Consider the following 57,671-nt stretch of genomic DNA (forward strand, 5'->3'; position numbering starts at 1 on the left):
AACCGAACCAGCGCCCCAGGCGACAGCAGCGCCGGCGGGTCGCGGTCGATGTCCCACATCACGGCATCCGTGCGCCCGATCAGCTGCCAGCCACCGGGGCTCTCTCGCGGGTAGACGCCGGTGAACGCTCCGGCGAGCGCGACCGACCCCGCCGGCACCCTGGTGCGCGGCGACGAACGACGAGGCACGTCGAACAGCGGATCACCGCTCACGACGTAGCCGAACCCGGGCGCGAAGCCCGAGAACGCGACCTGCCAGTCGGCCGCGAGGTGCCGGTTCACGAGCTCCTCGGCGGACACCCCCAGCAGCGACGCGGCTTCCGCGAGATCCTCGCCGTCGTAGTGCACCGGCACGGTGACCTCGCGGGTGTGCGGCACGTGCTCTGCGTCCACCTGCGTCGCCGAGAGCACCTCGGCGAGCGCGGCGGCCGACGTGCGCAGCGGATCGAACCGCACGAGCACCGTGCGGGCGCCGGGGATGCGCTCGACGATGCCGGGCACGCCGTCCCAGGCAAGGTTCAGCCGCATGGCTTCGTCGAGGCCCTTCGCCTCGACGAGCAGAGTGCGGTCGGATGCTGTGAGGATGCGCATCAGACGATGTACTCCGCATCCGGCACGTCGGTGATGAACATGTAGCCGGGGGCATGCGTGACCGCGAACGGCGGCTTGGACGCCATGATCGCCGCCTGCGGGGTGACACCGCAGGCCCAGAACACCGGGATCTCCCCCTCACGCACCTCCGGTGCGTCACCGAAGTCAGGACGCGAGAGGTCGGCGATGCCGACGAGATCCGGATGCTCGTCCCACGCCTCGGTCGCATCGCTCACCTCGGAAGTCAGTTCGTCGTCGCGCCAGATCCGGTAACGGCCGACGTCGGTGCGGATGTCGCTGCCGGGTGCCAGCACCGACTCCACCTGTCCCTGCTCGATGACCTCGAGCGCCGGGCACGGCTTCGGATTTCGCTGGGCGTAGAGCAGCGTCTCGAACGCCCAGTCCGCCGGCACGGCGATGAGGTTCGCCTGCGTGAGACCGGCCGCGACACCGCTGGTCGGCACCGCACGTCCCGCACGGTAGTCGCCACGCGCCGCCCGCGCGGTCGCGAGCTGATCGGAAGAAGCAAGCACGCCCATCTCAGACTCCGGCGAACGGTGCGATCGTGATGCCTGCTGCCTGCAGCATCCGCTTCGTCTCCGCCGCCATCTCGATCGAGCCGGGGCTGTCGCCGTGCACGCAGATCGATTGCGCGTCGACACGCACGTCCGAACCGTCGATCGCGCGGATCACACCGTCGGACGCGAGTCGCACCATGCGCTCGGCGACCGCGGCGGGGTCGTGCAGCACGGCGCCGTCCTGGGTGCGCGAGACGAGCTGCCCGTCCGGCATGTACGCGCGATCGGCGAAGGCCTCGGAGGCGACGGCGAGTCCGGCCTTCGCTGCCACTTCGAGCACGACGCCGCCCGCGAGGCCGAGCAGCACGAGGCTCGGATCGATCGCCTTGATCGCCGCGACCACGTCGGCGGACTGCCGCTCGTCTCGGGCGATCGTGTTGTACAGCGCACCGTGCGGCTTGACGTATGAGACCTTGCCGCCGACCGAAGAGGCCAGGCCGATGAGCGCGCCGAGCTGGTACTCGACGTGCGCCTGCAGCGTCGGGGAGTCGATCTCGACGTTCGTGCGGCCGAAGTTCTCGTAATCGCGGTAACCGGGGTGGGCGCCGATCACGACGCTGCTTCGCACCGCAGCATCCAGAGTCTCGCGGATGCCCTCCGGGCTGCCCGCGTGGAACCCGCACGACACGTTCGCGCTCGTGACGATCTCGAGCATCGCGACGTCGTCGCTGACTATGCGGTCGGGGACGTTCTCGCCGAGGTCGGAGTTCAGGTCGATGGTGGGCATGGTCACGCTCCGGTTCCGAGGAAGGCGAAGATGGGGCCGACCGAGACGATGCCCATGTACCAGGTGAGCAGCGTCACCAGTGTGCCAGCGATCAGCAGCACCAGCGGGTACTTCTTCGTGCCGAGCAGGTCGCGGCGGAACCATCCGATGTACATGAATACCGTAAGGCCGATCGGGAGGATGAGTCCGTTGAAGCCGCCGACGAAGACCAGGATCGCCGCGGGTGCGGTGCCGATCGACAGGTACACGATCAGAGAGACGACGATGAACGCCACCGTGGCGATCTGCAGCGACCAGCCGCCGAGGAAGCGCTTGTGGAACGACGACAGGAATGTCGCCGACGTGTACGCGGCGCCGATGACCGAACTGAGGGCGGCCGCCCAGAAGATCGCACCGAAGATGCGCAGACCCGCGTCACCCAGCACAGACCCGAAGGCCTGACCCGCGGGGTTGGCGGCCTGGCTGGACAGGTCGAGGGCGACACCGGATGCGACGACGCCGAGGATCGCGAGGAACAGCACGTAGCGCATGATGCCGGTGATCAGGATGCCGTTGGCCGCTGCCCGCATGACCGGGCCCGCGTACTCGGGACCGGTGTGGCCGGAGTCGAGGTAGCGGTGCGCGCCGGAATAGGTGATGTAGCCGCCGACGGTGCCGCCGACGATCGTGGTGATGGTGGCGAAGTTCAGCTCGTCCGGAACGAACGTCTGACGCAGCGCGTCGCCGATCGGCGGCTGGGCGATGATCGCGACGACGACCGTCATGACGATCATGCCGATGCCGAGGATCACCAGCACGATGTCCATCACCTTGCCGGCCTTCTTGATCAGGAAGATCACGATCGCCAGGGCCCCGGTGAGCAGGCCGCCGATCTTGGGGTCGATGCCCAGCAGCGCGTTCAGCCCCAGGCCGCCACCGGCGATGTTGCCGATGTTGAACGCGAGACCGCCGATCACGACGAGGACCGCGATCACGTGTCCGGAGAACGGGATGGCCGAGTTCGCGAGCTCGCCCGCGCGCTTGCCGGACGAGGTGATCATGCGCCAGACGTTGAGCTGAACGGCGATGTCGATGAGCACCGAGACGAGGATGGCGAAGGCGAACGCCGCTCCCATCGATGCGGTGAAGGTGGCGGTCTGTGTGATGAATCCGGGACCGATGGCGCTGGTGGCCATCAGGAAGATCGCGCCGATGACGGCGCTGCGGCCGACGCGCTTCTTCACCGCGGCGAGCTTGGCGGCGGTTTCGGGATCGGTCTGGGCGTCAGTCGGGGACTGCTCGGACATGAAGGGGGTTCCCATCGTCTTCGGCGGGTGTCGGGTGACACCGAGTGTAGAACGGATTGGGACTGATTGTTCAACAATTTTGTTTCCGGGATGCTACGCGCAGGGTCCCACCCGCTTAGCATGAAGGCGTGAACCATCAGGGAGCGCTGGCGGATGTGCTGCGTCAGAGCATCATCAACGGCGATTTCGCGCCGGGGGCCCGCCTCTCAGAGGCGGCGCTGGCCGAGCGGTTCGAGGTCTCGCGCAACACGTTGCGGGAGGCGTTCCGCGTGCTGGCGGAACAGGGGCTCATCGAGCACATCCCGCACCGTGGCGTCTCGGTGGCTGCGCCGTCGATCGCCGATGTCGTCGACATCTACCGCGCCCGCCGCGTGATCGAGTGCTCGGCGCTCCGGCAGTCGGAGCCCGAGCATCCCGCCGTGCAGTTGATGCGCGCTGCTCTCGCCGAGGCCGAGAAGCATCTCCTCACGGAGGAGTGGCACCGCGTGGGCAGCGCGAACATGGCCTTCCACGACGCGATCGTCGCGCTCGCGGACAGTCCGCGACTCGCCCGCACATATCGTGACGTCGCGGCGGAGCTTCGACTCGTGTTCCTCGAGATCGACGACCCCCGCGCACTGCACGAGCCGTTCGTGCGCAAGAATCGCGTCGTGCTCAAGACGCTTCTCGAAGAGGGTCCGCGTGTGGCGGCCGACGCGCTTGAGAGCTACCTCATCTCGTCGGAACGCACCGTTCTCGGAGCGTTCGCGCGCATGGGCCGCGGCTAGCGCGGGATACTTTCCGATCGGCGTTGGTTTCCACGGACATGAATGAAAAACTTGCCGCGGCAACTTCGATGGGGCCGTCTCCCTGCTGGTCGCCGACCTCGACGCCATGACCGCGTTCTATCGCGACGTCGTCACGCTCCAGGTGCAGGATGCTGCGGGTGACGCGGTGACGCTCGGGCGGGCCGGAACACCGCTGGTGATCCTCCGCCACGCGCCGACGCTGCGGCATGCAAGTCCGGGCTCGGCAGGACTGTTCCACACGGCGATCGTGTTCGAGTCGCAGGCAGCACTCGCCGGAGCCCTGGGCAACGGCATCGAACTGTACTGGGACCGCGACTGATACAGCGGTCGCCACCCGTGTGCCGCGGCGGTTGCCATAATCGCATCCACAGCGCGGGGGGTCTCCGCCTTAAATGCGAGATGATTCATACCCGGAGCCCTGCGGTCGTGTGGCAACCTGCTCACGTTCGGTGACGTCGTCAACGTTACATAGGCGCCGCCTGCTGCCCCCGACTCTCCCTCAGCCCACTTGCCCTCGCGCACAAAGTCCAATTCGCGGAGCAACCAACCCCATTCGGCGAGGGACCCCGCATCTGCGATCCAGATCTCCACATGATGAATTCCCGCCACGCTTCAAGTCTCCCAGTTTGGGCTGGCGACATCGGACACGCCGGCACTCAGACCTGTCAGAGAACGAGGCGTCGATACTCAGCTCGGGCCTTAATCGCGTGGATGATCTCAACCTCTCCGTCATCCCAGAGCAGCACGACGATCTCGAGCAATCGCCCTGAGGCATCCAACCCGAAGCGCAATTCGCGCTGCGGGTTCTCGTCGTCCAAAGCGCCACCCGCGAGTACCGATCGCGCGGCCGCCTTCGCGTCCTCGTCGCTGATTCCGTGCTTGCGTGCAGATGGGAGGCGATCACACGTGCGCCCACGCTCGCACAGCAGCCCGTATTGCCGCCGAGCGATCCAGGCCCTCGCGATCGGCGCGCGCCATAAGCTCAGTCAGTTCCGCGTCAGAGAACCGCGTCGGCACCACCTGCGACGCGCGCTCGGCCCGCGGTGGACGCCCCCACCGCTTCTGCAGTTCGTCGACGTCATAACCGGCCTCGGCTTCGTCAGCCCACGCCTGTACCTGTTCGTCGGAGACTTCGCGCCCCTGGATCATCCGCTTTCCCATGGACTCAGCGCTCAAGGCTCGCACACGTCTGCCGAAAACGATCGTTTACGGCGCGATCCCGACATCGGGCTCGGAACGGTTGCCGCAAACGCTCGTCATAGCCACCAAACGGCAAGGGTTTCCGGCTGATCGTGTGAAGACGCGCTGAGCACCTTACGCACGTGGCAAGGCGACGGCAGTTGTCTCGTAACCCATGGGATTCGAGACAGTTGCCCGCCTCGTGGGATCGGCTGATGCACACGAGTGTTGAGGACCTGCTGCGCGGGGCGTTCTCAGGAGGTGAGCAACGCGAGCGGGACAACCGCCACGCCATCCTGTCGACGATAGGCGTGGGCGCCCGTGTTGATGACGACGAGGTCGACGATCTGGTCGGGGAGCGACTCCTTCAGCCAGAGCAAGTGGCGAACGTCGTGGTCGGTGATCGCGGATTTTAGCTTCACCTCAACACCGACAGCTTCTGCGTGTCCTCGGTGGATGATGAAGTCAATCTCGTGCCGCCCATCATGGTCACGGAAGTGAGACACCTGCGCGTCGTTCGCTGCCGCATAGGTCTGGAGGCTGAGGGCGACGAGTGCTTCGAAGAAATCGCCGAGGCGAGTTCGATCCCGGTTGTTGGTCACCGGTTGGGCGGCCGACAACAGTTTGACCTCATTGAGATTGAGTAGGCGCGCGGAGAGTGCCGGATCTGCGAGAAAGTGCTTCGGCGCGAGGGCAGTTCGTGACAGGAGCTTTTGGCTGGGTGACCAGGCGTCGACTTGGTCGAGCAGATAGAGGCTGCTGAGGACGTCGCGGTAGGCGATCGACGTCTTCTTCGTCGGTCCAGTTGGTACACCTGGGTCGAGACTGGCACCGATCTTCGCGAACGTGGTTGCGGAGGCCGTGGCCGCGGCGTAACCCCGCAACCAGCCGCGCAGCAGTTCAGGCCGACGGATGCGGTGCCCCTGTTCCGTGAAGTCATGAGTGATGACTCGCTCGATGTAGTCATCCAGCCAAACTCCGCGGGCACGATCACTCATTTGCCGGGGTTGCGGGAATCCTGAGGTGACGATTTCGCGGACGTAGTCGCGCAGTTCGACGTCACTGGACCCGTGGATGTCCGGGACGTCTGCGCTGAGCAGATCGCGGACTCGGATGGTGGGTATTTCCAAGTTACGTTCCGCGATGGAGAGAGGTCGCATCCGGAATCTGATGATGCGGCCGGCGCCTGAGTGGAGATGGGTGCCAACGGGGGCCGCGCTGCCGGCCAAGATGAACCGTTCGCCGGTCGAGTCACTGTCGACAAGGCGGCGGACACGGTCCCAGACCTCGGGGACATGTTGCCATTCATCGATGAGGACGGGAGTGTCTACTCGGTTCAAGTGCTTTGGATCCGCTTGGATCAACTCCCGCATTTCGGGGAGATCCAAATCAAGAATTGTCTTCGCTCGCTGCCTCCCGGTGGAGGTCTTCCCGATCGCGCGAGCTCCATCGATAGAGATTGCAGCGAACGAAGGAAAAAGCTCGTCGATTGAGTCATCGATGATCCGTCTCTTGTACCCATCCATTGTGATGATCTCCTGCCCACCTCAACTAGTACACCATTTTGATCGTTTCCAAGCTACCATTATGGGCACGCTTAGTCCACCGTTTTGAGCCTTCCTGGTACACCACTTTGATCTCTCTCCAGCCATAAACGACTGCGACAACTCGACGCCTCAAGTGAACCGCGTCGGCCGACTGCGTGTCTCGCAACCAAGGTGTCTCGAAACCCATGGGTTATGAGGCAGATAGGTTACGAGACACCTCGACGAGCTGAAATCACGGACCGATTGAGGAAGTCCACAAAGCGCTGGGGAGTTGTTCGTTCCGGACCTTCCGACGTAATCGTGATCGACGCATCCAACGTCGAGAGCAGTTGTCCGGCGCTCCGCCGAATACCTACCACACGCGTTTCGGCGCGGTTAAGTTTCGGTGGGGGGTTTCGGCGGCTCACGCTTCGGCGTGTCGCGCACTTGATCATCATCGTCGGCGTGAGCGCCGGAATCGATCGTTTTCGGCGCGGCCGGGCGGCCGCGATTCCGCTTAGCTCTCCGCTCGCCCGGCGAGCCAACGGACCATTTCGGGGTCGGCGTGGGAGAAAAATTGCGACTTGCCTGCGTCGAGGGCGGCGATGCGGTCCATATCTTCGCCGGCGAGCTCGAAATCGAGCACGTCAAAGTTTTGCTGCATCCGCTCACGCTTGACCGACTTGGCCAACGACACCACCTCTCGCTGCAGGAGCCACCGCAGGACGACCTGCGCTGGCGTCTTGTCGTACTTCTCGCCGATCGCGGTCAGCACGGGGTTGGAGAACAGGTCGTTCTTCCCCTCGGCGAAGGGCGCCCACGCTTCGAGTACGACGCCTTCTGCGGTGAGGAGCTCCTGGTAGTCGGTCTGCTGGTGGAACGGGTTGGTTTCCATCTGATTCACCGCAGGCACGATGGTGCTGAACTGGATCAGGTCAACGAGGCGGTCAGGGGCGAAGTTGGAGACACCGATCGCGCGAATCCGGCCCGCGGTGTGCAGCTTCTCCATGGCCCGCCACTCGCCGTAGTAGTCGCCGAAGGGCTGGTGGATCAGGTACAGGTCGAGGTAGTCGAGGCCGAGCTTGCGCATCGAGGTTTCGAAGGCCTCTAGGGCCCCCTCTTCGCCGCGCCTCTGGATCCAGAGCTTGGTGGTGATGAAAAGCTCCTCGCGCGGCACGCCGCTGGCAGCGATGCCTCGACCGACGGCTTCTTCGTTGCCGTAGCTGGCGGCGGTGTCGATGAGGCGGTAGCCCGCCGCGATCGCGTCGACGACGGCTTGCTCGGTGTCCTTGGCAGGGATCTGGAAGACGCCGAAGCCGAGCAATGGCATCTCAACACCGTTGTTCAGGGTGACGGTGGGGGTGGTGCTCATGATCGTTCCTTTCAACAGCGCCCTAGGCGCGACAGATGGGTGGGTTTCAGTAGCCGGCGGGCTGGCGGACGACGTAGTGCGCGTTGAGCTCGTCGACCTCCCCGCTGGTGAGAGTGAGCTCGACGGCCGCGGCCGCATCGGCCAGGTGGTGCTGTTTCGTTGCGCCCACAATGGGGGCGCTGACGATCGGGTTGGCGAGAACCCACGCGAGAGCGATCTGCGCCATAGGGACTCCCCGCTCGGCGGCGATCCGCTCGACGGCATCGATGACGGGCTTCTCCGCGTCGGGGTTGGCGAAGTGGGCGCTACCGACAGGGTCATTGTGGGATCGGGCGCTGGTCCTCTCGCCAAAAGGTCGAGCAACCCGGCCCTTCGCGAGCGGGCTGTACGGGATGCTCCCGACACCTTGGTCTCCGAGTAGTCCGAACATCTCGCGCTCCTCTTCCCGGTACAGAAGGTTGTACTGGTCCTGCATCGAGATGAAACGCGTCCACCCGTGAACGTCGGCGGCGTGCTGCATCTTCGCGAACTGCCAGGCGTGCATTGCTGAGGCGCCGAGGTAGCGCGCCTTGCCGGCTTTGACGACGTCGTGCAGCGCTCCCATCGTCTCCTCAACAGGGACGGCGGGGTCGAAACGGTGGATCTGGAGGACGGTCTCCATCCAGTCGTCCCATTCAGCGAGCAACGGCACATCCCGCGCGTGCTGACCCTGCACGTGCACGACCTACCCGCCACCGTCGAGGGGCTCGATGTGTTCAGCGCTGAGCTCCGCGACATCGACCGGTCGGAGTCCGGCGCCCGCGCACAGAACCAACATGAGCATCGCTCGGTACTGCTTCGTGAGGTCGCGCTGAGCGCCCGCCCACCGGCGGAATCCGGCCATCTCTTTCGAGGAGTAGGGAGCGGCCATAGCCTTGGACGCAACAATCTTCCGCGATTCCTCAGGGTTCTCCTCGGGGAGGAGGACGCGAGGCATCCGCGTTTGCGAACCCGACCGCTCCCGCCGCCCGCACCGGCGCGGCCTCCCATCGCGGAGCCGCGGCGCAGCCGGCGGCGGGAGCGGTTCTGATCGACCCGCTGACCCGCGCCGGCAAGGTCACGATTGCGTAACAGGACTTGCCTGACGCAAAATGTTTACGTCATCATTTTGATGATTGCCAGTGACGCAGACGTCGTGGCAGGGCCGAGGAGTCGTTCCGTGGCCACCTGAATCCCGGGTGAGGGCGGGCGGCGAGGTGCACATCTGAGCACAGCCACCACTGGCTTCGGGGGAACGGGCCCGCGGTTTACGCCTGTGGACGTGACGTCAGACTCCAGCTTGCTGGAGCGGTACCGGATGAAGCAGGAAGCCACCGATCCGGGGCGTGCAACAGCGCGTCGCGCAGGCGGAAGCGCGTCCAGAACGGGCGCGCGCAGGCAAGTTCAGAACCGCGGAAACTCGGGGGCTTTCGACCCACCGTGGAAAATCGAACGGCCTAACGTGGAAAACGCGTGGGAGCCCACTCCCCGACCCCTAGTCCCGCCTGGGATCGGGGAAAACCTGAAGCACCCCGATCGCGAACGACACCGTGACTGACGTCCAGATCACGACACCCGCAGAAGACACAACCTCGCTCGGCTACCAGCAGCGGTTTGCGGCCGCACTGCCACAAGCGATCATCGGCCGACCCCTGAACGAACTCGACATCGATCGACTCGCGGGATCTAGCGGATGCTCCAAGGGATTCATGAACGCACTCGCACCGATCAAAACCGACGCTCAGTTCTAGGCGAGAAAGGAAGCTGCTGGCGCACCAGAGTGCAGCAGCTGCGGAACTGCCCGTCGCTCTCTGCCCCAGCCGAAACCCTCTACCAAAACCCGGTTACGACCCACCTTTATGGCGGGCCCGATGAGGCGCACTGCAACGATCCACCGAAAACGATCGTTTTCGGTGTGCTCTAACCGTTGCTAATTTCCGCCAAAGCGTTGGGCGGTGCGTGTGCGTTGAGGTGTCGCACAACGCTACGCTTACAAGACGCCTCATCCCGTAATGCCTGGTAACAGCACAATTCCGAAAACGCCGGATGCGGCCGTGTCTCACAACTATGTGTCACAAGTTCCTGGGCGATTCCAGGTACAAGCCGTTAGTTGTGAGACACCGATCTCGAGCGGCTCACGCCGACGCGCGCACCACCAACTCGGTCGGCAGGATCGTCATCTTCTCCGGCTCGCCCCCGGCGAGACGGGAGAGCAGTACGGCGGCCATGGTCTCGCCCTGAAGGTACATCGGCTGACGCATCGTCGTCAGCGGCGGATCAGTCGAAAGCGCCACTGCAGAGTCGTCGAACCCGAGCAGCGCGACGTCCTCCGGCACCCGAAGCCCCACCGACCGCATGGCGTTCAGCGCACCGCGCGCCATGAGGTCGCTCGCGACGAAAATCGCGTCCGGAGTGCCGACCGAGAGGATGCGGCGCACAGCCTCCGCACCACTCGTCTCGCCGTAGTCGCCCTCTTCCTCCGCGAACGGGGTGAGTCCGGCATCCGAAAGCGCATCGCGGAAGCCCTGCACGCGATCGACCGACGCGAGCATGCTCAACGGACCCGAGATCGTCGCGATACGCCTGCGGCCTGAATCGATGAGGTGCTGCGTCGCGGTGCGAGACGCAGCGACGTTGTCGACGTCGACCACGTAGTCGCTCGGACGCCGGCGCAGCGGACGCCCGCCCCAGACGACCGGCACAGCATCCGCGATGCGATCGATGAATGCGTCGCTCGTGTGATGCGAGACGATCAGTGCGCCGTCCACGCCGCCGTTGCGCACGAAGCTCGTCATCTTGTCGCCAGGGTCATCGCTCGCGATCAACAGGTTGAGCAGGTAGTCCGAGCCGCGGAGCGCACCGGTGATACCGGCCACGATCGATGCGAAGAAGGGGTCGCCGAAGAAGCGCGTCGTGTCTTCCGGCACGATCAGGGCGATCGCGTGGGTCTGCTTCGACGCCAACGAACGCGCTGCGCGATTGGGCACGTAGTTCAGGTCGGCGATCGCCGTCTGCACGGCCGCGAGCGCCTCGGGGCTGACCGCAGTCGACCCGTTCACCACCCGCGACACGGTCGAGCGTGACACTCCGGCGGTGGCCGCCACCTCTTCGATCGTCGCGCGTGACGGCACTGCTCTCCCTTCGGTCGACGCGGTCAGAGAGCCCGCGCGGCAATGATGCGAGCGTACTCCCGACCGCTGTCCTTGAGGCTGCGCGCCTGGGTGTCGTAATCGACGCGGACGATGCCGAACCGCTTGTCGTAGCCCCAGGCCCACTCGAAGTTGTCGAACATCGACCAGTAGAAGTAGCCGCGCACGTCGACACCGGCATCGGCCGCATCCAGCACCGCACCGAGATGCAGGCGCAGGAACTCGGTGCGATCCGCATCGTGCACGCGCGTCTCGCCGTCCTCGACGACGGCGACGTCGTCGTACGCGGCGCCGTTCTCGGTCATGTACAGCACGGTTCCCGCCGGCTCGGCGTACTCGGTCCAGACGCGCTGCAGCAGGCGAGTGAGCCCCTCCGGCTGCACCTCCCAGTTCTGCGCCGTGCGCGGCAGCCCGCGCTCGACCGAATGGATGCCGTCGTTCGACGGGTACGGGCTGCGCCTCGCCCTCTCAGTCGTCGGCCCACCGGATACGGGAGGCACGGCCGGAGCCCGACCGGACAGAAGATCGCCGTGGTAGTAGTTGACACCCTGGGTGTCGATCTTCTGCGAGATCGACACCAGGTCGCCGTCGTGGATCGCCGCCTCGAACCGCGCGACGGCATCCGGATCGACGCCACGGATGTCTTCGACGATGTCTGCCGGGTACGAGCCGCGGTAGATCGGGTCGAGGAACCATCGGTTGAACTGGCCGTCCACTCGGCGCACAGCGTCGGCGTCGGCTGGCCTGTCGGGATCGGCGGGGTCGGCGACCGTGTGGTTCAGCGTGATGCCGAGGTTCAGCGAAGCGTCGCGGCCGCGCAACTCCTGCACCGTCAGGCCGTGCGCGAGCAGCAGATGATGCGAGGCCAGCAGACCCTCGGCCACGCTCGTGTGACCCGGCGCGTGCTCACCGCCCGTATATGAGAGGAACGACGAGCACCACGGCTCATTCAACGTCGTCCACACGTTCACCCGATCGCCGAGCGCGTCATGCATGTTGCCTGCGTACTCGAGGAAGCGGTCGACCGTGTCGCGGTTCGTCCATCCGCCCTTGTCCTGGAGCGCCTGCGGCATGTCCCAGTGATAGAGCGTGAGCCACGGCAGGATGTCGGCGCCGAGCAGCTCATCGACGAGTCGGCTGTAGAAGTCGACACCCTTTGCGTTGACCGCGCCGCCGTCGGGGCGCACTCGCGACCACGAGGTCGAGAAGCGGTACGTCTGCAGGCCGAGCTCGGTCATGAGCGCGACGTCTTCGGGGTAACGGTGATAGTGATCGCACGCGACGTCGCCGCTCTCACCTCCGACGACGGCACCGGGAACGCGGGCGAACGCATCCCAGATCGAATCGGTGCGACCGTCCTCGTGGGCGGCGCCCTCGATCTGGTAGGCAGCAGTCGCTGCTCCGAACAGGAAGTCCTCGGGGAAGGGGCGGGTCATAGAGGTCATCCTTTCACCGCGCCGGCCATGATCCCGCTGACGAGCTGCTTGCCTGCGACCACGAAGAGCACGAGCAGGGGCAGGGTCGCGAGAACAGCGCCGGTGAGCACGATCGAGTAGTCGACGTAGTATCCCGACTGCAACTGGCTCAGCGCGGTCTGCAGGGTCGGGTTCTGGGGCGGGAGAACGATCAGCGGCCAGAGGTAGTCGGTCCATGCGGTCATGAATGTGAACAGACCGAGGATCGCCATCGCCGGGCGTGCGGCGGGGAGGCCGACAGTGAGGAACGTGCGGAACTGGTTCGCGCCATCCATGCGCGCCGCCTCGATGAGCTCATCCGGGATGACGTCGACGAGGTACTGACGCATGAAGAACACGCCGAACGCCGTGACGAGCGTGGGGATGATCACCGCGCCGACGGATCCGGTCCAGCCGAGCTCGCGCATCACCATGAACAACGGGATGATGCCGAGCTGCGTCGGGATCGCCATCGTCACGATCACGAAGATCATCAGACCGTCGCGTCCTTTGAAACGCAGCTTCGCGAACGCGTAGCCGGCAAGGGTGGAGAAAGTCACCACCGACAGTGTGATGACGCTGGAGATGAGAACCGAGTTGCCCAGGGCCAGCCAGAACGGGATGGCGTCGAGGACCTTGGCGGCATTGGTGAAGAAATTGCCACCGGGGATGAGGGGAAGCGTCTCGCCGCGCGTGGCGTTCGTGCCGCTGGCGACGACGATCGACCACCACAGCGGGTACACGCTTCCGATGATGAACGCGGCGAGCAATCCATAGGTGAGGAATCCGGGGCGGCTGCCGATGCCGGCAGTGCCACCCGTCATCCCTCGTCGGCGGCGGATCTTCTCGGGCACGCTCAGGGCCTGGGTGGCGCTCATCGAGTCAGCTCCTTCGTCGTGCGGCGGGCGCGGCGTCGTGCAGCCCTGTTCTTGGGTGCGTCACCCGTCGAGATGCCCCTCGAGATGAGGAAGTTGATCACGCCGATCCCGACGATCAGCAGGAACAGCAGGATTGCGACGGCGGATGCTTCGCCCAGATTCCGGCGGAAGAACGCCATCTCCCAGAGGAACAGCACAGTGGTCTGGAACTGGCGATCGCTGCCGCCCGTGCCTCCTGCCGTGGACACATCGAACAGGCGCGGTTCGGCGAAGATCTGCAGACCACCGATCGTCGCGGTGATGATCACGAAGATGAGGGTCGGACGAATGGTCGGGATGGTGATCGAGAAGAATCGACGGATCGGGCCGGCGCCGTCGATGGCAGCGGACTCGTACAGGTCGCGGGGCACTGCCTGCATGGCCGCGAGCAGGATCAGGGCGTTGTAGCCGGTCCACCGGAAGTTCACCATGGTCGCGATTGCGAAGTGGGAGAGGAACGTGTTGTTCTTCCACTCCTGATCGACGATGCCGATCAGGTTCAGCAGGTTGTTGGCGAGGCCGTCGGCCTCGTTGAAGATGCTGGAGAAGATGATCGCGACGGCAACAGGTGTCACCACGAACGGGATGAGAACACTCATGCGCCAGAACGTCGGTGCGCGAAGTCCGCGGTCCAGCAGGTAGGCCACGGCCAGTGCGACAGCGAGCTGCGGAATTGCGGAGAGCAGGAAGATGCTCAGGGTGTTGAGGATCGAGTTCCAGAACATCGAGTCGCCGAGAACCTCGCTGAAGTTGCCGAAGCCGACGAAATCGCCCTGGCCTGTGAGGAGGTCCCAGTCGAACACTGCCACGTAGACGGTGTAGATCAACGGGAACAGCCCGACCAGACCGAACACCAGGAAGAACGGCGAGATGTAGAAGTAGGGCGACGCGTTCTGATCGAAACGCGAGACACGATGACGCCAGGAGGGCTTCCCTGCGTCGATCGGGTTCTTCGGCGCCGCGGTTACCTTGTCCCGGCGCTGGGCGGTGAGAGTCATGTGTCCTGCCTCGGAAGGATTGCACGATTCAGGTCGCACTTCTTGTCGGTATGGCGGCGCCAAAGCGACAGAAAGTGCGACCTGAACGTGATCGGATGGGTCAGTCGACGAGTTCGTTCAGCAGTGTGAGAGCCTGCTCCCACGCGCCGTTGGTGTCGGTCTCTCCACGGTCGAGAGCGCTCAGCGGCGGGCCGAACACGTTCTCCTGAATGACGGAGTCATCCGTGCCCTTGAACTGCGCGACGACGCCCTTTGCACGCTCCGCGAGGATCGCACCGGTGGGTGCGTCGTTGAAGAGTTCGTTCGGCGCCGCGGCAGCGGCGATATCTTCCTGCGCCTTGATCGTCGACGGGAAGTTACCTGCGGCCGTGGACTGTTTGATCTGCTGGTCAGGCTGGGTCAGCCAGTCGGCGAGCGCCGCGGCTGCTTCCTTGTGCTCAGAGCTTTCCGGAACGGTGAGGAATGAGCCGCCCCAGTTGGTCGGTCCCCCGGGGAACGCGTCAGCGAAGTCCCAACCCGTCGAAGCGTCGCCGCCGCCTGACTCGAGCTTGCCGGCGATGTTTCCCAGCATCCAGCCGGGGCAGACGAAGGTCGCGAAGCTGCTGTCGACGAACGATTTGCCGCCGTTCCAGTCCCATGCGGCCTCTGCGGCGGACTGGCCGCCCTCGGTCGCTGCACCGAGCAGTTCGAAACGCTCCTTGAGCTCGGCGTTGCCCTCGACGTTCAGCTCGCCGTCTGCCGTGTAGTAGCCCTCGTCGAGCTGGTTGACCATCGAGTTCCAGACGAAGCCGGAGTGGTCGTACCAGGCCTTGCCGGTCTTATCCGTGTACTCCTGGCCGACCTTGAAGTAGTTCTCCCAGTCGCCGTTGAGCAGCTCTGCGACCGATTCGCGGTCGCTGGGGAGGCCCGCAGCTTCGAATGCCGGTCCGTTGTAGCAGATACCACTCGGGCCGATGTCGGTGCCATAGCCGATCACACGGCCGTCGGCGTCGGTGCCCTGGTCGTACTTCCACTCCAACCAGTCGTCCTTGCGGTCTTCGATGCCGTAGTCGCGCAGGTCGACGAACAGGTCGGAGACCCCCATGATCTCGCCGAGCCAGCCCTCTTCGATCGCGACGATGTCGCTGAGGCCGCCGCCTGCACCGATCTTGGTGAAGGTGTCGGTGCGGGCGTTGCCGCCGGTGTCGATGTTGGTCGCCTCGATCGTGACGTTCGGGTTCTCTTCCTCGTACTGCTTGTAGAGGTCCTCGTAGCCGAACGTGCCGAACGTGGTGATGGTCAGCGTGACGTCTTCATCGGCGTTGCCGCCGGGGGTGTCGCCGTCTGCAGCTGCTGAACAGCCGGCGAGGGCGAGAGCGGAGACGGATGCGACGGCGACTGTCGTCAGGATCCGTCGGCGGGCGCGTGTGTTCACAGGTCACTCCTTTGTGGTCGTGCAGTGGTGGTGATCGGGATGTGCGTTCGCGTCGTGCGGTACCCGCTCCTGTGGGAGCGCTCCCACGAACGTGAATGCCACTTTATGGGAGCGCTCCCACGGATGTCAAGCGTCAGCCTTCACGAGGCCGGGATCCGTCGGATCCGCGCAACTGAAGTAGCCTTGGCCGGTGCCCTCCGCCGAACTGTCCCCCGCTCTCACCCGCGCCGAATCACTGATCCGCAGCATCCCGGACTACCCGGAACCCGGCATCCTGTTCCGCGACATCACTCCGCTGCTGGCGGATGCCGAGGCGCTGCGCGTGACGACCGAGGCGATCATCGAGCCCTTCGCCGGTCAGTTCGACGTCATCGCCGGCATCGAGGCACGCGGATTCCTCATCGCGAGCGCAGCCGCCATCGCCGCAGGCGTCGGCCTGATCCCGATCCGCAAAGCCGGCAAGCTGCCCCGGCCCGCGGCATCCGTCGACTACGCCCTCGAGTACGGCACCGCGACGGTCGAGATGCACGACGATCTGCCGATCGGCTCACGAGTGCTCTTGATCGACGACGTTCTCGCGACCGGCGGCACGCTGGCAGCCGGACGCCAGCTGATCGAGCGACTCGGATCGCACGTCACAGGCATCTCCGTGCTGTTCGAGATCGACGGGCTGGGCGGGCGCGACCTCATCGGCGACCTGCACACCGTCTTCCACTCGGCCTGACGCCCCGGCACTACTTCCCGGATGCGGCCGGAGGCATCGCGAGGTCGGCCGGCGCGACGCCGCGATCGATCGCGGAGCGGATGGATGCCGCGGCATGCGCCAGGCTGCTCACCGCGACGAGTTGTCGAGCACGCGCGTTGACGGCGAGAAGCATCCTCCTGGCGACCTCGTCACGCGACCCGTCCGGCCGGAGCGCGGCGATGTTGCGACCGACGAGCGGCTCGAGCGCGTCGGCGTACTCCATGAGCTCTTCGACGTCGTAGTCCAGGCCGACCGCCGACGCCTGTGCGAGCGCGAGCGCGAGGCCCTGCTCTGCCGCACCGGGATAACCGCGCCAGTCGCGGCGCCGCATCAGCTCATGCGTGCGTTCACGGAAGACCTCGTGGTCAGGGTCGGAGGCGACTCCCTCCGAGATTCCGAGCGCGAACGCCTGGCACGCGTTCATCACCTCGAGCGTCGCCGCATCCGAGTCGATCACATCGGTGAGCGACCTGATCGCGGCCGTCGAGGCGTTGTACGAATCACGCAGCACGACGATCAATCGCGCCCGATCGACGTGCCGCTGCTCGTACACCGCCGTGGTGCGATTGCGCAGCCGTCCACTCGGCAGGATCCCCACTCGGATCCAGTGCTTGAGGGTCGTCGTGCTGACTCCACTCTGCACGGCGAGCTCTTTGAGCTTCATGCGTCCTCCCCCTCGAGGTCGACCGTTGGAGAGTGGCGAGCCCTGCAACTCTCCACGATGCGACTTCTGTGCGATGACTCTAGCCTGCCAGTGGAGGGACTCTGTCGCCGCTGGGGATGCGCGGGCGGGAGCTTCGATGATCGGGGGGTCATCGACTTGCCCGGGCGGATACACCAAGGGGGTGCGTCATCCGCTCGGGCACTCCCGCCAGACAGTAGGCGCCTCCACCCTGCGCATCCGTCGGTCACCACCCGGACGGCTAGACTGGAACGGCCCGCCTTCCCGCGACTTCCGGAGCCTTCAATGCCCACCATCGTCGTCGACGTCATGCCCAAGTCCGAACTGCTCGACCCGCAGGGGAAGGCCGTCTCCGGCGCTTTCGCGCGTCTGGGCGTGGAGGGCTTCAGCGATGTGCGCATCGGCAAGCGCTTCGAGCTCACGGTCGACGGCGAGGTCACGGATGCCGTGCTCGCCGAGGTGAAGAAGCTCGCCGATGACGTGCTCTCCAACGCGGTCATCGAGGATGTCGTCGGCATCGAGGTCGTCGAATGACGGTCCGCATCGGCGTCATCACCTGGCCGGGATCGCTCGACGACCGCGACGCGCAGCGCGCGATCCGCCTCGCCGGTGCCGAGCCCGTCGCCCTGTGGCACGGCTCGCACGATCTCGAGGGCGTCGATGCTCTGGTGCTGCCCGGCGGCTTCAGCTACGGCGACTACCTGCGCGCCGGAGCCATCGCGGCGCTGTCACCGATCATGACCGAGGTGAAGGATGCTGCCGCATCGGGCATGCCGGTGCTCGGAATCTGCAACGGTTTCCAGATGCTCGTCGAGGCGCACCTGCTGCCCGGCGGACTGATCCGCAACGACCACCAGCACTTCGTCCGCCGCGACCAGAAGCTCACGGTCGAGAATGTCTCCACAGCCTGGACCAGCGATTTCACCGCCGGCCAGGAGATCGTCATCCCGCTGAAGAACGCCGACGGCGGCTACATCGCCTCGGAGGAGACGCTGGATCGCATCGAGGGCGAAGGCCTCGTGGCGTTCCGCTACGCGGGCGTGAACCCCAACGGATCACTGCGCGACATCGCCGGCCTCACCAGCGAAGCAGGCAACGTCGTCGGCCTCATGCCGCACCCCGAGCACGCGACCGAAGCCGGCTTCGGACCGAACACCTCCGAGGCCATGCGCTCCGGCACCGACGGCCTGGCGTTCTTCACGAGCGCGATCGCTGCCGTCAGTCGCGTCGCGGCGTAGCCGCTGCCCCCGCAATTCTGGCGGCCCATCGCAACTCTGGCGGCCCCAGATGCCACCCGTGGCCGCCAGAGTTGACAGTGGCCGCCAGAGTTGACTTCGATCAGACGCCGAGCTCTGTCCTGATGCGGGTGAGGTGCGCCGCGAACGCCTCGTCGTGGATGAGGTCATCCTCGGTGAGTACCCGGTACGGCCGCTCGAGTATGCCGTCGCCCGGGCGGACGTCGAGATGCGCCGTGTCGAATCCCTCGGCGTGGAGCTGATCGGCCATCAGGTAGTCGCTGCGTGAATCGCCGACGCTGAGCCACCGGCGGGGCATCGGCCCGTGCGCGCGGAAGTGCTCCAACGCGCGCTGCGCAGCGTGATCCTTGTCGAGGCGGATCGACTCGATGTCGGTGGAGATCACGGTCGGGTCGATGCGGAAGGGAACAGCACCGTCGGCGTCGGGCGCCGACAGAGCCGCGTAGCGCAGCCCGATGCCCTGCGCGGTCAGGATGCGGAAGGCCTCGTCCTGGAAGTCCTGCTGAGCTCGACGGTACTCCTCGGGCCCGACATCCGTGCGCTGTTCCACCGAGATCATCGCGCGCTTGGTCTCATCGAAGAACATGGTGTCGGCGAAGCGCCGTTCGACCAGCTCGCGGATCGCATCGACAGCATCCGCACCGAGCGCCACCGTCTGATCGATCGTCGGCTCACCCATGCCGTCGGCGGCGATCGTCGACCAGGCGCCGCCCTTCTCGAACACGCCGAACATGCGCGCTCCGGGTCGACTCAGAGCCTCGCGCAGCCCGGCATCCTGAAGAGCGGGGATGACCACGTCGGCGATGAACTCATGCGAACGCCCGGTGATGAAGGCGATCGGCACGCCCTCCGCGACGAGCTCGACGATGTCGCGGGCGATCGATCCGATCGCGATGGTGCGAGTGACTGGGCTGGCGACGGGGCCGTCGACGTCGAGAAGGAGTCCGAGGTCAGGAGGATTCACTCTCTCAGCCTAGGCACTCCGGCCGCGCGCTTTCGCCAGACGCGAGTCAGATCCCCGCGGGAGGCCAGACGCCGATCAGCACGGCCATGATCACGACCGTGACGAGCTCGTGCGCGATGTTCATCGTGGTCAGTGCGGTCGGTCGACCCTCGAATGCGTCGTGGGTGATGAAGCGGGCGGCGGTGAAGCCTGCCCACAGCAGGATCGCCGTCACGACCGCTGCGACGAAGAACGAGCCCTCGTAGAAGTGCCAGGCGATGGCGGATGCTCCGGCGAGAACCCATGCGGTCACGAAGCTCACGATCACGGTGGTGACGATCGGCCACACGGCGTTCTTCGCCGAGCCCGTCATGTCGACGTTCGCGAGCTTCGCCCAGCGGGTGCCGAACACCTTCGGCGTGTACCAGACCGACCCGACGATCATGCTCGAGATCATCGCCAGCAGCACCGCCCAGTAGTTGATCTCCGGAATCATGGCTCCTCCTCGGCACTCGAGCGACCGGGGGTCGCCTCTGCCGCTGACGCTACTCCCTGAACCGAGCGGGATCGATAGGCTCGACGTGTGAGTCTCTTCGTCACCGTTCCCACCGCCCGCCTCGCCGAGAACATCGGCGCGCTGCCCGAGGGCGTCGAGCTCGAGGTGTGGGACTTCCAGTCCGCCGCGCCTCGGCAGAGGATCGACCTCGTCGTGCCGCCGTACATGGGCGGATCGTCGGCTCTGTCGGCGCTGAAGGGACTCGACGTCGGCCTCGTGCAGAGCCAGTCGATCGGCTACGACGGTATCGATGAGAAGCTGCCCTCCGGCATCCCGTTCGCGAACGCGGCGAGCGTGCACGAGACCTCGACCGCCGAGATCGCCCTGGCCCTGGCCCTGGCCGCGCAGCGGCAGTTCTCCCGCTTCGTGCTCGCACAAGAGCACGGCGAATGGGCACCGGTCTTCGCCGAGAGCCTCGCTGACAGGCGCGTGCTGCTGGTCGGCTTCGGCGGCGTGGGTGAGGCGATCGCCATGCGCCTGGAGCCTTTCGAGATCGAGTTGACCGTCGTCGCCCGCACCGCCCGCCCGGTGTGGCACGAGCGGCTCGGACGCGTGCAGGTGCACGCCATCGACGAACTCGCCTCGTTGTTGCCGACGGCGGAGATCGTCGTGCTCGCGCTGCCCGGTGGAGACGAGACGCGCCACCTGTTCGACGACGAGTTGCTCGCGCTCATGCCCGACGATGCGCTCATCGTCAACGTCGGTCGCGGCACTCTCATCGACACGGACGCCCTCGTGCGTCAGAACGGACGCATCCGCGCCGCACTCGATGTGATGGATCCGGAGCCGCTTCCGGCGGAGCATCCGCTCTGGAAGACCGAAGGCGTACTCATCTCTCCGCACGTCGGCGGCGCCTCGACGGCGATGAACCCGCGCATCGCAAGACTCATCCGCAAGCAGATCGAGCGGATGCTGCGCGGCGACGCCCCGGTGAACGTCGTGATCGACGGCCGCTGACACCCCACCGGCCTCACCGAACCGATTCGAACCGATTCGATCCGGGCGCTCGCGGAACTGTAAGCGCTTGCAGTAGGCTCGTCGCATGACAGAGCTTGAGCAGTTCGCCGCCCCCGGAGCAGAGTGGTGGCGCAGCGCCGTCATCTACCAGATCTACCCGCGCTCGTTCGCGGATGCATCCGGTGACGGCATCGGAGACCTTCCCGGCATCACGGGCCGCCTCGATTCGCTGAAGGAACTCGGCGTCGACGCGATCTGGCTGAGCCCGTTCATGACGAGCCCGCAGAAGGATGCCGGCTACGACGTCGCCGACTACCGCGATGTCGATCCGATCTTCGGGACCCTCGCCGACTTCGACAAGATGATCGCGCAGGCGCACGCCCGCGGCATCCGCCTGATCGTCGACCTCGTGCCGAACCACTCCTCCGACCAGCACGTCTGGTTCCAGCAGGCGCTCAAGGCCGGCCCCGGCAGCCCCGAGCGCGCCCGCTACGTGTTCCGCGACGGCAAGGGTGAGAACGGCGAGCTGCCCCCGAACAACTGGGAGAGCGTCTTCGGCGGCGGCATGTGGGAGCGCGTCACCGAAGCCGACGGCACCCCCGGCCAGTGGTACCTGCACATCTTCGATGCGAGCCAGCCCGACTTCGACTGGACGAACGAGGAGGTCAAGGAGGAGTTCCGCTCGGTCCTGCGCTTCTGGCTCGACCGCGGCGTCGACGGCTTCCGCGTCGATGTCGCCCACGGCATGGTCAAGGAAGCCGGTCTCCCCGACTACGCCCCGGTGGCGGACGCCGACTCGATGGGCGGCGGCGAAGCCAGCGTGCCCTATTGGGGTCAGGACGGCGTGCACGACATATACCGCGACTGGCATAAGGTGCTCGCCGAGTACGACGGCGACCGCGCCCTCTGCGGCGAGGCCTGGCTGCCGACGCTCAAGCAGACCGCTCTCTGGGTGCGTCCGGACGAGATGCATCAGACGTTCAACTTCCCGTACATGATGACCGCGTGGGATGCGAAGGCCCTCGGCGACGTCATCCGCGAATCACTCACCGAATTCGGCGCGGTCGGCGCACCGAGCACTTGGGTGCTCTCGAACCACGACGTCGTCCGTCACGCATCGCGCCTCGCGCTGACGGCCGACAACCCGCAGGGTGAGGGCATCGGACCCGAGTCGGCCGGCAAGCCCGACCCGGTCGTCGGCCTCTCGCGCGCACGCGCCGCGACGACCGTGATGCTCGCGCTTCCCGGCTCGTCGTACCTCTACCAGGGTGAGGAACTCGGCCTGCCCGAAGCGATGGAGATCCCCGACGAGTTCCGTCAGGACCCGACCTGGTACCGCACGAACGGCAAGCGGTACGGGCGCGACGGATGCCGCGTGCCGATCCCGTGGGAGGCGGCGGCGCCGGCCTTCGGCTTCAACACGACCGGTGATGCGTGGCTGCCGCAGCCGGCGGAATGGGCGTCGTTCGCCCGCGATGCCGAAGAGGCTGACGGCACGTCGACCCTCAACCTCTACAAGCAGCTGCTGCAGTTGCGCCGCGAGCGTGCGCTCGGTGTGGGTTCGCTCGTCTGGGAGGACCTCGCCTCGTCCGCAGTCGCGTTCCACCGGGGCGACCTGCACGTCGCCGTCAACATCGGCGCCGAGCCGCTGGAGCTCGGCGACGACGTCACCTTCGTCGTGCAGAGCCAGCCCTTCGACGGTACTGCGCTGCCGGTCGACCACGCCGCCTGGTACACGAAGGCCTGACATATTCCATGGTGAGCATCGATGAGGTCGCGCGACTGGCCGGGGTCTCCACGGCGACGGTCTCGCGCGCCCTCAGCGGTCGCGGTCACGTCTCCGCGGCGTCGCGCGACCGCGTGCGCGCCGCGGCGCAGACCCTCGGCTACGTGGTGTCGTCGCGCGCCTCATCGCTCGCCTCCGGCCGCACCAGGAACATCGGCGTGGTGGTGCCCTACCTCGATCGCTGGTTCTTCAGCACGGTACTGTCGGGCGTCTCCAGCGCATTGATGCGCGCCGGCTACGACATCACCCTGTACAACATCACGGCCGACGAGGACGTGCGTCGCAACGTCTTCGATACGGCACTGCGGCGTCAACGGGTGGATGCCGTGATCGCGGTGTCCATCGAACTCGACGACGACGAGACGACCCGTCTGCTCGAACTCGGACTCCCTGTGATCGCGATCGGCGGGCCGAACCCGAAACTCGACACACTGACGGTCGATGACGGCGCGCTCGCGCAGCTGGCGACCGAGCACCTGCTGGGGCTGGGCCACACGGCGATCGCACACATCGGTGCGAATCCCGAGTTCGACATCGACTTCCACATCCCGTCCCAGCGCCGGCTCGGCTTCGAGAAGGCGCTGGCGGATGCCGGGATAATGCTGAACCCCGCGTTCCTCGAACCGGCCGACTTCACCGTCGACGGCGGGTACCGTGCCGCCAAGCAGTTGCTCGGCAGGCCAGGACCACGACCGACCGCCGTGTTCGCGGCATCCGACGAGATGGCGATCGGTGCGATCCTCGCGGCGCGCGATCTCGGCTTCCGCGTGCCGGAGGACCTCTCGGTCGTCGGCATCGACGGTCACGAACTCGGCGAGTTCTTCCAGCTCACGACGGTCGACCAGTTCCCACTCGGTCAGGGAGAGCGGGCGGCCGCAGCCGTGCTGGCGAAGCTCGAGGACGCCCCGCTCGTCCCCGCCCCCGGCGCCTTGCCGTACGAGCTCATCGTGCGAGCAACGACGGCGAGAGCGCGGGGATTCAGTGAGGATCCCGTTCTCGACGTCGGCGAACCGGCGTGAAGATCTCGTCAGGATCCTGTTGCGGATGACCACCGTCGCGGAGCGATCCGCTCAACGTCGCTGAGCGAGGTCATCGCGACTAGACTTGTATCTCGGAGTGTCGGGAAGCCTGGTCGACGTCATCGTTCGTCGACCAGAATGGCACTCATGTCGCCCACTCCCCCGCGCTTCGCCCGTGTGCGAAGCATCTTCCCCTCGGCATCCCGAGAGGAATCGATCCGCGTCACCGAGATCCTGCGCAAGGAGACGGTCGGCGGCATCCTGCTGGTCGTCTTCGCGGCCATCGCGCTGATCTGGGCCAACTCGCCCTGGGCAGACTCGTACTTCGCGATCCGTGATTTCGAGATCGGCTACGAACCGTGGCAGCTGCGGCTCTCGCTGGGCGCGTGGGCCGCGGACGGCCTGCTCGCGGTCTTCTTCTTCCTCGTCGGACTCGAGCTCAAGCGCGAGTTCGTGGCCGGCGACCTGCGAAAGCCCAGCACCGCCATCGTGCCGGTGGTGGCCGCCGTGGGCGGCGTCGCCGTCCCCGCGCTCCTGTACGTCGCCGTGGTGGGCACGACGACGAGCGAAGCACGCGGATGGGCCATCCCGACGGCGACCGACATCGCATTCGCCGTCGCCGTCCTCGCGCTCATCGGATCGCACCTGCCCAGCGCGCTGCGCATCTTCCTGCTCACGCTCGCCGTCGTCGACGACCTCATCGCGATCGGGATCATCGCGATCTTCTACACGGAGTCGATCGAGCTCATACCGTTGCTGCTCGCGCTGGTCGCGATCGCGGTTTACGGCGCGATCGCACAGCGCTTCCGACAGCTGTTCGATGTTCGTCCTGGGGCCGCGTGGCTGATCCTGCTGCCGATCGGATTCACCGCCTGGGCCCTGATGCATGCGTCGGGGATCCACGCCACGATCGCCGGCGTGCTGCTCGGATTCACGATCCCCGTGCTGCACAAGAAGGCGGATCGGTCGGAGGATGCCGGACCGGGCCTCGCCGAACTCTTCGAACACCGATTCCGCCCGCTGTCCGCGGGATTCGCCGTCCCGGTGTTCGCGTTCTTCTCCGCCGGCGTGGCGATCGGCGGTCCCGAGGGCTTCGTCTCCGCGCTCACGGATCCGGTACTGATCGGGATCGTCCTCGGTCTCGTGATCGGCAAACCCCTCGGCATCACGGCAGCCACCTGGCTCATCACCAGGATCCGCCGCATCAACCTCGATCCGTCCCTGAAGTGGATCGACATCGCCGGCGTCGGAGTGCTCGCCGGGATCGGGTTCACCGTCTCACTGCTCGTCGCCGAACTGAGCTTCGCCGCCGGCAGCCCGCACTACGATCACGGCAAGGTGGCGATCCTGACCGCCTCCGCCCTGGCCGCGGTGCTCGCGGCGGTCGTGCTCGGGGTGCGCAATCGGCGCTACCGGAAGGCCGAAGAGTGCGAGTCGGACCGTCAGCCATGACCCACGCGACCACACCACGGGCAACGCCGTGCGGATCCCGGAAGAGATCGACTCCGCCTGAATCAGCGTCCAGCGCCTTCTGATCACGCCGGCGGGAAGCCGCCGCTCAGCCTGCCGTGGAACAATCCGCTGGCCTCGTTCAGCCCGAACAGTTGCACGCTCTTGCCATGCTGGGCGTACTTCGTCTCGATGGCATCGAGCGCGGCGACGGTCGAGGCGTCCCACACGTGCGAGCGCGACATGTCGATGATGACGCGGTCGGGATCCGCCGCGTACTCGAACTGCGTCGTGAGGTCGTTGCTGCTGGCGAAGAACAGTTCGCCGTCGACGACGTAGTGCGCGATGTCATCCGATACGGTGCGGGTGACGGTGACGAAGTGCGCGACGCGCCTGACGAACAGGACGGATGCCACGATCACGCCGGCCACGACGCCGATGGCGAGGTTATGCGTGATGACGACCGCCAGCACGGTCACGAGCATGACGAAGGTCTCGCTCTTCGGCATCCGTTTCAAAGTCGACGGACGGATGCTGTGCCAGTCGAACGCCCCGATCGCGATCATGATCATCACCGCGACGAGCGCGGCCATCGGGATCGTCGCCACGAAGTCGCCGAACACGACGACCAGCAGGAAGAGGAAGACACCGGCGAAGAACGTCGAGATGCGGGTGCGGGCCCCGGATTTCACGTTGATCATCGTCTGGCCGATCACGGCGCAGCCGCCCATGCCGCCGAAGATGCCGGAGAGCACGTTCGCGACGCCCTGCGCCCAGGCCTCACGCGTCTTGCGGGAGTGCGTGTCGGTGATCTCGTCGACGAGTTTCGCGGTCATCAGCGATTCGAGGAGCCCGACGACGGCGACGCCGAGGGCGAACGGAGCGATGATCGTGAAGGTCTCCCAGGTGAGCGGCACGTTCGGGATGAACAGCTCGGGAAGGCTGCGCGGCAGCTCGCCCTGATCGCCGACGGTCGGCACGTTGATCGCGAACACGATGACCACGGCGGTGACGATGACCACCGAGACCAGCGGCGCAGGAATGATCTTGGTGATCTTCGGCATGAAGATCATGACGAGGATGCCGAGCGCCACGAGCGGATACACCAGCCATGGCACGTTCAGCAGGTGCGGTACCTGCGAGCTGAAGACGAAGATGGCGAGCGCGTTGACGAACCCCGTCATGACGCTGCGGGGGATGAAGCGCATCAGCTTCGCGACGCCGAGCACCGCGAGCAGCACCTGGAAGACGCCGGCGAGCAGCACGGTGGCGATGAAGTAGTCGATGCCGTACAGGGGCGCGACCGGCGCGATGACGAGGGCGACGGCGCCGGTGGCAGCGGTGATCATCGCCGGTCGCCCACCGAGGAACGAGATCGCCACCGCCATGATGAACGACGAGAACAGCCCGACCTTCGGGTCGACCCCGGCGATCACCGAGAAGGCGATGGCCTCCGGGATCAGCGCGAGACCGACGACGAGGCCGGCGAGCACCTCACGGGTGAGTATGCGCGGCGACTTCAGTGCAGTGAGCACTGATGGGTTCGCACGGTAGCGGGTGCGTTCGTCGGCTGTGGTCACGAGAGTCAACCCTATTCCTGACGAGAGCAGCCTCGAACACGTGAGCCGTCGACATCCTGGCCGATCGGCCGATGTCTCAGGCGGGAGTCGCACTGTTGAGCTCCGGCCTCACGAACGACGAGATCGGCGAGAGGCTGTTCGTGTCGCTGGGCACGGTGAAGGCCCACATCGGCGCGATCCTGACGAAGCTGGGCGTGCGCAATCGTGTGGAGGCGGCGATGTGGGCCTACGACACCGGAAGGGCTCGGGAATGAATGCGGTGATGTGCTTGTGTCATGGAGCGAGCGCGGTGATCGGCGTCACGTGGACGCCGTCCGCCCGTCGCCCCGCTGAGCCCGTCGCGGTGATGATGATGAGCGCGGATGGAACGCCCTGCCTCGCCGTATCCACGCGTTCTGCAAACGCGAGCAGGCCGGATGCTGCGGAATCCACCTGGGCCTGACCGAGTTTGATCTCGACGCCAGCCCATCGCCCGTCAGCGAGCGTGATGACTGCGTCGACTTCGTTGCCCGACTCGTCACGCCAGGTATCGACCCGGCCCCCCAGTGCCTGCGAATAGATGCGCAAATCCCGGACCACCAACGCTTCGAAGTGGAATCCGGCCGCCTCGAGATCCCGCAACAGGTCTTCACTGCCGATGTGCAGAGCCGCCGTGCCGATCGAAGGATCGACGAAGTAGCGCGAAGGCGCGGTGCGCAGCCGTGCACGTGAACGCATGTGGGGCTGCCACGCGTCCGAGTCATCGCGGAGGTGCAGCCGATCCAGGGCGTCGAGGTGGCTGTAGGCGGTGGTCGGGGAGATGGGGCCTCGGTCACCGCCGACATCCGCGGCGATGGCTCGAGTGGCGGGGCTGTGCGCGACGAATCTCGCCAGGGACGCAAGGACGCGCTTCAGAGTGCGTGGATCCCGTCGCCCTACGAACGACGGCACATCGACTTCCACGATCTGGCGCAGATAGTCATCCATCCATACCCTGGCTTCGCGCTCCTCCGCACCGAGCAGATCCGGCCATCCTCCGATGACGATTCTGCTCATGAGGTCGGGCACGGACGCACTCGTCCCTGCCCCCGGCTGCGACGTCCCATCGAACAATGCGGCCAGCGATACCTCGCCCGTGGAATGCCCCGACTCGAACAGACTCATCGGTCGCATCCGCAGCAATCCGATCCGCCCTGCCCCTGAGTGTCGTTTCGCATCATCCCGTGGCGTCGCCGAACCGGTCAGTAAGTACATCCCCCGTCCGCGATCTGAGTCGTCGATCGCGCGGCGTACTTGATTCCACAGATCGGGTGCGACCTGCCACTCATCGAAGAGAATCGGCGTCGGCCTTTCGAAGAGGAAGCTCGGATTGAGCTCGATCGAGGCGCGCGCTGTCGCATCTCGATCCATATCGAACACCGTCTCGGCCCTTTGCGACGCGGTCGCGGTCTTTCCGCACGCCTTCGGACCTTCGATCAGTACGCCGCCGACAGAACGCATCTTCGCCTCGAGTTCGCCGTCGGCTACGCGGGGTAGATAGTTGACCATGGTGAAACTGTACACTTTGCGACAAAGGAACTGTACACTTTACGAAACTTAGTCTGAACAGATTGCGGAAAGATGACGGGGGAACACCTATCCCTGTCGAGATACCGTCAGGCGACCGTGAACCCCTCGCTCAGGAGCACCTCGTCCCGCGAGCTCGGGCCGACCAGCAGTGCGAACTCCCCCGCCTCCACGACGCGGTCGCCGGCGGCATCCACGATCGTGCAATCTGCAACAGGCAACTCCATGCGCACACGCGTGCTCTCCCCCGGCGCCAGTGCAACCTGGCGGAACGCCTTGAGCTCCTTGTCCGCCCAGCTCACGCTGGTCACCCGATCGCGCACATACAACTGCACGGTCTCGACCGTCGGACGGTCGCCTGTGTTGGTCACGGTCACGTCGGCGACGACAGTGTCGGATGCGGCGAGCGCAGCCCCCTCGAGAACGAGGTCGGAGTACTCGACGGTCGTGTACGACAGTCCCTCACCGAAGGCCCACGCCGGTGACTGCGTGAGGTCGGCATAGCGATCGCCGTGCTGGCCGCGGATCTGGTTATAGTACGTCGGCTGCTGCCCGGCGTGCCGCGCGAACGAGATCGGCAGGCGGCCGGTCGGCTCGACCGCACCCGTCAGCAGCTCGGCGATCGCACGACCGCCCTGCATGCCGGGATTCGCGACCCACAAAACCGCGGCGGCCTTCGAGACGGATGCCGGCAGCACCAGCGGCTTCGATGCCATCAGCACCACGACCACCGGCGTGCCGGTCTCGATGACGGCTTCGAGCAGCGCGTTCTGGCCGCCGATGAGCTCGAGCGTTGCTGTCGAGCGGCCTTCGCCGTAGAGCCCCTGTGCGTCGCCGACGACGGCCACGCACACGTCAGCCCCCTCTGCAGCAGCGACAGCTTCGGCGATCTGCGCGGCATCCGGCGCGCACGGGTTGACGACCGGCGGCCGCGGCTGACCGTCCGGCCATGTCGCGCCGGCGGGATCAGGGGCAAGCGTGAGAATGTCTGCGCCGCGCGCATGCACGATCTCCCACGGCGCGATCTCACGCAACCCGTCGAGCACGGTCGTGATCATCTCGCGCGGCTGTCCGTCCAACCAGCCGGCCTGTCCTGAGCCACCTGCCCAGTCACCGAGCTGCTCCTGCGCGTCATCCGCGAGCGGCCCGACAACGGCGACGCGTGCGGTCACCGCGGAGCGGGTGGCACCACCCGGCGCAGCCGGCGAAAGAGGCTCACCAGGCGCAGCCGGCTGCAGAGGTCCACCAGGCGCAGCCGGCGAAAGCGGCAGCACGCCGTCGTTCTCGAGCAGCACGAGCGAGCGTCTGGTCATCTCGAGATTGAGCGCCGCGTGCTCCGCAGTCCCGACGATCTGCTCGAGTCCGTCGACCGGGGTCCGCGGGTCCTCGAACAGCCCGAGCTCGAACTTCAGCGTGAGAATCCGCTCGACCGCGGCATCGAAGGCATCTGATGCGAGCAGGCCCTGCGCGACAGCATCCAGAGCGCCCTCGAAGAAGGTGGGCGTCGTCATGATCATGTCGTTGCCGGCCTTCACGGCGGCGGCCGCCGCATGCATGACGTCGGGCTGCACCTGCTGCTCCCACACCATGCGCCCGACGTTGTCCCAATCGGTGATGAGCGTGCCGGTATAGCCCCACTCGCCGCGCAGCACGTCGCTGAGCAGCCAGTCGTTGAGGGTGATCGGCACGCCGTCCATGCTCTGGTATCCGAGCATGAACGAACGGCACCCCTCGCGGGCGACGCGCTCGAACGGCGGCAGGAACCACGACCGCAGCTTGCGCCGCGAGATGTCGGCCTCGCTGGCATCGCGACCGCCCTGGGTCTCGGAGTAGCCGGCGAAGTGCTTGGCCGTCGCGAGGATGGCCGTCGGATCCTCGAGCCCTTCACCCTGGTAGCCGCGGACCATGGCGGATGCGAGCTCTCCGAGCAGGAACGGGTCCTCACCGAACGTCTCGTTGACCCGGCCCCAGCGCAGGTCACGGGCAATGCAGAGCACCGGCGAGAACGTCCAGTGGATGCCGGTCGCCGCGACCTCTATGGCAGTCGCGCGCGCGACCTTCTCGAGCAGTGACGCATCCCACGACGCCGCCATCCCGAGCTGCGTCGGATAGATCGTCGCTCCCGGCCAGAACGAGTGGCCGTGGACGCAGTCCTCGCCGACGAGCAGCGGGATCTGCAGGCGCGTCCGCAGGGTCAGCTCGCGGGCCGCGACGATCCGCTCCGGCGAAGTGTGCAGGATCGATCCGACCATGCGCCGGAGCACGTGGTCGTCGAGATCGTCGCGTGCGTCGAGTTGCAGCATCTGCCCGATCTTCTCCTCGAGTGTCATGCGCTCGAGGAGGTCGGCGACGCGCGCCGGGACGGTCAGATCGGGATTCAGATACGGGAGGGTCAGGGTCTCGGAGGTCATCACTTCGCGTTCTCTATGGATGATGCAGGCTCTGCAGCCACGGCGGCCGCGTCGTCGGTGCGCACGGCCGTGACCGCGTCGTTCACGTTCAGGCCCTTCTTCTTCATCGCGCGCGCCCGCTCACCGGCCGAGCGCAGGCGAGGGTTGACGTACTCGTCGATGCCGAAGTTGATCAGCGACAGCGCGACGCCGATCGCGGCGATGCACAGCCCTGGCGGCAGATACCACCACCACTGGTTCTGCCCGAACGCGCCCTGCGCGGATGCCCAGTTCAGGATCGTGCCCCAGTTGTAGGTGGTCACGGGGATCACGCCGATGTACGACAGCGTCGTGAGACCGAGGATGGCGGCGGTCACCGTGCCGACGAAGCTCGCGGCGATCAGCGCCATGAGGTTGGGCAGCATCTCGACCGTGATGATGCGGCGCAGCGGCTCTCCGTTCGCGCGGGCGGCCTGCACGAAGTCGCGATTGCGCAGCGACATCGTCTGCGCGCGCAGCACGCGGGCACCCCACGCCCATCCGGTGATGCCGAGCACAGCGGCGATCAGCACCAGCGGCGGGTCCTCGAACATCGAGGCGACGATGATGATCAACGGAAGACCGGGGATCACGAGGAACACGTTGGTCAGCGCCGACAGCGCCTCGCTCTTCCAGCCCGACAGGTATCCGGCGATCACACCGACCGTGATCGCGATCACCGTGGCGATCAGCGCGGCGAGGAACCCGACGACGATGACCCCGCGAGTGCCGTGGATGACCTGGCTCAGCACGTCTTCGCCGATGTGCGTCGTGCCCAGCCAGTGCGCGGCGGACGGCGGTTGCAGGCGGGCGGAGTTGTCGATCTGCGTCGGCGAGTACGGTGCCAGCACGTCGGCGAAGATCGCCACCAGCACGAAGAATCCCAGGATGGCGAGGCCTGCGATCGACTTGCCGTTGCGGAACATCGCGAACGCCGAGACGAGCTTCGCCCAGAAGCCCTGGCGCTCACTGCCGTTTCCGCTGCCGGCGCCGCTGGTGCGGATGAGGAATGTGTCCGGAGCGTTCGCCCGGCGCCATCCGGCCTTGTCTGTCGTGGTCATGGCTCAGGCCTCCGTCTGGCGCGTGCGCGGGTCGAGGAATGCGTAGGCGATATCCGCCAGGATGTTCGCCACCAGCACCGAGAGGGTGATGACGAGGAAGACGCCCTGCATCAGTGCGTAGTCCTTCGCGTTCGTGGCATCGAGCAGCAGTTTGCCGACGCCCGGATAGCTGAAGACCATCTCCATCACGATCGTGCCGCCGACGATGAATCCGATCGAGAGTGCGAAGCTCTGGATCTGCGGCAGCACGGCGTTGCGGGCGGCATAGCGCCACAGCACGCGCTGATTCGGCATGCCCTTCGCCTGCGCGACGGTGATGTAGTCCTCGTCGAGAACGGTGAGCATCATGTTGCGCATGCCCAGCATCCATCCGCCGAGCGATGCGATCACGATCGTCAGTGCGGGGAGCGTGCCGTGGTGGATGACCTGACCGACGAACTCGAAGTTCCAGCCAGGCACCATCCCGACGCCGTACGCCTTGCCGATCGGGAACCAGCCGAGGTTGACCGAGAACACCGCGATGGCGAGGAGGCCGAGCCAGAAGTAGGGAATGGTGCTGAGGAAGGTGGTGATCGGGATCAGCGCCTCGAGCCGGCTGCCCCGGCGCCATCCGATCACTGCACCGCCGATCGTGCCGATCGCGAACGACACGATGGTCGCGAAGCCGACCAGCCCCACCGTCCACGGCAGCGCCTGGCCGACGACCTCGGTGACGGGGCGGAGCCCGTGCAGCAGCGAGACGCCGAGGTCTCCCTGCAGCAGCAGCCCCCAGTAGTCGAGGTACTGCTGGAAGAGCGACTTGTCGGTGTCGAGCCCGAGCAGCGAACGCAGCGCCTCGGCCGCCTCCGGCGACACGTTGCGGTTGCGCGAGAGGTATTGGCTGACCGCGTCGCCCTTCATCATGCGCGGCAGGAAGAAGTTGATCGTGAGCGCCGCCCACAGCGTGAAGAGGTAGAACGCGGCGCGACCGCCGAGGAAGCGCCAGGGGATGCGCGAGCGACCGGCGACGACCTTGGTCGCCGTGGTGCCGAGCTCGACGGCGTCGACATCCGGCCGCGTCTCGAAGGTGGGGAGTTGGGGCTCGACGGCGGTCATCGTGCACCTCCGCTGGTGTCGGCGAAGAATCGCTCTGGATCTGGGGATGCTGCGCGCAGCTCCTGCGTGTACGGGTCCTGAGGCCGGAGGATGACGTCGTCGGCGGGGCCGTGCTCGACGATGCGCCCCTGGTTGAGCACCATGATCTCGTCGCTGAAGTGCCTGGCGGTGGCGAGGTCGTGCGTGATGTACAGAACGCCTAGCCCTTCCTCGCGCTGCAGGTCGGACAGCAGGTTCAGTACGCCGAGGCGGATGGAGACGTCGAGCATCGAGACCGGCTCGTCGGCGACGAGGATCTTCGGACGCGACGCCAGCGCGCGGGCGATCGCGACGCGCTGCCGCTGGCCGCCGGAGAGCTCGTGCGGACGGCGATCGATCACGGCATCCGGGACCAACCGGACCCGTTCGAGCAGCCGGCGCACCTCTGCCTCGGTCTCGGCCTTCGGGACGACGTCGTCGAGTCGCAGCGGGCGTTCGAGGTGGTAACGGATCGAGTGGTACGGGTTGAGCGATGCGAATGGGTCCTGGAAGACCATCCGCAACTGCTGCCGGTAGGTGCGGAGTCCTCGGCCGCGGCGGGGGATCGGCTGGCCGTCGAGCAGCACCTCGCCGCTGGTCGGCGTCTCCAGCTGGGTGAGGATCTTCGCGATCGTCGACTTGCCACTGCCGGACTGACCGACCAGGCCGATGGTCTGGCCAGAGGTGAGCGTGAAGCTCACGTCGTCGAGCGCCTTGAGCTGACCGGCACCGCGGACGTTGTAGGTCTTCGTGACGTGGCGTACTTCGAGAGTGCTCATCGCACCACCACCCCCTTCTCTCCGGTCAGTCTCGGAAACGACGACAGCAGTGTCTTCGTGTACTCGTCCTGCGGGGCGTTCCAGATGCGCTCCGCCGTGGCGATCTCGACGATCTCGCCCTCGCGCATGATGGCGATGCGGTCGCTGATCTCGAGCAGCAGCGGAAGGTCGTGCGTGATGAAGATCACCGAGAACCCGAACTCCGCCCTCAGCTGCGAGATCTGCCGGAGAATCTCGCGCTGCACGAGCACGTCCAACGCCGTCGTCGGCTCGTCCATGACCATCAACTGCGGCCGGAGCGCCAGTGCCATCGCGATCATCACGCGCTGACGCATGCCGCCGGAGAGCTCATGCGGGAAGGAACGGGCGCGCTGCGCGCCGACCTTGACGATCTCGAGCAGCTCGGCGACCGCATCCCGCCGCTGCTTCCTGCTCATGCTCGGGCGGTGCACCTCGAACACGTCCTCGAGTTGCGCGCCGATCGTGGTCACGGGATTCAGCGCGTTCATCGCGCCCTGGAAGACCATCGAGATCTTGTCCCAGCGGAAGCGGCGCATCTGCTCGGCGCCGAGGGCGTTGACGTCGATGTCGTCGCCATCGCTGTCGTGGAAGACGACGGATCCGCTCGTGATCACCGCAGGAGCCTTGAGCAGGCGCTGCACGCCGTACGCGAGCGTGGTCTTGCCGCAGCCGCTCTCACCGGCGAGGCCGAGGATCTCGCCGCGCTGCAGTTCGAGGGTGACGTTCTTCACCGCCGCGACGGGCGGATCGACGTCGTACACGATCGAGAAGTCGCGGATGGACAACAGGGGGTCTGGCATGGAGGTTCCTTGTCTGGGGACTGCGGTGCGACTTCGTCTCGCTTCGCTCGCTCAGTCCGTTTCGTCTCGCTTCGCTCGCTCAACCCGTTTCGTCTCGCTTCGCTCGCTCAACGACCCGCAGTGGAGTTCCCCGGCGGGAGCCTCCGGGGCATACCCGGGGACACCCGCGGGTCGTTGAGCGAGGCGGTCGTTGAGCGAGGAGCGGAGCGACGAGTCGAAACGCAGGAGCGACGAGTCGAAACGCGTTGAGCGAGCAGCGCGAGTCGAAACGTCGCTCCGCCGTCTTACTTCGCCTCGAGCTTCGTCAGGATCTGCACGATCGCCGGCTGGGTCGGGTCGGCCGACGCGTACTGGTCGTCCTCGCTCGGCCATCCGACGTAGTTGCGGGTGTTGAACTCGCCCAGCAGGGGGTGCGCGCCGAGCGGGATGGCCGGCACGTTCTCGGCGAATGCCGTCTGCAGCACGGCCGAGGCCGCCGCGCGATCCTCGTCCGAAGAGGCGTTGGCGTAGGTGTTCAGCGCCTCGGTGACCGCGGGGTCGTCGAACCGGCCGAAGTTGTACTGCGCCTTGTCGTCGACGATCCACTTCGGGTCCATGGTCGAGGTGTACAGCCCGTACACGTTGCCGGTGTCCTCGAGCCAGTGGATGATCGCCTGGAAGGTGCCCTCCTGGCGGGCGGCGTCCCAGCCGCCCCAGTCGGGCTGGTCGACCTTGACCTCGATGCCGAGGCCCTTGCCGAGCTCTTCGGCGAGGAGCGCCTGTTCGGTGTTCCAATCGCTCCATCCGGCGGGAACCGAGACCGAGAACGAGACTGCTTCGCCGTCGGGGTCCATGAGCTTGTCGCTCTTCCAGGTGTAGCCGGCGTCGGTGAGGATCTGCTTCGCCTTGTCGATGTCGACCGAATACTCGGCATCCTGGTACTCGGGGATGATCTCGTCTGCGAGCAGCGTGCCGAGACCGGTGACGTTCCAGACGGCCTCGCTCGCACCCTCGCGGGCGATGTCGACGTAGGCGTCGCGATCGATCGTCCAGGCGAGGGCCTCGCGCAGGGCGGGGTTGTTGAACGGCTTGGTCTGCAGGTTCATGAACAGCGTGCCGGCGCCGGCGGTGGGCGAGACGAGGAACTGGTTGTCGGGGTCGACCGACAGGTAGCTCTCCTCGATCTGCGGCAGGAACGCCTGCGCCCAGTCTGCCTCGCCCGATGCGAGAGCCGTGGTGAGTGCCGCGTTGTCGCCGTACGAGACGTAGTTCAGCTCTGGCACGGCCAGCTCGCCGCCCCAGTAGTCCTCGTTCGCCGTCAGAGTGACCGATTCCGTGGTCCAGCTGTCGAGCACGTAAGGGCCGGTGCCGACGGCGAGGCCGTCTTCGGTGAGCGGGTCGGTGTTGGGGTCTTCGATGTTCTCCCAGATGTGCTTCGGCACGATCGGGGTGTGCAGCACGCGCGACTGGGCGGTGAACTTCGAGTCGGCGAACTTCAGCGTGACCTTGTCGCCGTCGACCGTCGCACCCTGGTAGTTGAGCCCGGACGAGTCGGTGAGCTTGCCGTTGAGGAACTGATCGAACGTGAACACGATGTCGTCGGCGGTGAACGGCTCGCCGTCGCTCCAGTTGACGCCGCCGCGTGGGACGACGGTGAGTTCGGTGTAGTCGTCGTTCCATTCGACCGATTCCGCGAGCCACGGCGTGGTGCCGAGGTCGCCGGTCGGGTTCACGAGTGCGAGGGGCTCGAAGATGACCTTGGCATAGCCGTACTTCGACGCGGATGAGTCGCCGAGATACGGGTTGTGCGACTCTGTGGTGATCGCTCCGTCCGGCTTGGCGATCGTGAGCGCGGCGGTGGACGAGCCGGCATCTGCGCCGCCGCCATCTGATGCAGGCGAGCACCCGGCGAGCACGCCGATGCTGAGGGTCGCGATCGCGCCGATCGCGATCAGGGATCTGCTGAGCTTCATTGCTTCTCCTAGGACACGGGTCATTGTGCAGGTGTGGCACGCGTCGATGTGACGCTCCGGCTTACTCACGAGAAAGTAAACTGAGGCGAGGTTACCGACAAGTAAGTAAGCTTGCAAGTGCGGGATACCAGACCGTTACACTCACCTCAGAGGGGGATGCCGTGGCTACAGAGAATTCGGCGCGCACGCGCCCGGCGACCAGGCAGAAACGCACCGACATCCTGGAAGCGGCAGTCGAGATCTTCGGCAACAAGGGCTCGACGAACGGCACGCTCGCCGACGTCGCAGAGCAGGTGGGCATGACTCACGCCGGGGTCCTGCATCACTTCGGCTCGAAGCAGAAGCTGCTGCTCGAGGTGCTCGCCTACCGCGACCAGGCCGACGTCGCCGAACTCGACGAGAAGCACATCCCCGGTGGGCCGGAGCTCTTCCTGCACCTGGTGCGCACGGCGTTCGCCAACGAGCGGCGCCCCGGCATCGTGCAGGCGTACACCGTGCTCTCCAATGAATCCGTGACCGACGACCACCCCGCACGCGGCTTCTTCGAGGAGCGCTACACGACGCTCCGCCGCGAGGTCTCGGAGGCGTTCCGCGAGCTGTGCAGGCAGGAGGGCGTGATCGAGCCGGATACGGTCGCCGCGGCATCCGCCAGCATCCTCGCCGTCATGGACGGCCTGCAGCTGCAATGGCTGCTGCATCCGGACGTCGTGGGACTCGGCGAGGCGAGCGAGTTCGCGATCCGCGCGATCGTGAACTCCGTGCTGCATCCGGTGCCCGAGTTGGAGGCGTACGTCCGCGAGGCCCGACAGTAGGCTCAGCTCATGAGCATCGACCTCGAAGCGCTGTACATCGACCTGCACCAGCATCCCGAACTCTCCTTCCAGGAGACGCGCACGGCCGGCATCGCTGCCCAGCACCTGCGCGATCTGGGACTCGAAGTCGAAGAGGGCATCGGCATCACGGGCGTCATCGGGGTGTTGCGCAACGGTGGGGGGCCGACCGTGTGGGCGCGCGCCGACATGGACGCGCTCCCCGTCGAAGAGCAGACCGGCCTCGCGTATGCGAGCACGGCGACCGGGGTCGACCCGGCCGGCCACACGGTTCCCGTGATGCACGCCTGCGGGCACGACATGCATGTCACCGCGATGATCGGAGCCGTCGAGCGGCTCGTCGCCGAGCAGGCGGAATGGTCAGGCACGCTGGTGGTCGTCATCCAGCCGGCCGAGGAATACGGCGCAGGGGCCAGAGCGATGCTGGATGCCGGCATCCTCGACCGCTACCCGAAGCCCGACATCGTGCTCGGCCAGCACGTCACGCCCTTCGCCGCCGGGGTGATCGGCGTCCGCAGCGGCACTCAGATGGCGGCATCCGACGGCCTCACCGTCACACTGCACGGCCGCGGCGGGCACGGATCAAGGCCGCACACGACCGTCGACCCGGTGGTGATGGCCGCTGCCACCGTGATGCGCCTGCAGACGATCGCCTCACGCGAGACGGACCCGCAGGGCGTCGCCGTCGTCACAGTCGGCTCGATCCATGCGGGGCTGAAGAACAACATCATCCCCGCCGAGGCGACGCTCGAACTCAGTCTGCGATATCCGGACGATGAGGCCCGCGCGAACGTGCTCGCGAGCGTGGAGCGGATCGTCCGGGCCGAGGCCCTCGCATCCGGCGCCGAGCGCGAGCCGGAGATCCGCACCGATCACACCCTGCCGCCGACCATCAACGACGCGGATGCCGTGGCACGGGTCACGACCGCGTTCCAGCGCGCCCTCGGAGAAGCCGCCGTCATCGATCCGGGGATGATCACCGGCAGCGAGGATGTCTCATGGTTCGCCCGCGACGCCGGCGCTCCCCTGGTGTTCTGGTTCTGGGGCGGTGTCGACCCGGCGACGTTCGCAGCGGCGGTCGCCGGCGGCACGGTCGCCCATGACATCCCCACCAACCACTCACCGCTGTTCGCGCCCGAGATCCACCCGACGATCGAAGTCGGGGTCACGGCGATGGCGACGGCCGTGCGGGAGTTCATGGGCTGAGCCCGGCCTCGCAACTCTGGCGGCCACGCGCAAGTCTGGCGGCCACGCGCAACTCTGGCGGCCACGCGCAAGTCTGGCGGCCACAAACGGCATCCGTGGCCGCCAGAGTTGCAGTGGGCCGCCAGAGTTGCGCCGCGCTCGACTACACCTCGACGATGCGCGGCGGCGGGGGCGGGTCGAGCTGACGCTGGGGCACGCCGTGCGCCTCGCGGTGCAGCCGCTCCATCCGTGAATCGAGCTCGGCTGCGGCATCCGCAGCGTCCGACAGGCTCTCGACGAGGTGCGAGGGCACCTGGTTGGAGAACTTGTAGTAGATCTTGTGCTCCAGGCTCGCCCAGAAATCCATCGCTATCGTGCGGAACTGCACCTCGACGGGCACCAGCAGCGGTCCGGTCGACAGGAACACCGGCACCTCGATGATGACGTGCAGGCTCTTGTAGCCGTTGGGCTTGGGGTTCTTGATGTAGTCCTTCACAGCGCGCACCGTGACGTCGTCCTGCTGGGTGAGCAGGTCGAAGAGCTGATACACGTCGGCGACGAAGCTGCAGGTCACGCGAACGCCGGCGATGTCGGTGATCTTCTCGCGGATGCGCTCGAAGTCGGGTTCCTCGATCCCCTTGCGGGCGATCTTCTCGACGATGCTGTCCGGCGTCTTGATCCGGCTCTTCACATGCTCGATCGGGTTGTACGCGTGATCGTGCAGGAACTCGTCCCGCAGGATCGAGATCTTCGTCTCGACCTCGCGCATCCCGAACTCGTACTCGCGCAGGAACTTCTGGAATTCGTCACGGAGTTCCCGCGTCTGGCGGATATCGTCTTCGCTGACCTCGATGGTCGTCATGTCCTCGACGTTACGTGATCGTGATCAGAACGCGCTGTGCGTTTCGCTGTGGGCGGATGCCGGTGACGTGAGGATTCCGTATGCGCACAGCGCCCGGGCGTAGGGATTGCGTAAGGATCCCGTGAGGATGGCGCGGATCGGCGTAGTGTCACGCTTCGTGACAGAAGAAACGCGCGCACTCCCGGATGCTCCGCCGCTCGCGAAGCGCATCCTCCTCGGCGACCCGCTCACCTCGAAGCAGGTCGATGACCAGCTGCTGCCCAAGCGGATGGCGCTGCCGATCTTCGCATCGGATGCACTGAGCTCGGTGGCCTACGCCCCGCAGGAGCTCGTGATGATCCTGCTGATCGGAGGGCTGACCTTCCTGTCGTTCACGCCGCTCGTGGCGGTGGCGGTCATCGTGCTGCTGATCGTCGTGGTGCTCAGTTATCGGCAACTCATCAAGGCATATCCGTCCGGCGGCGGCGACTACGAGGTCGCCTCGAAGAACCTCGGCGAGATCCCCGGAGTCGTGGTCGCCGCCGCGCTGCTGGTCGACTACGTGCTCACGGTCGCGGTGTCGGTGGCGTCCGGCGTCGACAACATCATCTCCGCCGTGCCGGGGCTGAACGCCTGGCGGGTCGAGCTGGCCGTCGGGTTCGTCATTCTGATCATCCTCGTCAACCTGCGGGGTGTCCGTGAGGCATCATCGGTGTTCGCGATCCCGACCTACGTGTTCATCGCATCCGTCGGGTTCATGATCGTCATGGGTCTCGTCCAGACGTTCCTCGGCAACGCTCCGGTGGCATCGAGCGCCGAGTTCGCTGTGAACTCCGAGGATCTCAGCCAGGCCGCCGTCATCCTGCTCGTGCTTCGCGCGTTCTCGAGCGGATGCTCGGCGCTCACCGGCGTGGAGGCGGTCTCCAACGGCGTGCCCGCGTTCCGCACGCCGAAGGTGCGCAATGCACAGGCCACGCTCGTGCTGATGGGATCCATCGCCATCTGCCTGTTCGCCGGTCTCACCGCCCTCGCGCTGATCACCGGTGTGCACTACGCCGAGAACCCCTGCGATCTGGTCGGTTTCGACTGCTCGAACCCGCAGCCGAGCCTGATGGCGCAGATCGCGGCGGCGACGTTCGGTGGGGGCAGCATCCTGTTCTTCATCATTCAGGCGGCCACGGCCTGCGTGCTGCTGCTCGCGGCGAACACAGCATTCAACGGCTTCCCGCTGCTCGGTTCCGTTCTCGCCCGCGACGGCTACGCGCCCAAGGCGCTGAACACGCGCGGTGACCGACTCGTCTTCTCGAACGGGATGATCCTGCTCGGCATCGCAGCGATCGCCGTACTGGTGGTCTTCCAGGCCCGCCTGACGACCCTCATCCAGCTCTACATCATCGGCGTATTCGTGTCGTTCTCGCTCGGCCAGATCGGGATGGTGCGCCACTGGCGGAGGGTCCTGCGGACCACGGCTTCAGGAAAGGGCGACGTCGACGTCACGGTCGACGATGCCGCAGCATCCGATCGCCGGTCAGCACGGATCGGCTTGATCATCAACTCGGCCGGCGCGACGCTCACGATCCTGGTCCTCCTGATCGTGACGATCACGAAGTTCACGCACGGGGCGTACCTGGCGTTCTTCGCGATCCCGATCCTCGCGTTCCTGATGATGGGCGTGAAGCGCTATTACCGCGATGTCGAGCACGAGATCGCGGTAGACGACACGACCCACTTCGGCGCGAGCGGCGACGTGGCACTGGTGCTGGTCAGCAAGCTTCAGAAGCCCGTCATCAAGGCGATCGACTACGCGATCGCGGCGAAGCACGGGAAGACGCTCGCCGTGCACATAGCGGTCGCCGACGATGATGCGGAGCACCTGCAACAGGAATGGGCGGAGCACCGCATCCCGATCCCGCTGATCATCGTGGAGTCGCCGTACCGATCGTTCGCGCAGCCGGTGGCGCAGTTCATCAAGCAGTATCGCCAGAAGCACGGCTCGTCCGTGGTGACCGTGTACCTGCCGCAGTACATCGTGGGCCACTGGTGGGAGAGCTTCCTGCACAATCGACGCGCGCGACGCATGGCGAACCAGCTCATGCTCGTGCATGGCGTATCGATCACGCTCGTGCCATGGCTTCTGGACTCGTCCGAGCTGATCTACGGACGGCGCTCCCGACCGGTTCCGGGGCAGGAGCGCGCTGGGCGGCCGGTGCTCACCTCGACCACCGGGCGACGCGCGCATCGACCTGCTGGACCGCCGGCTGAGGGGTGAGCGCGTCTCACCCGGATCCGACCCTTTTCGGCCGGCTCGCCCCTCATCCTGGTGCGGGTTGTCGGTGGTGTGGGCTTCGGGTACGGTGCCAGTGCTGGTGGGGGTCCCACCATGCGGGGCCGCGGACTTCGGGCACGCCGTGGTTCATGCGGATCACCCATTCGGTCAGGTGCAGGGTGCGGTGATGGAACCAGCACAGCAGCGCCCCGTTATCGGTATGCGTCGGTCCACCGTCGGCATGTTCTTGGACGTGATGGACCTCGCACCACGTCGCGGGGATCGTGCACCCGGGGATCACACACCCGCCATCACGGATCGTGATCGCCCGGCGTTGCAGGGCGTTGAAGATACGACCACTGGTGCCGATCGACACGATCCTCCCGTGATCGTCGAACAGGATCCTCTGGATCCCACCCGCACACCCGGTCTGCAGTGCCGCCGTCAGCGGAACAAGGTCACCGGTATGCCCGATCCGCGCCCACCCGTGACCCGCGGCGAGGTCCGCGGCGGTCGCCGAGACGGTGAGTGTCGGCGCGGCACCACCGAGGTGCGGGAACAGATCGGTGCGGGCCGCGGTGTTCAAGATCGCCGCCAGAGCGTCGTGCACTTTCTGCCCCCGCGTGCGGGTGTCTGTGAAGATCGGGCCTTCTTCTGTCTCTTCATCGGCGGAAGGCTCGAACCGCACTCCCCCGCGAGCGCCCGTCGATTCCCCGTCCGTCGATTCCCCGTCCGTTGTTCCAGCGTCCGTCGACGTGCCGTTCGCCGACTCGCCGCCCTGTTCCGGGTCGTCCGCCCCGTTCACTTTCGGGTTGAGGAGGCTGTCGATCAGCAGCGCGAGTTGCGCGGCGACTTCGGGCAGCAGGCTCCCGCGCACCGGTGCGGCGCCGTCTTTGACCTTCCCGATCGAGAAGTATCGCCCCCGCATCGCGGCCTCTTCCGCCGGTTCCGCACCATCCGGGTCGAGATAGGCGACCATCACCCGCGCCAGCACACCCAGATCTTCCGGCAGGGGGACCGGACGCGGAGCGTCGCCGTCGGCACCGGCGTCGATGCCGCGCGCGAAGTCGGCAAGCTGCCGGTCCGCCTCCACCCGGTTCTCGTCACTGATGCGCCGGGCGGACTGCTCGATCGGATCCGTCGCCGCCAACAACCCCGCGAGCCCCAGGTCACCGTCGACCATCACCTCCCGCAGCGCCTGATACCGCGCCGGCAGGAACACCCCGTCCGTGATCCCACGGTCTCGCCGCACCAGGCGGGCCGCCCGCACCAGCCGCGCCGCACCGCGCGTGTCGGTGCCGACGAGCATCCGCACGAGATCGGCCGGCTTCGCACAGCCGTACCGGGTCGTCATCCGCTCTTCCTTCAGCCCCGCCGACCGGTCACCCACCTGCACGGTCGCCTCGACCTGCACACCCTCCATGCGTCGTTGAACACGGCCGGCCGCAGCCAGCAATTCGGCTACGTCCGCGTCAGACATTCCAGGAATCTGCTCCGCACCGAACGCATCACGCACCACGGAATCGAGGGACTCCTCAAGATCCCGAAGCCGAGCAACGATGCTGTTCATACCCACCATTCAACACCGGGCCACCGACATTCCACCCTCCGTTTCAGGCTGATCAGACAACTTTTCCGAACAATATTCCCCGCGCTGCACAAAGCGGCATCCGCTACCGAACTCGACGTCGGAATGCGGCTCGCGGCACCAGGATCGCCGCATGTTGCTGCGCCGATCAGACGACCTGATCGCGACGATCGAGGATCGCAAGGCGCAGATCGCCGAACGTGAAGGGGTCTCCCCCTCGACGATCCCGGCGGATGCGGTGACAGCATCCGCGTCGGGTCTCGACCCGCACATCAGCGTCGCCTACGCCCTGCTCCAGGTGCCGCGAGTCGCCTCGGCGCGCGCGCTCTCGGAGGCGGAGGTGCGCGATGCGGTGGAGTCTAGGATTCAAGGGCGGGACCTGGGCTTCCTCGGCGAGGAGCGCATCAATGTCGCAGAGCTCAATCTCGCACTCGACGACCTGGAGGGCTGATGCACGCTGAGCGGATGCCACGGCGCGGCCGGCTCCGCGTGCTCCTGGGTGCTGCACCCGGCGTCGGCAAGACATTCGAGATGCTCGCCGAGGGGCGCAGGCTTCAGAACGAGGGTCACGATGTCGTGATCGCGATCGTTGAGACCCACGAACGTGCCGCGACCCTGGCCCAGACAGTGGGACTGCCGGAGGTGCCGCGCCGCCTCGACCAGCACCGCGGGGTGTCGCTCACTGAGCTCGATCTGGACGCCGTGCTGGTCCGCGCACCCGAGATCGCCCTGGTCGATGAGCTCGCCCACACCAACATCCCCGGGTCCCGGCACCACAAGCGCTGGGAAGACGTGCAGGTGCTGCTCGACGCGGGCATCGACGTCGTCACGACCGTCAATGTGCAGCACATCGAATCGCTCAACGCCGTCGTCGAGAAGATCACCGGCGTCGCCCAGCAGAAGACGATCCCGGATGCCGTCGTGCGAGCCGCCGACGAGATCGAGGTCATCGACCTCGCCCCGCAGTCGCTGCGGGACCGTCTGGCCGCGGGCCTCGTGTACCCCGCCGAACGTGTCGACGCGGCACTTTCGAACTACTTCCGCCTCGGCAACCTCACGGCACTGCGAGAACTCGCTCTGCTGTGGCTCGCCGACGAGGTCGACAGCGCACTGCGCAGCTATCGCGCGGAGCAGGGCATCGAAGGCGCGTGGCAGGCGAGAGAACGCGTCGTCGTCGCCCTCACCGGCGGGGCGGAGGGCGAGACCCTGCTGCGTCGGGGCGCACGGATCGCGGCGCGCTCCGCAGGAGGCGAGCTGCTCGGAGTGCACGTGTCCACGCAGGACGGACTGCGCGCCGAGGCGCCAGGGGCACTGACCGCCCAGCGCACACTGGTCGAATCGCTCGGCGGCAGCTACCACCAGATCATCGGCGACGACGTGCCGGAGACGCTCGTCTCATTCGCCCAGTCGGTCGATGCGACTCAGCTCGTGGTCGGCGTGAGCCGCCGCGGCCGTCTGGCCGCCATGCTGACCGGCCCGGGCATCGGCGCGGAGGTCATCAGGCGCTCCGGCGACATCGACGTGCACATCGTCACGCATGCGCACGCCGGCCGCCGCACCGCGCTGCCGCGCATGACCGGCGGTGCGCTGGGATGGCGCCGTCAAGTGCTCGGCTTCGTCGTCGCGCTCATCGGCGGACCGCTGCTGTCGTGGCTGCTGTTCACGCTGCGCACTCCGGAGTCGATCACCTCAGACGTGCTGTCGTATCAGTTGCTCGTGGTCATCGTCGCGCTCATCGGCGGGCTGCGGCCGGCGCTGTTCGCCGCCGTGCTCTCCGGGATCACGCTGGACGTCCTCTTCGTCGCGCCGCTGTTCACCGTCACCGTCGCCGATCCGCTGCACGCGATCGCGCTCGCGCTCTACGTCATCATCGCCGTACTCGTGAGTCTGATCGTCGATCAGGCTGCTCGTCGCGCGCGCTCCGCCCAGCGTGCGACGGCCGAGGCCGAGCTGCTGGCATCCATCGCCGGCAACGTGCTGCGCGGCGACAGCGCGGCGCTCGCGATCGCCTCTCGGACGAGAGAGGCCTTCGCCCTGAGCGGTGTGCGTCTGGTCGCGCCAGACGGCGAAGTGATCGCCACCGACGGAGAACCCCTGCGCGACGGCCGCGCCACCACGATCCCCGTCGGTCGCGCGGGCGACCGCGCACCGCGCGCCCTCCTCGAGCTGCACGGCGGCACGCTCGACACCCCGTCTCGCAGGCTGCTCGATGTGATCGTCGCACAGCTGTCGGCGGCGATCGAGCACACCGACCTCAGCGCGACGGCGAAAGAGGCCGAGGCCCTTGCCGAGACGGATCAGGTGCGCAGCGCCCTGCTGTCCGCCCTGAGCCATGACCTGCGTCGCCCGCTGGCCGCCGCCGTCGCTGCGATCGGCGGTCTGCGCGGAGCCCACCATATCTCGGCATCCGACCGCGATGAGCTGCTCGCCACGGCGGATGAGAGCCTTGCCGCGCTGTCGGCGCTCGTCACCGACCTCCTGGACGTGAGCCGCGTCGAGGCCGGTGTGCTGGCCGTCTCCGCCACGCCGGTCGACGCCTCCGCCGGCATCCTCGCCGCCCTCGACGAGCTGTCGCTCGGCCCCGATGCCGTCGAACTGGCGCTCGATCCCGAACTCCCCCCGCTGCAGGCCGATCCGGTGCTGCTTCAGCGCGTGCTGGTGAACCTGCTGACGAACGCCTTCCGGTACTCGCCCGCCGATCAGCGCGTGATCGTGTCCACGAGTCGCCTGGGTAATCGGGCCGAACTGCGCATCATCGATCGAGGAGCCGGCGTTCCTCCCGAACGTCAGAGCAGCATCTTCCAGCCTTTCCAGCGCTACGGTGACACCGACAACACGGCCGGCCTCGGACTCGGGCTCGCCCTCTCGAAGGGCTTCACTGAAGGGATGGGCGGTAGCCTGGCTCCGGAGGACACCCCCGGTGGCGGCCTCACGATGGTCATCTCCCTGCCTCTCGCTGCGGGAACGCCCGACATCCAGGAGGCGGAGTGAAGCTGCTCATCGCCGACGACGACCCGCAGATGGTGCGCGCGCTGCGCATCACTCTCGCCGCGCACGGATATGAGGTTGTGGCGGCCGCGGACGGTGCGGCTGCGATCGCCGCAGCGGCGCAGACCCATCCGGACATCATCCTCCTCGATCTCGGGATGCCGCGGCTCGACGGGATCGAGGTGATCCATGCGCTGCGGGGGTGGACGAGCGCGCCGATTATTGTAGTGTCCGGTCGCACCGGCTCGGCAGACAAGGTAGAGGCTCTGGATGCCGGCGCCGACGACTTCGTCACCAAGCCGTTCCAGGTCGATGAGCTGCTGGCGCGGCTGCGGGCACTGTCACGTCGGGCGACGCCCGCGACGGGAGAGTCGACCGTGCGCTTCGGCGACGTCGTGATCGATCTCGCCGCGAAGTCGGTGAACCGTGCCGGATCCAGAGTGCACCTGACACCGACTGAATGGCGGATGCTGGAGCATCTCGCCCGCAATCCTGGCGCGCTCGTCACGCGCCAGGATCTGCTGAAGGGGATCTGGGGAAGCGAACAGGTGTCTGATTCCGGCTACCTGCGGCTGTACATGTCGCAGTTGCGCAAGAAGCTCGAGGCGTCGCCCGCCGAGCCGGCGCATCTGCTGACAGAGTCGGGAATGGGCTACCGGCTGGTGCTGTGAACCCCCTGCCGGTCAGCGTCTGGCGACCGCCAGCGCCACCTCGGTTGATGTCCCGACACCGAGCTTGCGCAGAATCGCCGAGACGTGCACGCTCGCGGTCTTGCATCCGCTCGGCCGCCGAACCAGGCGCGTATCCGATCCAAGATGGGGTGCGCGCACGGTATTTCCGGGGGCCCGGTTGCCTCAGACAGCAACTCTGGCGGCCCAAGTCAACTCTGGCGGCCCGACCGCGGCTTTGCGGCCGCCAGAGTTGCGCGCGGCCGCCAGAGTTGCGCGAATCAGGGCGTCATCCGGTCGGTGCGCGCGCCTCGTCCGACGCCGTTCACCGTCAATAGCGTGCCCGTCTCGGTGAACTCCTGCAGGATCTCGTTCTGACGCTCGCCGTCCTTGTGGGTGAGCAGGCTCACGACCACGGCGACGATCGTCGCGCAGATGAAGCTGGGCAGCAGTTCGTACATCTCCGGCCACACCGCTTTCCAGATGAAGACACCGGCGGCGCCGACGAACATTCCGGCCAGGGCACCCCAATTGGTGAGCTTGCGCCAGAACAGGCTCAGCAGGATCAGCGGGCCGAACGCCGCACCGAAGCCTGCCCATGCGAACGAGACCAGCCCGAGGATCGTGTCGTTGGGTATGAGCGCCAGCAGCATGGCGATGATGGCGACGCAGAGTACGGTCCCTCGCCCGAGAATCATCAGCAGCTTGGGCGATGGCTCCTTCTTGGCGACCTTGAACAGGTCTTCCACGAGCGCGGAGGAGGCGACGATCAGCTGGCTGGAGATCGTGCTCATGATCGCGGCAAGAACCGCGGCCAGCACGAGACCGGCGATGAACGGATGCAGCAGCGTCTGCGCCATCACCAGCACCACCGTCTCAGGGTTCGCGAGATCGATGCCCTGGTGCGCCATGTAGGCGATGCCGACGAATCCGGAGAACACGGCGCCGACAAGCGAGATGATCATCCAGCTCATGCCGATACGGCGGGCGGTCTTTGCCTCGCCGGGGTTGCGCAGCGCCATGAACCGCACGATGATGTGCGGCTGGCCGAAGTAGCCCAAGCCCCAGGCGAGCGACCCGACGATTGCCAGGATCGTTCCGCCGGTCAGTGCCGTTCCGCCGATGAGCGAGATGTGGTTCGGAGCAAGGTCGTCGACGTAGGTGGCCACCTCGCCGAAACCGCCGACGGCGATGATCGCTGCAACCGGAACGACGATCAGGGCGATCAGCATCATGACCCCCTGCACGACGTCGGTGAATGAGGCGCCGAGGAAGCCGCCGAACAGTGTGTAAAGGAGCGTGACGCCGCCGACCAGCACCATGCCCAGCAGGTAATCGGAGTTGAACGAGCTCTCGAAGAAGAAGCCACCGGCGACCATACCCGACGAGATGTACAGGGTGAAGAACACCAGGATCACGACGCCGGCGAGGATCCGCAGCAGACGGGACGAGTCGCGCAGCCGGTTCTCGAAGAAGCTCGGAATAGTGATCGAGTTGCGCGACACCTGTGTGTATGCGCGAAGCCGCGGGGCGACGAGCAGCCAGTTCAGGTACGCGCCGATCGTGAGGCCGACCGCGATCCATGCCTCGATCAGTCCGGAGAGATAGATCGCTCCGGGAAGGCCCATCACCAGCCAGCCGGACATGTCGGATGCTCCGGCACTCAGCGCCGCGACCCACGGTGGCAGGTCCCTCCCTCCGAGCATGTAGTCCTCGTGGTCGGTCGTCCGGCGGAACGCCAGGTAGCCGATGACGAGCATGGCCGCGAAGTAGAGGCCCAGCGCGATGAAGATGAATATCTGGTCGGACATCGTCGTCCTTTCGTGGAGGTCGGTCCCCCGATACTGACAGGGACGGATGCCGGGTGCCAGCCCTGCGCCGTTCGGGCGCGCTACCCCCGCAGCAGCGACCAGCGTGCGGACGGCCGGCTGGCATCCGGCGTCAGCACCGCGAGCACGCGTACCAGCGTCGTGAGCCAGAGCAGACCGAGACCGATCACGATCGCCTCGAGCACGGTCAAGGAGTACAGATTGAAGCTGTCGGCCAGCACGAAGGCGATGACCAGCAGCAGCGCGACGCCGACTGTAGTGATCAACAGCGGCCACGGAGGGCCGGGGATCACTGTGGTCGTGAGCACCCCGGATGCGACGAACAGCACCAGCGTCGAGACGGCGGCGATGTTATGAACCAGGACGATGTTCTCCTGAGGGAACAGCCCGACCGCGGCGAGCGCGATGCCGGTCGCCGCCCACAGAGCGACCACCCAGGCGATCCGTCCCAGCGCGCCGTCTCCGAGGATGCGATGAAGATCGCGACCGATGTATGAGCCGACGGTGGCGATCAGGACACCGGCGACGACGAGCGTGCCGTTGAATGCCCAGGATCCGACGCCGATGCCGAGTTGCGAGAAGTTCGTCTCCCACCAACGGGGGTTCGCGGCGGTGAGCATCGCGAACAGCGTGCCGATCACCAGGTAGCTGAACAGCAGCGTGGCGAGGTCGGCAGTGTGCAAGCCGATTCCCGCGGCGAACGTCAACCGGCCGGCGACAGCACTGGCGACCCCTGTGACGATGCCGCCGCCGAGCGCCGGCAGCTCGAGCCCTTGCAATCCGACGCCGAGCACCTCGCTGGCTAGCAGCACGCCAAGCGCAGTCACTCCCGCGAATGCGATCGTCAGGGCGACGGCAGAAGCAGCAGAGATGATCGTCTGCCAGCGCGGCATCGACGCGTGCTCACCCCGACGGTGCAGGAACGTGCTGACCACGAAGGATGCCGCGGCGATCGCCCCCGCGACTGCGGCTGCCGGAATACCGACCGAGCCATCTCCGGCGATCGGTCGCGGATTGCCCCACAGCAGCAGCGTGCCGATGCCGGTGCCGACCAGGAAGCAGACGACAGTCGCCCATACTGCACGGGATTCCTGTCTCATCCGCTGCGTCTGGTCCATGCATCCATCGAACCACGCGGCTGCGACGTTTCGACTCGCCTACGGCTCGCTCAACGCGTTTCGTCTCGCTGCGCTCGCTCAACGACCCGCGGGGCAGTTCACGGGGCGTTGAGCGACGAGCGGAGCGAGGAGACGAAGCGGGCTGAGCGACCGAAGGGAGTCGAAGTGTCGCTCAACGACCCGCGGGAACAGTTCACGGGGCGTTGAGCGACGAGCGGAGCGAGGAGACGAAACGGGCTGAGCGAGTCCAGCGAGTCGAAGTGTCGCTCAACGACCCGCGGGGCAGTTCACGGGGCGTTGAGCGACGAGCGGAGCGAGGAGACGAAACGGGCTGAGCGAGCGCAGCGAGTCGAAGTGTTGCTCAACGACCCGCGGGGCAGTTCACGGGGCGTTGAGCGACGAGCGGAGCGAGAAGACGAAACGGGCTGAGCGAACCCAGCGAGTCGAAGTGTTGCTCAACGACCCGCGGGGGCAGTTCACGGGGCGTTGAGCGACGAGCGGAGCGAGGAGACGAAACGGGCTGAGCGACCGAAGGGAGTCGAAGCCGCGATCCGAGCCTCCCGCGCAGTTCAGCCGCGCATCGCGACACCGCGGCGCCAGTAGCCCATGAACGCAACCTGCGCGCGGTCGATGCCCAGGTCCTTCACGAGGTGACGGCGCAGCGTCGTGACGACGCCGCTCTCGCCGGCGATCCAGAAGTATCGCTCGCCCGATGCTGCCTCGGCGACGTCCTCGCCGCTGCCCGAATAGATCGGCGTCTCCCAGACCAGGTCCTCCCCCTCAGCATCCTGCACGACGATCTCGCTGTCGCCAGACTTCGAGTGAGCACTGTCGCCGAGGCAGTCGAGCACGGTGGGGATGAGGCGCAGTCCGTGCGCGGCGTCCCCACGCGGCAGCCAGTGCACCTCGACGCCGTCCGGCGCATCGATGGGCAGGATGTCCTCGGCGGTCGGCACCTCGATGAACGCGAGCCCACGCAGATCACGCGGGGCGTCCTCCAGGATGCGGGCGATCGCCGGTGCTGCGGTCTCATCGCCGACCAGCATCACTGACGATGCCGAACCCGGCGCGTACTCGATTCCGCCCCGCTCGGAACGCCCGCGGCGCGGTCCGACCATCCAGACCTCGTCGCCGACGCCGGCAGCGCTCGCCCACAGCGAGGCGGGTCCGGTGAGGCCAGGCGCCAGGTGCAGCACGAAGTCGACGACGACCTCGGTCGCGGACGCTTCGACAAGCTCAGCGGACGGAACGACAAGCTCAGCGGACGCTTCGACAAGCTCAGCGGACGGAACGACGTCAAGTGAGCGCACCGAATAGGTGCGCATCGATCCGCGTTTCTCCTCCGGAACCGCGAGATACGAGCCCCACCAGTCATCGGTGTCGCGATCGAGGTCGGGAAGGATGCCGGATGCCGGCGGGAAGACCAGCTTGATCCGCGCGTCGTAGACGTCGCCTGGCGTGCCGAACTCCTCGAGGTCGCGACCGCCGAAGGTGACGCGCACGAAGTTCGGCGAGACGCGGTCGACCGCACGCACCTCGGCACGTGCAAGAACGTAAGGGGTGCGAGTACGAGTCTCAGCGGACATGATGCCTTCCGATCGGTGTCACCATCGGCTTCCCGGAGACCGGGTCGGTGGTGATCTGGTTCGCCATGCCGAAGACCTCTTCGACCAGCGTATGAGTGAGGATGTCGTCCGGGGCGCCGAGCGCATGCACCTGGCCGCCGCGCATCGCGACGAGCTCGTCGGAATAGCGCGCGGCGAGGTTGAGGTCGTGCAGCACCATGACGATGGTCGTGCCGCGCGAGACGCTGAGGTCGGTGAGCAGGTCGAGCACCTCGACCTGGTGCGCGACGTCGAGGAACGTGGTCGGCTCGTCGAGCAGCAGGATGTCGGTCTCCTGCGCGAGCGCCATCGCGATCCACACGCGCTGCCGCTGTCCGCCCGAAAGCTCGTCGACGCTGCGGTCGGCGAGGTCGGCGATCCCGGTGGCGGCGAGCGCGTCGGCGACGACCTCGTAGTCGTGCGCGGTCCAGCGGGCGAGCACCTTCTGATGCGGATGCCGCCCCCGCCCGACCAGGTCGGCGACGGCGATCCCCTCCGGAGCGATCGGCGACTGCGGCAGCAGTCCGAGCACGCGCGCAACCTCCTTGGTGGGCCTGGAGTGCACCGACTTGCCGTCGAGGACGATCTGACCGGATGCCGGCGACAACAGGCGCGCGAGCGATCGCAGCAGCGTCGACTTGCCGCATCCGTTCGCCCCGACGATCGAGGTGATCTTTCCCGGTGCGACGCGGAGGTCGAGGCCTTCGATGATCGTGCGGTCGCCGTAGGCGAGAGTCACCCCCTCGGCGGTCAGTGTGTGTGCCTCGGTCACAGCGAGCCCCCAGAGCGGTTGGTGCGGATGAGCAGGTAGATCAGGTATGGGGCGCCGAGCACACCGGTGATGACGCCGACCGGGTAGCGCGCATCGAACGCGAACTGACCGATCAAATCGCCGCCGAGCACGAGCACAGCTCCGACGAATGCCGACGGCAGCAGTAGATTCGCGCCGGGCCCGGTGATGCGCGCGGCGATGGGTCCGGCCATGAAAGCGACGAACGCGATCGGTCCGGTGCCCGCCGTCGCGAACGCGAGCAGCGCGACGGCGCCGATGATGAACATCAGCCGCGTCACGGTCACCCGTACGCCGAGGCCGGAGGCCGAGTCGTCGCCGAGCTGCAGCATCCCGAGCGCCTGCGCCTGGCTGAACAGGAACGGCAGGATCACGATGCTGGCGATCGCGAGCGGGATGACGTCGTCCCACGCGGCGTTGTTCAGACTGCCGGTGATCCAGCGCATCGCCATCTGGATGTCCCATTCGGCGGCACGCGAGAGCACGTACGACACGACGCTCTGCAGCATCGCGGCGACACCGATTCCGATCAGGATCAGACGGATGCCGGAGAAGCCGCCCTTGTTCGAGAGCAGGTAGATCGCGATCGCGGTGATCAGCGCTCCGCCCAGTGCCATCGCCGAGACGGCGGGGCCGCTCAGCCCGAGCACGACGATGCCGACGACGGCCGCGGCGCTCGCACCCTCGGTGATGCCGATGATGTCGGGCGAGGCGAGAGGGTTGCGCAGCAGCGTCTGGAAGGTGACACCGGCGATCCCGAAGGCGAATCCGGCGAGGATCGCGAGCGCCGTGCGCGGCAGGCGCAGCTCTCCGACCGTGAAGGATGCGCCTGGCACCGTCTCGCCCAGGATGACGCGGATGATCTCGCCGGGTGTGTAGAACGAGTTGCCGAACATCAGGGCGACCGCGGCGAGCGCGAAGAGCAGCAGGCCGAGCACGATGGTGGCCACGGCGTGACGGCGGTGGCGGGCGCGGCGACCGGCCATGATCGCGGCCGGGCCCTGCATCGCGGCCGGGCCCTGGGCCTGTACGAGGGTCACAGCTCACGCACCTTCTGGCGGCGGACGATCCAGATGAAGAACGGTGCGCCGATCACGGCCGTGATGATGCCGACCTGGATCTCCTCCGACGACGGCGCGATCACCCGGCCGATGATGTCGCTCACGAGCAGCAGCGCGGCACCGCCGAGCGCGGAGAAGGGCAGCAGCCAGCGGTGGTCCGTGCCGATCAGCATCCGGCACATGTGCGGGATGACGAGGCCGACGAAGCCGATCGGACCGGCGATCGCCGTGGCTGCGCCCGCGAGGATCACGGCGCCGGCTGCCGAGACGAGGCGCGTGCGGAAGACCCGCTCGCCGAGGCCCGCCGCCATGTCGTCGCCCAGGGCGAGGGAGTTCATGCCTCGTGCGCACATGAAACAGATGAGAGCGCCGAGGGCGAGCACGGGAGCGGTGATCGCGATGCGCGGCCACTCCGCGCCGCCGACGCCGCCGACCTGCCAGGACTGGAACGTCTGCAGCAGGTCGACGCGGGGCAGCATGACCGCGCTGATCAGCGAGCCGAGGGCCGCCGAGGTCGCGGCTCCCGCGAGGGCGAGTTTGAGGGGCGTCGCACCGCCGCGGCCGAGCGAGCCGACCGAGTAGACGAAGACGGCTGCGATCCCCGCACCCACGATGGCGACGGCCATCTGGCTGAACGGATTCGCGAGCCCGAAGAAGGCCAGGCCGAACACGACCGCGAGCGAGGCCCCATTGGTGACTCCGAGGATGCCGGGGTCGGCGATCGGGTTTCGGGTGACGGCCTGCATCGCGGCACCCGAGAGCGCCAGAGCGGCCCCGACGAGGATGGCGAGCACGGTCCGGGGAATCCGCTTGATGATCGCGGCCTGAGAGACGGTGTCGTCTTGCCCGCTGAGCGCGGCGACGATGTCGTCGAGCGACACGGTGCGCACACCGAACGAGACCGACAGGATGCACAGGACGACGATGACGGCGGCGCCGATCAGCAGCCAGAGCACACGCACCGACGTCGGGCGCCGCAGTCTCGCGGCGCCCGACGTCGAAGCGTGGGCGACTGAGGTCACTCGTCGAGCAGCGGTGCTTCGAGGATCGCGAAGTAGTCGTCGATGCCCCACGGGATAGAGAGCGGCGACGGGTTGGCGGAGTTCGCCATCGGGGATGCGTCGGGGAGGATGGCGATGTTGCCGGCGGCGATCGCGGGGATCTTGCCCAGCAGCGGGTCGGCCTGCAGCACCGGGATGATCGACTCGTCGCCGTAGGTGATGAAGACGTCGACGTCGTCGAACTTCTCGACCTCTTCTGCGCTGACCATCAGGTAGAAGTCGGTGCTGTCGGCGTTGTCGGCGACGACCTGCGGCTCTGGCAGACCGAGTTCGAGCAGGAAGCCGGGACGGGTGTCGATGCGCGTGTAGTAGCCGACCTGGCTGAGGTCGTTCGGGTCGATGTAGCTGAAGAGCAGCTTCGCGTCCTTCAGCGCGGGGCGCGCGTCGAGTGCCGCCTGCGTCTGGGCATCCAGATCCTCGATCAGTGCCTGGCCCTCGTCGGCGAGTCCGATCGCCTCGGAGTTCATGGTGATCATGTCCTGCACCGAGGTGCCCCATGCGACCTCGGGGTACGCGACGACAGGAGCGATCTTGGAGAGGGTGTCGTAGTCCTCCTGCGTGAGGCCGGAGTACGAGGCGAGGATCACGTCGGGGTTCGTGTCGGCGACGGCTTCGAAGTCGATGCCGTCGGCCTCGTCGAACAGCACCGGCACCTCACCCGCCTTCTCGGCATCCTTGTCGCCCATCAGCGACACGTCGATGCCGAGCTCGTCGAGCTTGTCCTCGACCCACGGCAGAACGCCGTTGTCGTCGTCGTCGCCCCAGGCGACCTTGCTCATGCCGACCGGCACGACACCGAGGGCAAGAGGTACCTCGTGGTTGGCCCAGTTGACGGTCGCGATGCGATCGGGCTTCTCGCTGATCGTCGTCTCACCGAACGCGTGCGTGACAGTGACCGGGAACGCGTCGGCGGATGCCGGGTTGGTGCCGATCAGGGAGTCGGAGTCCGAGCTGTCGGAGGTGGCGGGGGCCGCGCAGGCGGCGAGGCCTGCTGCCATGACCACGGCGGCGCCGAGGCCGAGAAGACGAGAGATGCGCACGGGTGTTTCCCTTTCGGGTGGTCGGGGGGATGACGCAAAAGCGTCGGGCTCTTTGGTAAGCCTGCCCTAATTTATCAGAAGTTAGGATCGCCTCATACGCCGAGGCGGATGACACCGCGGGGCTAACGTGGGTGCATGGGGATGACATCGGCTGTGCGCAGCGCGAAACGCGCTCCTCTGCTGCAGGTCGTGAAGTCGGCAGTGGCCACGATCGGCGCCTGGCTCATCGCGGGATGGCTGGTGCCCGGTCCATTGCCGGTGTTCGCCGCGATCGCCGCTCTGCTCGTGGTGCTGCCGAGTGTGAACCAGTCGTTCGCCAAGGCGATCGAACGCAGCCTCGGCGTGATCGTCGGCGTCGTGATCGCCACCGGGCTGAGCCTGCTGCTCGGGCCGCAGAGCTGGGTGGTCCTGCTCGCGATCGTCGTCGCGATGCTGGTGGCATGGGTCTTCCGCGCCACCCCAGGCATGGGAAACCAGGTCGCGATCTCGGCGATGCTCGTCCTCGCGCTCGGATCGTCCAGCCCGCAGTACGCCCTGGACCGCATCATCGAGACTCTGATCGGCGTCGCGATCGGCATCATCGTCAACGCCCTGATCGTGCCGCCGGTGCTCACCGCACCAGCGCGGCGCGACCTCGGGCTGCTCGGCGCGGAGATCGCCGCGAGTCTCGACCGGCTGGCCTCGGCGCTGCCCACTGCGCAGACGCCTGCGCAACTTCAGGGGCTGATGGTGGAAGCGCGACTGCTGCGGCCGATGCGCGATGCCGCCGAAGCATCCATCACCGCAGGTGAGGAATCGCTCACGCTCAATCCGCGCCGTGCGCAGCGCGGCGACCTCGCCGAGATGCGCGCACTTCTGGACAGGCTCTCCCCGATCGTCACGCAGGTGATCGGCATGACGCGGGCGTACTTCGACCACTACGACGACGCCCTCGCCGAGGAACCGACGGTGCATGCGATCGCCGAGCAGCTTCGCCGTGCGGGTCATGATGTGCGCCTCGCGGTGCAGGTCGCCGACGTCGCGCCTGAGCCGTCGTCAGAGACCTCGGCCATCCCGGCGCTGACCGCTCCGCTGCGGGTGAAGCCACCGGCATCCGGTCATTGGATCCTGATCGGATCGCTCATGGAAGACCTGCGCCGCATCCGCGAGAAGCTCGTCGGCGAGGAGTGACAGGGTGTGACTTCTCCTGCACTGTTGCGGGACAGCGGCAGTTGCGCACGGGTCGCGTGGATACGGGGTCGTGGGGTCGGCGTGGGCATTTAGCGTTGCGGCATGTTCTTCGATCCCGACTACGCATCCTTCGTACACAGCCACTCCGCGTTGCGCCTCCGCGTGACCGCGCCAACCGATCCGCCCATCTCACGAACTTTCGACATCTGCCGAGGCGCCCCGCTGTCCTGGCTGGGCGAGTCGTTCCTGCTTTCGACCGGCCGGACGCGGCCAGACGGCCCCGACGAAGAGTCCGGCTGGTACGGCGATGTCGATTCGATCATCCCCCGCGCCTCGTGGCAGTACGGAGGGATGCCACTCGAGCCGGAGGCCGGACCGACGCTGAGCATCCCGGGAATGGCTGGCGACTGCAGGGTTGAGGTGCTCGATGATGCCACTGCCACCGTCGTCGGCGAACCGCATGTGCGGATCGTCGATGGCACGCCGGATACGCCGCGCGCAGTAGCCGCATGGGAGTTGTCGCCTGCCAGCTTCCATATCGATCATGTGCAGCACGAGTTGACACGAGAGTTCGGGCTGGTTCTCCCCGATCGCGAATCCGTCTGTTTCCACGAGATGAGCCGTGCGTTCGGTGATGCTTCTGCACTGCGGCCGTTGGCAGAAGCTCTCGCGCCGTTGCAGCGGCTGGCATTGCGTTCGCACCTGGAAGATGCCGAGCTCATGACCGCTCCACTGATCGACGCCGCGGCGGCTCGTTCTCTCACGCACGGCCTCGCCTGGCTGATCGACCGGATCGGCACGGAAGGTATGGAGCAGGACGAACACGGTTGGCTACCGGTCGAACTCGCTCGCGAAGCAGAACAGGCGCTGGAATGGGTGCCGGCACCCGGTGCGCCACCGTCGCCCGGGCATGCGCTGCTCAGCACCGCGCGCTCGTTACGGTTCATCCGCCGCTTCAAGGGC

53 protein-coding genes and 1 pseudogene (1 of these 54 only partly in view) are annotated in these 57,671 nt (G+C 66.6%); 19 read left to right on the top strand and 35 right to left on the bottom strand.

Annotated features, from left to right (window positions below):
• The 4 genes from J1M43_RS15060 to J1M43_RS15075 all read right to left on the bottom strand — a co-directional run.
• Positions 1–590: allophanate hydrolase subunit 1 (locus tag J1M43_RS15060; protein WP_206477192.1), on the bottom strand; the 590-nt coding region annotated here is incomplete at its 3' end.
• A complete protein-coding gene (locus tag J1M43_RS15065) occupies positions 590–1,129 on the bottom strand; it encodes a D-glutamate cyclase family protein (protein WP_206477193.1) in 540 nt (179 codons plus the stop codon). The genes J1M43_RS15060 and J1M43_RS15065, both read right to left, overlap by 1 nt.
• A gap of 1 nt (position 1,130) precedes the next feature.
• Complete coding sequence (locus tag J1M43_RS15070) at positions 1,131–1,895, bottom strand: LamB/YcsF family protein (RefSeq protein ID WP_033105307.1); 765 nt, start codon at positions 1,893–1,895, stop codon at positions 1,131–1,133.
• Between the two features lie 2 nt (positions 1,896–1,897).
• Positions 1,898–3,181 (bottom strand): NRAMP family divalent metal transporter, encoded by a 1,284-nt coding sequence (locus tag J1M43_RS15075; RefSeq protein WP_033105308.1) that lies wholly within the window; start codon positions 3,179–3,181, stop codon positions 1,898–1,900.
• 128 nt (positions 3,182–3,309) lie between these two features.
• Here J1M43_RS15075 and J1M43_RS15080 point away from each other — a divergent pair, with 128 nt between their 5' ends.
• Both J1M43_RS15080 and J1M43_RS15085 read left to right on the top strand, forming a co-directional pair.
• Entirely contained in the window at positions 3,310–3,948 is a 639-nt protein-coding gene (locus J1M43_RS15080; RefSeq protein ID WP_033105309.1) for a GntR family transcriptional regulator, read from the top strand.
• Between the two features lie 106 nt (positions 3,949–4,054).
• Complete coding sequence (locus J1M43_RS15085; RefSeq protein WP_033105310.1) at positions 4,055–4,288, top strand: hypothetical protein; 234 nt, start codon at positions 4,055–4,057, stop codon at positions 4,286–4,288.
• 346 nt (positions 4,289–4,634) lie between these two features.
• Here J1M43_RS15085 and J1M43_RS16865 read toward each other — a convergent pair whose 3' ends face one another.
• From J1M43_RS16865 to J1M43_RS15115, 6 genes are all read right to left on the bottom strand, one after another.
• Positions 4,635–4,787, bottom strand: a complete 153-nt coding sequence (locus J1M43_RS16865; RefSeq protein WP_234000355.1) for a toxin-antitoxin system toxin subunit — start codon at positions 4,785–4,787, stop codon at positions 4,635–4,637.
• A gap of 82 nt (positions 4,788–4,869) precedes the next feature.
• Positions 4,870–5,145 carry a CopG family transcriptional regulator gene (locus J1M43_RS15095; RefSeq protein WP_307823505.1) on the bottom strand — a complete coding sequence of 92 codons (276 nt, stop codon included), beginning with the start codon at positions 5,143–5,145 and terminating at the stop codon, positions 4,870–4,872.
• Between the two features lie 257 nt (positions 5,146–5,402).
• Positions 5,403–6,674, bottom strand: a complete 1,272-nt coding sequence (locus J1M43_RS15100) for an ATP-binding protein (RefSeq protein ID WP_033105313.1) — start codon at positions 6,672–6,674, stop codon at positions 5,403–5,405.
• 517 nt (positions 6,675–7,191) lie between these two features.
• Complete coding sequence (locus J1M43_RS15105; RefSeq protein WP_206477194.1) at positions 7,192–8,046, bottom strand: aldo/keto reductase; 855 nt, start codon at positions 8,044–8,046, stop codon at positions 7,192–7,194.
• Positions 8,047–8,092: 46 nt separating this feature from the next.
• Complete coding sequence (locus tag J1M43_RS15110) at positions 8,093–8,761, bottom strand: aldo/keto reductase (RefSeq protein WP_307823506.1); 669 nt, start codon at positions 8,759–8,761, stop codon at positions 8,093–8,095.
• 9 nt (positions 8,762–8,770) lie between these two features.
• The gene (locus J1M43_RS15115; protein WP_206477195.1) at positions 8,771–9,022 is read right to left on the bottom strand and encodes a hypothetical protein; all 252 of its coding nucleotides are present in this window, start codon (positions 9,020–9,022) and stop codon (positions 8,771–8,773) included.
• Positions 9,023–9,614: 592 nt separating this feature from the next.
• Here J1M43_RS15115 and J1M43_RS15120 point away from each other — a divergent pair.
• Positions 9,615–9,815 (top strand): hypothetical protein, encoded by a 201-nt coding sequence (locus tag J1M43_RS15120; protein WP_206477196.1) that lies wholly within the window; start codon positions 9,615–9,617, stop codon positions 9,813–9,815.
• Positions 9,816–10,199: 384 nt separating this feature from the next.
• Here J1M43_RS15120 and J1M43_RS15125 read toward each other — a convergent pair whose 3' ends face one another.
• The 5 genes from J1M43_RS15125 to J1M43_RS15145 form a co-directional block, all read right to left on the bottom strand.
• Complete coding sequence (locus J1M43_RS15125) at positions 10,200–11,195, bottom strand: LacI family DNA-binding transcriptional regulator (RefSeq protein WP_206477197.1); 996 nt, start codon at positions 11,193–11,195, stop codon at positions 10,200–10,202.
• Between the two features lie 23 nt (positions 11,196–11,218).
• Complete coding sequence (locus tag J1M43_RS15130; protein ID WP_200880949.1) at positions 11,219–12,649, bottom strand: GH1 family beta-glucosidase; 1,431 nt, start codon at positions 12,647–12,649, stop codon at positions 11,219–11,221.
• 5 nt (positions 12,650–12,654) lie between these two features.
• Positions 12,655–13,545, bottom strand: coding sequence for a carbohydrate ABC transporter permease (locus J1M43_RS15135; RefSeq protein ID WP_033105323.1), 891 nt, complete (start codon positions 13,543–13,545; stop codon positions 12,655–12,657).
• On the bottom strand, positions 13,542–14,582 hold the full coding sequence (locus J1M43_RS15140) for a carbohydrate ABC transporter permease (RefSeq protein WP_206477198.1): 1,041 nt from the start codon (positions 14,580–14,582) through the stop codon (positions 13,542–13,544). The genes J1M43_RS15135 and J1M43_RS15140 overlap by 4 nt, the downstream gene beginning before the upstream one ends.
• Positions 14,583–14,682: 100 nt before the next feature.
• Positions 14,683–15,996, bottom strand: coding sequence for an ABC transporter substrate-binding protein (locus J1M43_RS15145; protein ID WP_033105325.1), 1,314 nt, complete (start codon positions 15,994–15,996; stop codon positions 14,683–14,685).
• Between the two features lie 190 nt (positions 15,997–16,186).
• Here J1M43_RS15145 and J1M43_RS15150 point away from each other — a divergent pair, with 190 nt between their 5' ends.
• Positions 16,187–16,720: an adenine phosphoribosyltransferase gene (locus tag J1M43_RS15150; protein ID WP_033105326.1), complete on the top strand. Its 534-nt coding sequence runs from the start codon at positions 16,187–16,189 to the stop codon at positions 16,718–16,720.
• 10 nt (positions 16,721–16,730) lie between these two features.
• Here J1M43_RS15150 and J1M43_RS15155 read toward each other — a convergent pair whose 3' ends face one another.
• Complete coding sequence (locus J1M43_RS15155) at positions 16,731–17,405, bottom strand: MerR family transcriptional regulator (RefSeq protein WP_052166767.1); 675 nt, start codon at positions 17,403–17,405, stop codon at positions 16,731–16,733.
• 303 nt (positions 17,406–17,708) lie between these two features.
• On the opposite strand from J1M43_RS15155, the gene purS reads away from it, so the two are divergent.
• Both purS and purQ read left to right on the top strand, forming a co-directional pair.
• Positions 17,709–17,957 (top strand): phosphoribosylformylglycinamidine synthase subunit PurS, encoded by a 249-nt coding sequence (purS, locus tag J1M43_RS15160; protein ID WP_033105327.1) that lies wholly within the window; start codon positions 17,709–17,711, stop codon positions 17,955–17,957.
• Complete coding sequence (gene purQ / locus J1M43_RS15165; protein ID WP_206477199.1) at positions 17,954–18,661, top strand: phosphoribosylformylglycinamidine synthase subunit PurQ; 708 nt, start codon at positions 17,954–17,956, stop codon at positions 18,659–18,661. The genes purS and purQ overlap by 4 nt, the downstream gene beginning before the upstream one ends.
• A gap of 100 nt (positions 18,662–18,761) precedes the next feature.
• Here the strand turns inward: purQ and J1M43_RS15170 are convergent, their stop codons facing one another.
• Complete coding sequence (locus J1M43_RS15170) at positions 18,762–19,643, bottom strand: hypothetical protein (RefSeq protein ID WP_206477200.1); 882 nt, start codon at positions 19,641–19,643, stop codon at positions 18,762–18,764.
• Positions 19,644–19,689: 46 nt separating this feature from the next.
• Positions 19,690–20,118, bottom strand: coding sequence for a DUF1761 domain-containing protein (locus tag J1M43_RS15175; protein WP_033105330.1), 429 nt, complete (start codon positions 20,116–20,118; stop codon positions 19,690–19,692).
• A gap of 87 nt (positions 20,119–20,205) precedes the next feature.
• Here J1M43_RS15175 and J1M43_RS15180 point away from each other — a divergent pair, with 87 nt between their 5' ends.
• From J1M43_RS15180 to nhaA, 4 genes are all read left to right on the top strand, one after another.
• Complete coding sequence (locus J1M43_RS15180) at positions 20,206–21,135, top strand: 2-hydroxyacid dehydrogenase (RefSeq protein ID WP_206477201.1); 930 nt, start codon at positions 20,206–20,208, stop codon at positions 21,133–21,135.
• An 85-nt stretch (positions 21,136–21,220) separates the two neighbouring features.
• Positions 21,221–22,882 carry an alpha-amylase family glycosyl hydrolase gene (locus J1M43_RS15185; RefSeq protein ID WP_206477202.1) on the top strand — a complete coding sequence of 554 codons (1,662 nt, stop codon included), beginning with the start codon at positions 21,221–21,223 and terminating at the stop codon, positions 22,880–22,882.
• An 8-nt stretch (positions 22,883–22,890) separates the two neighbouring features.
• Complete coding sequence (locus J1M43_RS15190; RefSeq protein ID WP_052166768.1) at positions 22,891–23,940, top strand: LacI family DNA-binding transcriptional regulator; 1,050 nt, start codon at positions 22,891–22,893, stop codon at positions 23,938–23,940.
• A gap of 147 nt (positions 23,941–24,087) precedes the next feature.
• Complete coding sequence (gene nhaA, locus J1M43_RS15195; protein WP_372959215.1) at positions 24,088–25,392, top strand: Na+/H+ antiporter NhaA; 1,305 nt, start codon at positions 24,088–24,090, stop codon at positions 25,390–25,392.
• Positions 25,393–25,475: 83 nt separating this feature from the next.
• Here nhaA and J1M43_RS15200 read toward each other — a convergent pair whose 3' ends face one another.
• Positions 25,476–26,978 carry a SulP family inorganic anion transporter gene (locus J1M43_RS15200; RefSeq protein ID WP_206477203.1) on the bottom strand — a complete coding sequence of 501 codons (1,503 nt, stop codon included), beginning with the start codon at positions 26,976–26,978 and terminating at the stop codon, positions 25,476–25,478.
• A gap of 62 nt (positions 26,979–27,040) precedes the next feature.
• Here J1M43_RS15200 and J1M43_RS15205 point away from each other — a divergent pair, with 62 nt between their 5' ends.
• Positions 27,041–27,223 (top strand): response regulator transcription factor, encoded by a 183-nt coding sequence (locus J1M43_RS15205; protein WP_033105335.1) that lies wholly within the window; start codon positions 27,041–27,043, stop codon positions 27,221–27,223.
• Positions 27,224–27,242: 19 nt separating this feature from the next.
• On the opposite strand, the gene J1M43_RS15210 is transcribed toward J1M43_RS15205, so the two are convergent.
• The 7 genes from J1M43_RS15210 to J1M43_RS15240 form a co-directional block, all read right to left on the bottom strand.
• The gene (locus J1M43_RS15210; RefSeq protein WP_206477204.1) at positions 27,243–28,496 is read right to left on the bottom strand and encodes an ATP-binding protein; all 1,254 of its coding nucleotides are present in this window, start codon (positions 28,494–28,496) and stop codon (positions 27,243–27,245) included.
• 107 nt (positions 28,497–28,603) lie between these two features.
• Positions 28,604–30,925, bottom strand: coding sequence for a glycoside hydrolase family 3 N-terminal domain-containing protein (locus J1M43_RS15215; protein WP_206477205.1), 2,322 nt, complete (start codon positions 30,923–30,925; stop codon positions 28,604–28,606).
• A complete protein-coding gene (locus J1M43_RS15220) occupies positions 30,925–32,004 on the bottom strand; it encodes an ABC transporter permease (protein WP_372460254.1) in 1,080 nt (359 codons plus the stop codon). The genes J1M43_RS15215 and J1M43_RS15220 overlap by 1 nt, the downstream gene beginning before the upstream one ends.
• Before the next feature lie 3 nt (positions 32,005–32,007).
• Positions 32,008–33,099 carry an ABC transporter permease gene (locus tag J1M43_RS15225; protein WP_206477206.1) on the bottom strand — a complete coding sequence of 364 codons (1,092 nt, stop codon included), beginning with the start codon at positions 33,097–33,099 and terminating at the stop codon, positions 32,008–32,010.
• Positions 33,096–33,896 carry an ABC transporter ATP-binding protein gene (locus tag J1M43_RS15230; RefSeq protein WP_206477207.1) on the bottom strand — a complete coding sequence of 267 codons (801 nt, stop codon included), beginning with the start codon at positions 33,894–33,896 and terminating at the stop codon, positions 33,096–33,098. The genes J1M43_RS15225 and J1M43_RS15230 overlap by 4 nt, the downstream gene beginning before the upstream one ends.
• Entirely contained in the window at positions 33,893–34,717 is an 825-nt protein-coding gene (locus tag J1M43_RS15235) for an ABC transporter ATP-binding protein (RefSeq protein WP_206477208.1), read from the bottom strand. Before J1M43_RS15235 ends, J1M43_RS15230 begins: the two co-directional genes overlap by 4 nt.
• A 284-nt stretch (positions 34,718–35,001) precedes the next feature.
• Positions 35,002–36,669, bottom strand: coding sequence for an ABC transporter substrate-binding protein (locus tag J1M43_RS15240; RefSeq protein WP_206477209.1), 1,668 nt, complete (start codon positions 36,667–36,669; stop codon positions 35,002–35,004).
• Positions 36,670–36,830: 161 nt separating this feature from the next.
• On the opposite strand from J1M43_RS15240, the gene J1M43_RS15245 reads away from it, so the two are divergent.
• Positions 36,831–37,481: a TetR/AcrR family transcriptional regulator gene (locus J1M43_RS15245; protein ID WP_206477210.1), complete on the top strand. Its 651-nt coding sequence runs from the start codon at positions 36,831–36,833 to the stop codon at positions 37,479–37,481.
• A gap of 9 nt (positions 37,482–37,490) precedes the next feature.
• Positions 37,491–38,705 carry an amidohydrolase gene (locus tag J1M43_RS15250; protein ID WP_206477211.1) on the top strand — a complete coding sequence of 405 codons (1,215 nt, stop codon included), beginning with the start codon at positions 37,491–37,493 and terminating at the stop codon, positions 38,703–38,705.
• Between the two features lie 142 nt (positions 38,706–38,847).
• On the opposite strand, the gene J1M43_RS15255 is transcribed toward J1M43_RS15250, so the two are convergent.
• Entirely contained in the window at positions 38,848–39,546 is a 699-nt protein-coding gene (locus J1M43_RS15255) for a GTP pyrophosphokinase family protein (protein ID WP_052166769.1), read from the bottom strand.
• A 127-nt stretch (positions 39,547–39,673) separates the two neighbouring features.
• On the opposite strand from J1M43_RS15255, the gene J1M43_RS15260 reads away from it, so the two are divergent.
• Complete coding sequence (locus tag J1M43_RS15260; RefSeq protein WP_206477212.1) at positions 39,674–41,794, top strand: APC family permease; 2,121 nt, start codon at positions 39,674–39,676, stop codon at positions 41,792–41,794.
• A 43-nt stretch (positions 41,795–41,837) separates the two neighbouring features.
• Here J1M43_RS15260 and J1M43_RS15265 read toward each other — a convergent pair whose 3' ends face one another.
• A complete protein-coding gene (locus J1M43_RS15265) occupies positions 41,838–43,361 on the bottom strand; it encodes an HNH endonuclease signature motif containing protein (protein WP_206477213.1) in 1,524 nt (507 codons plus the stop codon).
• A 172-nt stretch (positions 43,362–43,533) separates the two neighbouring features.
• Between J1M43_RS15265 and J1M43_RS15270 the strand changes: the two are divergent.
• The 3 genes and pseudogenes from J1M43_RS15270 to J1M43_RS15280 all read left to right on the top strand — a co-directional run.
• A pseudogene (locus tag J1M43_RS15270) lies at positions 43,534–43,830 on the top strand (potassium-transporting ATPase subunit C); the annotation flags it as partial.
• Between the two features lie 14 nt (positions 43,831–43,844).
• Positions 43,845–46,370: an ATP-binding protein gene (locus J1M43_RS15275; RefSeq protein WP_206477214.1), complete on the top strand. Its 2,526-nt coding sequence runs from the start codon at positions 43,845–43,847 to the stop codon at positions 46,368–46,370.
• Positions 46,367–47,038 (top strand): response regulator, encoded by a 672-nt coding sequence (locus J1M43_RS15280; protein ID WP_206477215.1) that lies wholly within the window; start codon positions 46,367–46,369, stop codon positions 47,036–47,038. Before J1M43_RS15275 ends, J1M43_RS15280 begins: the two co-directional genes overlap by 4 nt.
• A gap of 278 nt (positions 47,039–47,316) precedes the next feature.
• Here J1M43_RS15280 and putP read toward each other — a convergent pair whose 3' ends face one another.
• The 7 genes from putP to J1M43_RS15315 all read right to left on the bottom strand — a co-directional run bounded on the left by putP (position 47,317) and on the right by J1M43_RS15315 (position 55,538).
• Complete coding sequence (putP, locus tag J1M43_RS15285) at positions 47,317–48,846, bottom strand: sodium/proline symporter PutP (protein ID WP_033105345.1); 1,530 nt, start codon at positions 48,844–48,846, stop codon at positions 47,317–47,319.
• Positions 48,847–48,926: 80 nt separating this feature from the next.
• Entirely contained in the window at positions 48,927–49,964 is a 1,038-nt protein-coding gene (locus J1M43_RS15290; protein WP_206477216.1) for a DUF998 domain-containing protein, read from the bottom strand.
• A 587-nt stretch (positions 49,965–50,551) separates the two neighbouring features.
• The gene (locus J1M43_RS15295) at positions 50,552–51,568 is read right to left on the bottom strand and encodes a siderophore-interacting protein (RefSeq protein WP_206477217.1); all 1,017 of its coding nucleotides are present in this window, start codon (positions 51,566–51,568) and stop codon (positions 50,552–50,554) included.
• Positions 51,558–52,358 (bottom strand): ABC transporter ATP-binding protein, encoded by an 801-nt coding sequence (locus J1M43_RS15300; RefSeq protein WP_033105352.1) that lies wholly within the window; start codon positions 52,356–52,358, stop codon positions 51,558–51,560. Before J1M43_RS15300 ends, J1M43_RS15295 begins: the two co-directional genes overlap by 11 nt.
• Positions 52,355–53,383, bottom strand: coding sequence for an iron chelate uptake ABC transporter family permease subunit (locus J1M43_RS15305; RefSeq protein ID WP_033106347.1), 1,029 nt, complete (start codon positions 53,381–53,383; stop codon positions 52,355–52,357). The genes J1M43_RS15300 and J1M43_RS15305 overlap by 4 nt, the downstream gene beginning before the upstream one ends.
• A gap of 29 nt (positions 53,384–53,412) precedes the next feature.
• Positions 53,413–54,459, bottom strand: a complete 1,047-nt coding sequence (locus J1M43_RS15310) for an iron ABC transporter permease (RefSeq protein WP_033105353.1) — start codon at positions 54,457–54,459, stop codon at positions 53,413–53,415.
• Positions 54,456–55,538, bottom strand: a complete 1,083-nt coding sequence (locus tag J1M43_RS15315; protein WP_033105354.1) for an iron-siderophore ABC transporter substrate-binding protein — start codon at positions 55,536–55,538, stop codon at positions 54,456–54,458. The genes J1M43_RS15310 and J1M43_RS15315 overlap by 4 nt, the downstream gene beginning before the upstream one ends.
• 135 nt (positions 55,539–55,673) lie before the next feature.
• Between J1M43_RS15315 and J1M43_RS15320 the strand changes: the two genes are divergently transcribed.
• Both J1M43_RS15320 and J1M43_RS15325 read left to right on the top strand, forming a co-directional pair.
• Positions 55,674–56,708 (top strand): aromatic acid exporter family protein, encoded by a 1,035-nt coding sequence (locus J1M43_RS15320; RefSeq protein ID WP_206477218.1) that lies wholly within the window; start codon positions 55,674–55,676, stop codon positions 56,706–56,708.
• 102 nt (positions 56,709–56,810) lie between these two features.
• Positions 56,811–57,671 carry the 5' portion of a hypothetical protein gene (locus tag J1M43_RS15325; RefSeq protein WP_206477219.1) on the top strand. Its footprint extends 387 nt past the window's final position, so only the first 861 of its 1,248 coding nucleotides appear in the window; its start codon is at positions 56,811–56,813; its stop codon lies beyond the right edge, outside the window.

The organism is Microbacterium sp. KRD172, from assembly GCF_017168295.1.
Classification (GTDB): Bacteria; Actinomycetota; Actinomycetes; order Actinomycetales; family Microbacteriaceae; genus Microbacterium; species Microbacterium profundi.

Excerpts from the sequence above, each read along its gene's own strand:
- J1M43_RS15065 (WP_206477193.1), bottom strand. The coding sequence starts at position 1,129 with ATGGGCGTGCTTGCTTCTTCCGATCAGCTCGCGACCGCGCGGGCGGCG.
- J1M43_RS15070 (WP_033105307.1), bottom strand. The coding sequence starts at position 1,895 with ATGCCCACCATCGACCTGAACTCCGACCTCGGCGAGAACGTCCCCGAC.
- J1M43_RS15075 (WP_033105308.1), bottom strand. The coding sequence starts at position 3,181 with ATGTCCGAGCAGTCCCCGACTGACGCCCAGACCGATCCCGAAACCGCC.
- J1M43_RS15085 (WP_033105310.1), top strand. The coding sequence starts at position 4,055 with ATGACCGCGTTCTATCGCGACGTCGTCACGCTCCAGGTGCAGGATGCT.
- J1M43_RS15100 (WP_033105313.1), bottom strand. The coding sequence starts at position 6,674 with ATGGATGGGTACAAGAGACGGATCATCGATGACTCAATCGACGAGCTT.
- J1M43_RS15105 (WP_206477194.1), bottom strand. The coding sequence starts at position 8,046 with ATGAGCACCACCCCCACCGTCACCCTGAACAACGGTGTTGAGATGCCA.
- J1M43_RS15115 (WP_206477195.1), bottom strand. The coding sequence starts at position 9,022 with ATGCCTCGCGTCCTCCTCCCCGAGGAGAACCCTGAGGAATCGCGGAAG.
- J1M43_RS15130 (WP_200880949.1), bottom strand. The coding sequence starts at position 12,649 with ATGACCCGCCCCTTCCCCGAGGACTTCCTGTTCGGAGCAGCGACTGCT.
- J1M43_RS15135 (WP_033105323.1), bottom strand. The coding sequence starts at position 13,545 with ATGAGCGCCACCCAGGCCCTGAGCGTGCCCGAGAAGATCCGCCGCCGA.
- J1M43_RS15140 (WP_206477198.1), bottom strand. The coding sequence starts at position 14,582 with ATGACTCTCACCGCCCAGCGCCGGGACAAGGTAACCGCGGCGCCGAAG.
- J1M43_RS15155 (WP_052166767.1), bottom strand. The coding sequence starts at position 17,405 with ATGAAGCTCAAAGAGCTCGCCGTGCAGAGTGGAGTCAGCACGACGACC.
- purS (WP_033105327.1), top strand. The coding sequence starts at position 17,709 with ATGCCCACCATCGTCGTCGACGTCATGCCCAAGTCCGAACTGCTCGAC.
- purQ (WP_206477199.1), top strand. The coding sequence starts at position 17,954 with ATGACGGTCCGCATCGGCGTCATCACCTGGCCGGGATCGCTCGACGAC.
- J1M43_RS15175 (WP_033105330.1), bottom strand. The coding sequence starts at position 20,118 with ATGATTCCGGAGATCAACTACTGGGCGGTGCTGCTGGCGATGATCTCG.
- J1M43_RS15185 (WP_206477202.1), top strand. The coding sequence starts at position 21,221 with ATGACAGAGCTTGAGCAGTTCGCCGCCCCCGGAGCAGAGTGGTGGCGC.
- J1M43_RS15190 (WP_052166768.1), top strand. The coding sequence starts at position 22,891 with ATGGTGAGCATCGATGAGGTCGCGCGACTGGCCGGGGTCTCCACGGCG.
- nhaA (WP_372959215.1), top strand. The coding sequence starts at position 24,088 with ATGTCGCCCACTCCCCCGCGCTTCGCCCGTGTGCGAAGCATCTTCCCC.
- J1M43_RS15205 (WP_033105335.1), top strand. The coding sequence starts at position 27,041 with ATGTCTCAGGCGGGAGTCGCACTGTTGAGCTCCGGCCTCACGAACGAC.
- J1M43_RS15210 (WP_206477204.1), bottom strand. The coding sequence starts at position 28,496 with ATGGTCAACTATCTACCCCGCGTAGCCGACGGCGAACTCGAGGCGAAG.
- J1M43_RS15215 (WP_206477205.1), bottom strand. The coding sequence starts at position 30,925 with ATGACCTCCGAGACCCTGACCCTCCCGTATCTGAATCCCGATCTGACC.
- J1M43_RS15220 (WP_372460254.1), bottom strand. The coding sequence starts at position 32,004 with ATGACCACGACAGACAAGGCCGGATGGCGCCGGGCGAACGCTCCGGAC.
- J1M43_RS15225 (WP_206477206.1), bottom strand. The coding sequence starts at position 33,099 with ATGACCGCCGTCGAGCCCCAACTCCCCACCTTCGAGACGCGGCCGGAT.
- J1M43_RS15230 (WP_206477207.1), bottom strand. The coding sequence starts at position 33,896 with ATGAGCACTCTCGAAGTACGCCACGTCACGAAGACCTACAACGTCCGC.
- J1M43_RS15235 (WP_206477208.1), bottom strand. The coding sequence starts at position 34,717 with ATGCCAGACCCCCTGTTGTCCATCCGCGACTTCTCGATCGTGTACGAC.
- J1M43_RS15240 (WP_206477209.1), bottom strand. The coding sequence starts at position 36,669 with ATGAAGCTCAGCAGATCCCTGATCGCGATCGGCGCGATCGCGACCCTC.
- J1M43_RS15250 (WP_206477211.1), top strand. The coding sequence starts at position 37,491 with ATGAGCATCGACCTCGAAGCGCTGTACATCGACCTGCACCAGCATCCC.
- J1M43_RS15255 (WP_052166769.1), bottom strand. The coding sequence starts at position 39,546 with ATGACGACCATCGAGGTCAGCGAAGACGATATCCGCCAGACGCGGGAA.
- J1M43_RS15260 (WP_206477212.1), top strand. The coding sequence starts at position 39,674 with ATGGCGCGGATCGGCGTAGTGTCACGCTTCGTGACAGAAGAAACGCGC.
- J1M43_RS15265 (WP_206477213.1), bottom strand. The coding sequence starts at position 43,361 with ATGAACAGCATCGTTGCTCGGCTTCGGGATCTTGAGGAGTCCCTCGAT.
- J1M43_RS15275 (WP_206477214.1), top strand. The coding sequence starts at position 43,845 with ATGCCACGGCGCGGCCGGCTCCGCGTGCTCCTGGGTGCTGCACCCGGC.
- putP (WP_033105345.1), bottom strand. The coding sequence starts at position 48,846 with ATGTCCGACCAGATATTCATCTTCATCGCGCTGGGCCTCTACTTCGCG.
- J1M43_RS15290 (WP_206477216.1), bottom strand. The coding sequence starts at position 49,964 with ATGAGACAGGAATCCCGTGCAGTATGGGCGACTGTCGTCTGCTTCCTG.
- J1M43_RS15295 (WP_206477217.1), bottom strand. The coding sequence starts at position 51,568 with ATGTCCGCTGAGACTCGTACTCGCACCCCTTACGTTCTTGCACGTGCC.
- J1M43_RS15305 (WP_033106347.1), bottom strand. The coding sequence starts at position 53,383 with ATGCAGGGCCCGGCCGCGATCATGGCCGGTCGCCGCGCCCGCCACCGC.
- J1M43_RS15320 (WP_206477218.1), top strand. The coding sequence starts at position 55,674 with ATGGGGATGACATCGGCTGTGCGCAGCGCGAAACGCGCTCCTCTGCTG.